At 58.5% G+C, this 57,671-nt stretch carries 45 protein-coding genes (2 of these 45 only partly in view); 11 read left to right on the top strand and 34 right to left on the bottom strand.

Annotated features, from left to right (window positions below; translation table 11 throughout):
- The 7 genes from OZX71_RS00985 to ptsP all read right to left on the bottom strand — a co-directional run.
- Positions 1 to 548 carry the 5' end (the start) of a C69 family dipeptidase gene (locus tag OZX71_RS00985; RefSeq protein WP_277160167.1) on the bottom strand. The gene continues 1,069 nt to the left of window position 1, outside the view, so 548 of the gene's 1,617 nt are visible here — the first part of the coding sequence; its start codon is at positions 546 to 548; the stop codon falls past the left edge of the window.
- A gap of 471 nt (positions 549 to 1,019) precedes the next feature.
- Positions 1,020 to 1,577: a YbhB/YbcL family Raf kinase inhibitor-like protein gene (locus OZX71_RS00980; protein ID WP_277160166.1), complete on the bottom strand. Its 558-nt coding sequence runs from the start codon at positions 1,575 to 1,577 to the stop codon at positions 1,020 to 1,022.
- A gap of 131 nt (positions 1,578 to 1,708) precedes the next feature.
- On the bottom strand, positions 1,709 to 2,389 hold the full coding sequence (locus OZX71_RS00975) for a histidine phosphatase family protein (protein WP_277160616.1): 681 nt from the start codon (positions 2,387 to 2,389) through the stop codon (positions 1,709 to 1,711).
- Between the two features lie 175 nt (positions 2,390 to 2,564).
- Positions 2,565 to 4,103, bottom strand: a complete 1,539-nt coding sequence (locus tag OZX71_RS00970) for a PTS ascorbate transporter subunit IIC (protein WP_277145804.1) — start codon at positions 4,101 to 4,103, stop codon at positions 2,565 to 2,567.
- Between the two features lie 90 nt (positions 4,104 to 4,193).
- Entirely contained in the window at positions 4,194 to 4,466 is a 273-nt protein-coding gene (locus tag OZX71_RS00965) for a PTS sugar transporter subunit IIB (protein WP_277145805.1), read from the bottom strand.
- An 89-nt stretch (positions 4,467 to 4,555) separates the two neighbouring features.
- The gene (locus tag OZX71_RS00960) at positions 4,556 to 5,020 is read right to left on the bottom strand and encodes a PTS sugar transporter subunit IIA (protein ID WP_277145806.1); all 465 of its coding nucleotides are present in this window, start codon (positions 5,018 to 5,020) and stop codon (positions 4,556 to 4,558) included.
- 74 nt (positions 5,021 to 5,094) lie between these two features.
- A complete protein-coding gene (gene ptsP, locus OZX71_RS00955) occupies positions 5,095 to 6,750 on the bottom strand; it encodes a phosphoenolpyruvate--protein phosphotransferase (RefSeq protein WP_277160165.1) in 1,656 nt (551 codons plus the stop codon).
- Between the two features lie 216 nt (positions 6,751 to 6,966).
- Between ptsP and OZX71_RS00950 the strand changes: the two genes are divergently transcribed.
- Positions 6,967 to 7,233 (top strand): HPr family phosphocarrier protein, encoded by a 267-nt coding sequence (locus OZX71_RS00950; RefSeq protein ID WP_277145808.1) that lies wholly within the window; start codon positions 6,967 to 6,969, stop codon positions 7,231 to 7,233.
- A 202-nt stretch (positions 7,234 to 7,435) separates the two neighbouring features.
- Positions 7,436 to 8,515, top strand: coding sequence for a LacI family DNA-binding transcriptional regulator (locus OZX71_RS00945; protein ID WP_277160164.1), 1,080 nt, complete (start codon positions 7,436 to 7,438; stop codon positions 8,513 to 8,515).
- A gap of 120 nt (positions 8,516 to 8,635) precedes the next feature.
- On the opposite strand, the gene OZX71_RS00940 is transcribed toward OZX71_RS00945, so the two are convergent.
- The 6 genes from OZX71_RS00940 to topA form a co-directional block, all read right to left on the bottom strand.
- Positions 8,636 to 9,787 (bottom strand): DNA polymerase III subunit delta', encoded by a 1,152-nt coding sequence (locus OZX71_RS00940; RefSeq protein ID WP_277160615.1) that lies wholly within the window; start codon positions 9,785 to 9,787, stop codon positions 8,636 to 8,638.
- Between the two features lie 37 nt (positions 9,788 to 9,824).
- Positions 9,825 to 9,980, bottom strand: a complete 156-nt coding sequence (locus OZX71_RS00935; RefSeq protein WP_277145811.1) for a hypothetical protein — start codon at positions 9,978 to 9,980, stop codon at positions 9,825 to 9,827.
- Between the two features lie 43 nt (positions 9,981 to 10,023).
- Positions 10,024 to 10,650 (bottom strand): dTMP kinase, encoded by a 627-nt coding sequence (gene tmk / locus OZX71_RS00930; protein WP_277160163.1) that lies wholly within the window; start codon positions 10,648 to 10,650, stop codon positions 10,024 to 10,026.
- Positions 10,651 to 10,788: 138 nt separating this feature from the next.
- On the bottom strand, positions 10,789 to 11,058 hold the full coding sequence (locus OZX71_RS00925; RefSeq protein WP_277160162.1) for a DUF4160 domain-containing protein: 270 nt from the start codon (positions 11,056 to 11,058) through the stop codon (positions 10,789 to 10,791).
- Positions 11,051 to 11,497, bottom strand: a complete 447-nt coding sequence (locus OZX71_RS00920; RefSeq protein WP_277160161.1) for a hypothetical protein — start codon at positions 11,495 to 11,497, stop codon at positions 11,051 to 11,053. Before OZX71_RS00920 ends, OZX71_RS00925 begins: the two co-directional genes overlap by 8 nt.
- 378 nt (positions 11,498 to 11,875) lie before the next feature.
- On the bottom strand, positions 11,876 to 14,887 hold the full coding sequence (gene topA / locus OZX71_RS00915) for a type I DNA topoisomerase (RefSeq protein ID WP_277160160.1): 3,012 nt from the start codon (positions 14,885 to 14,887) through the stop codon (positions 11,876 to 11,878).
- A gap of 862 nt (positions 14,888 to 15,749) precedes the next feature.
- Here topA and OZX71_RS00910 point away from each other — a divergent pair.
- The 3 genes from OZX71_RS00910 (at position 15,750) to OZX71_RS00900 (ending at position 19,526) form a co-directional block, all read left to right on the top strand.
- On the top strand, positions 15,750 to 17,117 hold the full coding sequence (locus OZX71_RS00910; RefSeq protein ID WP_277160614.1) for an MATE family efflux transporter: 1,368 nt from the start codon (positions 15,750 to 15,752) through the stop codon (positions 17,115 to 17,117).
- A gap of 200 nt (positions 17,118 to 17,317) precedes the next feature.
- Positions 17,318 to 17,791: a MarR family winged helix-turn-helix transcriptional regulator gene (locus tag OZX71_RS00905; protein WP_277160159.1), complete on the top strand. Its 474-nt coding sequence runs from the start codon at positions 17,318 to 17,320 to the stop codon at positions 17,789 to 17,791.
- Between the two features lie 307 nt (positions 17,792 to 18,098).
- On the top strand, positions 18,099 to 19,526 hold the full coding sequence (locus OZX71_RS00900) for an MFS transporter (protein ID WP_277160158.1): 1,428 nt from the start codon (positions 18,099 to 18,101) through the stop codon (positions 19,524 to 19,526).
- Positions 19,527 to 19,768: 242 nt separating this feature from the next.
- On the opposite strand, the gene OZX71_RS00895 is transcribed toward OZX71_RS00900, so the two are convergent.
- Together OZX71_RS00895 and OZX71_RS00890 are read right to left on the bottom strand one after the other, a co-directional pair.
- Complete coding sequence (locus tag OZX71_RS00895) at positions 19,769 to 20,326, bottom strand: type 1 glutamine amidotransferase domain-containing protein (RefSeq protein ID WP_277145818.1); 558 nt, start codon at positions 20,324 to 20,326, stop codon at positions 19,769 to 19,771.
- Positions 20,327 to 20,423: 97 nt separating this feature from the next.
- Positions 20,424 to 22,862 carry a DUF6541 family protein gene (locus tag OZX71_RS00890; RefSeq protein WP_348519529.1) on the bottom strand — a complete coding sequence of 813 codons (2,439 nt, stop codon included), beginning with the start codon at positions 22,860 to 22,862 and terminating at the stop codon, positions 20,424 to 20,426.
- A gap of 329 nt (positions 22,863 to 23,191) precedes the next feature.
- On the opposite strand from OZX71_RS00890, the gene OZX71_RS00885 reads away from it, so the two are divergent.
- Both OZX71_RS00885 and OZX71_RS00880 read left to right on the top strand, forming a co-directional pair.
- Positions 23,192 to 24,475, top strand: a complete 1,284-nt coding sequence (locus OZX71_RS00885; protein WP_277145820.1) for an ABC transporter permease — start codon at positions 23,192 to 23,194, stop codon at positions 24,473 to 24,475.
- Entirely contained in the window at positions 24,472 to 25,674 is a 1,203-nt protein-coding gene (locus OZX71_RS00880) for an ATP-binding cassette domain-containing protein (RefSeq protein ID WP_277160156.1), read from the top strand. The genes OZX71_RS00885 and OZX71_RS00880 overlap by 4 nt, the downstream gene beginning before the upstream one ends.
- A gap of 197 nt (positions 25,675 to 25,871) precedes the next feature.
- Here the strand turns inward: OZX71_RS00880 and OZX71_RS00875 are convergent, their stop codons facing one another.
- From OZX71_RS00875 to OZX71_RS00795, 17 genes are all read right to left on the bottom strand, one after another.
- Complete coding sequence (locus OZX71_RS00875) at positions 25,872 to 26,786, bottom strand: HD domain-containing protein (protein ID WP_277160155.1); 915 nt, start codon at positions 26,784 to 26,786, stop codon at positions 25,872 to 25,874.
- Between the two features lie 81 nt (positions 26,787 to 26,867).
- Positions 26,868 to 27,899 carry a LacI family DNA-binding transcriptional regulator gene (locus tag OZX71_RS00870; RefSeq protein ID WP_277160154.1) on the bottom strand — a complete coding sequence of 344 codons (1,032 nt, stop codon included), beginning with the start codon at positions 27,897 to 27,899 and terminating at the stop codon, positions 26,868 to 26,870.
- Between the two features lie 233 nt (positions 27,900 to 28,132).
- Positions 28,133 to 29,023: a carbohydrate ABC transporter permease gene (locus OZX71_RS00865; RefSeq protein WP_277145824.1), complete on the bottom strand. Its 891-nt coding sequence runs from the start codon at positions 29,021 to 29,023 to the stop codon at positions 28,133 to 28,135.
- A 3-nt stretch (positions 29,024 to 29,026) separates the two neighbouring features.
- A complete protein-coding gene (locus OZX71_RS00860) occupies positions 29,027 to 29,953 on the bottom strand; it encodes a sugar ABC transporter permease (RefSeq protein WP_277145825.1) in 927 nt (308 codons plus the stop codon).
- A gap of 59 nt (positions 29,954 to 30,012) precedes the next feature.
- Positions 30,013 to 31,392 (bottom strand): extracellular solute-binding protein, encoded by a 1,380-nt coding sequence (locus OZX71_RS00855; RefSeq protein ID WP_277160153.1) that lies wholly within the window; start codon positions 31,390 to 31,392, stop codon positions 30,013 to 30,015.
- A gap of 44 nt (positions 31,393 to 31,436) precedes the next feature.
- On the bottom strand, positions 31,437 to 32,966 hold the full coding sequence (locus OZX71_RS00850) for an alpha-L-arabinofuranosidase C-terminal domain-containing protein (protein WP_277145827.1): 1,530 nt from the start codon (positions 32,964 to 32,966) through the stop codon (positions 31,437 to 31,439).
- A 446-nt stretch (positions 32,967 to 33,412) separates the two neighbouring features.
- Positions 33,413 to 34,960 (bottom strand): alpha-L-arabinofuranosidase C-terminal domain-containing protein, encoded by a 1,548-nt coding sequence (locus OZX71_RS00845; protein ID WP_277160152.1) that lies wholly within the window; start codon positions 34,958 to 34,960, stop codon positions 33,413 to 33,415.
- A gap of 152 nt (positions 34,961 to 35,112) precedes the next feature.
- Entirely contained in the window at positions 35,113 to 37,875 is a 2,763-nt protein-coding gene (locus tag OZX71_RS00840) for a KUP/HAK/KT family potassium transporter (RefSeq protein ID WP_348519526.1), read from the bottom strand.
- 240 nt (positions 37,876 to 38,115) lie between these two features.
- Positions 38,116 to 39,072: a TatD family hydrolase gene (locus tag OZX71_RS00835; protein WP_277145829.1), complete on the bottom strand. Its 957-nt coding sequence runs from the start codon at positions 39,070 to 39,072 to the stop codon at positions 38,116 to 38,118.
- Positions 39,073 to 39,161: 89 nt separating this feature from the next.
- A complete protein-coding gene (locus tag OZX71_RS00830; RefSeq protein WP_348519528.1) occupies positions 39,162 to 40,535 on the bottom strand; it encodes a glycoside hydrolase family 27 protein in 1,374 nt (457 codons plus the stop codon).
- A 236-nt stretch (positions 40,536 to 40,771) separates the two neighbouring features.
- A complete protein-coding gene (locus OZX71_RS00825) occupies positions 40,772 to 41,953 on the bottom strand; it encodes a glycoside hydrolase family 43 protein (RefSeq protein ID WP_277160612.1) in 1,182 nt (393 codons plus the stop codon).
- A gap of 221 nt (positions 41,954 to 42,174) precedes the next feature.
- Positions 42,175 to 43,110, bottom strand: coding sequence for a carbohydrate ABC transporter permease (locus tag OZX71_RS00820; RefSeq protein WP_277145833.1), 936 nt, complete (start codon positions 43,108 to 43,110; stop codon positions 42,175 to 42,177).
- Positions 43,107 to 44,048 carry a sugar ABC transporter permease gene (locus tag OZX71_RS00815; RefSeq protein WP_277145834.1) on the bottom strand — a complete coding sequence of 314 codons (942 nt, stop codon included), beginning with the start codon at positions 44,046 to 44,048 and terminating at the stop codon, positions 43,107 to 43,109. The genes OZX71_RS00820 and OZX71_RS00815 overlap by 4 nt, the downstream gene beginning before the upstream one ends.
- Positions 44,049 to 44,171: 123 nt before the next feature.
- Positions 44,172 to 45,482: an extracellular solute-binding protein gene (locus OZX71_RS00810; RefSeq protein WP_277145835.1), complete on the bottom strand. Its 1,311-nt coding sequence runs from the start codon at positions 45,480 to 45,482 to the stop codon at positions 44,172 to 44,174.
- 329 nt (positions 45,483 to 45,811) lie between these two features.
- Positions 45,812 to 46,831 carry a family 43 glycosylhydrolase gene (locus OZX71_RS00805; protein ID WP_277160150.1) on the bottom strand — a complete coding sequence of 340 codons (1,020 nt, stop codon included), beginning with the start codon at positions 46,829 to 46,831 and terminating at the stop codon, positions 45,812 to 45,814.
- A 303-nt stretch (positions 46,832 to 47,134) separates the two neighbouring features.
- Positions 47,135 to 48,214, bottom strand: a complete 1,080-nt coding sequence (locus OZX71_RS00800) for a LacI family DNA-binding transcriptional regulator (RefSeq protein ID WP_277160611.1) — start codon at positions 48,212 to 48,214, stop codon at positions 47,135 to 47,137.
- Between the two features lie 51 nt (positions 48,215 to 48,265).
- Positions 48,266 to 50,437, bottom strand: coding sequence for a family 43 glycosylhydrolase (locus OZX71_RS00795; RefSeq protein WP_277160149.1), 2,172 nt, complete (start codon positions 50,435 to 50,437; stop codon positions 48,266 to 48,268).
- 112 nt (positions 50,438 to 50,549) lie between these two features.
- Between OZX71_RS00795 and OZX71_RS00790 the strand changes: the two genes are divergently transcribed.
- The 3 genes from OZX71_RS00790 (at position 50,550) to OZX71_RS00780 (ending at position 54,872) form a co-directional block, all read left to right on the top strand.
- Positions 50,550 to 52,133, top strand: a complete 1,584-nt coding sequence (locus OZX71_RS00790; protein ID WP_277160148.1) for a glycoside hydrolase family 43 protein — start codon at positions 50,550 to 50,552, stop codon at positions 52,131 to 52,133.
- A gap of 113 nt (positions 52,134 to 52,246) precedes the next feature.
- Positions 52,247 to 53,953 carry a glycoside hydrolase family 43 protein gene (locus OZX71_RS00785; RefSeq protein WP_277160147.1) on the top strand — a complete coding sequence of 569 codons (1,707 nt, stop codon included), beginning with the start codon at positions 52,247 to 52,249 and terminating at the stop codon, positions 53,951 to 53,953.
- Positions 53,954 to 54,434: 481 nt separating this feature from the next.
- Positions 54,435 to 54,872 carry a hypothetical protein gene (locus OZX71_RS00780; protein ID WP_277160146.1) on the top strand — a complete coding sequence of 146 codons (438 nt, stop codon included), beginning with the start codon at positions 54,435 to 54,437 and terminating at the stop codon, positions 54,870 to 54,872.
- A gap of 48 nt (positions 54,873 to 54,920) precedes the next feature.
- Here OZX71_RS00780 and rsmI read toward each other — a convergent pair whose 3' ends face one another.
- The gene (gene rsmI, locus OZX71_RS00775) at positions 54,921 to 55,817 is read right to left on the bottom strand and encodes a 16S rRNA (cytidine(1402)-2'-O)-methyltransferase (RefSeq protein WP_277160610.1); all 897 of its coding nucleotides are present in this window, start codon (positions 55,815 to 55,817) and stop codon (positions 54,921 to 54,923) included.
- 223 nt (positions 55,818 to 56,040) lie between these two features.
- Between rsmI and OZX71_RS00770 the strand changes: the two genes are divergently transcribed.
- The gene (locus OZX71_RS00770) at positions 56,041 to 56,865 is read left to right on the top strand and encodes an alpha/beta hydrolase (protein ID WP_277160145.1); all 825 of its coding nucleotides are present in this window, start codon (positions 56,041 to 56,043) and stop codon (positions 56,863 to 56,865) included.
- 321 nt (positions 56,866 to 57,186) lie between these two features.
- Here the strand turns inward: OZX71_RS00770 and xylA are convergent, their stop codons facing one another.
- A protein-coding gene (gene xylA / locus OZX71_RS00765) for a xylose isomerase (protein WP_277160144.1) crosses the window boundary here: on the bottom strand, positions 57,187 to 57,671 show its end. It continues 859 nt past the right edge of the window; 485 of the gene's 1,344 nt are visible here — the last part of the coding sequence; its start codon lies off the right edge, out of view; its stop codon occupies positions 57,187 to 57,189.

The raw sequence follows: 57,671 nt of genomic DNA, 5'->3' as shown, positions 1-57,671 counted from the left end.
GTCTCCAACCACCAGATCTCATTGGAATCGCTGAAGGCGACGCCGTTCATCTCGTAGGTGCCGTACTGCTCCAGCAACGCGCCCAGGCGTTCGACACCTTCGCGGGCCGTCTTGATGTAGGGCAGCACGATGGTCAGGAAGTCTTCCTCGCCGATGCCTCCAGCGACCTCGGGCACGTAGCCCTCCTCGCCCTCTTTGCCTTGGGCTTTCGTGAATTCCACGAACGGATCGGCACCGAGCACGCGCTCGTTGGTGGTCAGCGTCTCGGTGGCGCTCATGGCCACATTCGCCTCGTTGACGCCGGCCTCGCCCCAGATGCCTTCCTTGGTGTCGGCATTGGGCATGGAGGTATATTGCATCGGGTTGTCGGGCAACTCGACCTCAACGTGGCTCAATACGCTGCGGTAATGCCGCGGCTGGTCCTCGGGCTTGACAACGACGAAACGCTTGGGGTTGAACTCCCCGTTCGCCGAATCCTCGTTGCGCGCGATGATGGTCGAGCCGTCATAGCTCGCGTCCTTGCCGACCAGAATGGTGGTGCATGCCATAATTGTTTCCTCTCCTGAAATGAAATGACCAAGTGCTGATTACTAATCATAACGACTGGATGCCAATACTGTTTTCATGATAGATGCCTGCTCGCACATGAAGATCATCTTGGGTCAGAACCAACCCCACTGCTCTGTTCGGGTCGGCTGTACGCATCTGTACGCATCTGCACGCACAGACCCTTGGTCTCCATCCGCCTATTCCTCATTTTGAACGTCTGTTGGTGCCACCAAGATACCCAAAATACGCAGAATGGAGGCCATATTCGTAAAAAACGGGCATCTTGGTGCACCAAGATGCCCGAAAAATGGCAATTTCGGGGTTAATCTTCGAAAAACAGGGGACTTGGTGGCACCAACATCACAATAATGGCTGGTTTGGGGAGGATGGCACCTCGGAATCGAGAACCTTGATATTCGCAGGCGTGAAACCGGAGGACGGCCAGCAGATTCCAACCCACGTGGGCGCTTTTATTTCGCCGGATTGCCGATAAGCGTGATCTCGGCGTCGTCAATCGGGCCGCTGTAATCGAGAATCTTATGATACAAATCGTTGAGCCAGAAGCCCTGACGCATATCCGGCAGCGGATTGGCCGTAGCCCAGACGTGCAGGACGTAGCCGTGCGGCTTGTCGGGTGGGGTCGGGCCGTTGTAGCGCATCGTCACCGCGGGATTGCTCGAACCGACGAACTTGCTGGCGGCGCTCGTGCGCCCTTGCGCGGCCTCGGGAATCATCGTCGGCAGCGTGCGCGAGAAATCGGGCGGGATCTCAAGGGCGTGGGAATCGTTGAAATCGAACATCAGCGCGTCGACCGGCACGTTGGCCGCCGACCAGTGGATCCATTCGAAGCCGCAGACGGGGATCGAATCCGGATCGGTCACCTGCCAGTGCAGGTACTGCATGCCTTGGCTGAGCTCGTCGATATAGAACGGCAACGAGATGATCGGTGTGCCGTCGACCTTGTATTCAGGCGCCGCCGCCCCGGTGAAATCATCGGGAATGGTCGTAAAATCTGCTGAAATCTTCATGCTTCAAGTATCCCTCGGGCTTGTGACGAACGTTCACTCGAAATATCAAAAACCCGACCCTCGGCAGGGAGGGCCGGGAAAAACAACAACGTCCAAAGTCTCACGACCGTAAAAGCCGTTGGACGCAAGCGTCATAGATTCCAGTTGCGCAGCACGCGACGCCCCTTATAGACGCCGAAGAGCGAAAAGGCGGCCGTGCCAAGACGCAGCTGGTTCGCGACGATCGGCTCGACGCCCAGCCACTGGGTCGCCAACATACGCAGGATATGTCCGTGAGCGACCAACAGGACATTGTGGCCTTCACGAATCATCGGGTCGACGCGTTCGACGACCTTGCACGCACGGGCGGCGATGTCTTCGATGCTCTCGCCTCCGTGGTTGTGTACGCAGATCTCGGTGCCATCCGGCAGACGGTCGGTCCAATCGCCGGCGAAGCTGGATGGCAGCTTGGAGACGCCATCCTCCATCAGATCCCAATGGTGACCAAGCAACTCGTCGATCTGCTTCGGGGAACGCCCTTCGGCAAGACCGTAGTTCCATTCCATGATGTCAGGGCATTCCCGGTAATCCGGGAAACCAGCGAGTTCAGCCGTCCTGCGTGCCCTCGCCAGCGGACTGCAGAACACATAGTCGCTCTCGAAGCCTTCGGGCAGCCGGGCGCGCAACCGTTCTCCGGCGTCTCTCGCCTGCTGTTCGCCTTGCGCCGTCAACGGAATATCCGTCCGACCGGTGTATTGGCCCGTTTGCGACCACACCGTCTGCCCATGCCGCAGCAAAACCAACGTTCCGGCTGCGATATTGCCATCAGTCATTGCCATTTCGTTTCTCTCCTCTTGCGCCCGCAACGATCATGGTGAGGATCATGACGGGAATAATAAGATGGGCTCGACTACGTATTGCACACGTTGGCCGAACCCATCATCACACTGACATACCGCTACCCTGATATTCGCAAACCAGCGGCAATCATCTGGCTTGAGTGATTACTCAGGCCTTGGCAGCAGCAGCGGCCTTGGCAGCCTTCTTGGCGGCCTTCTCGGCTGCACGTTCCGCTTCACGCTCGGCATCTTCCTGCTTCTTGACGCTCTCGATGAAGGCGGCGTGCGCAGCGCCGGGGACCCAGCCCTTGTTGACGACCTTCACCTGCCACAGGCAAGCGAGGCCGAAGATCACAGCGGCGACGATCAACAGACTGATCGTGCCGGCCACCGGGCCGAAGCTCGAGAGCTTGCCGGCGATCAGGCCGTACCAGCAGAAGTCGGAATCGCTGAACGTGGCGTTCTTCAGACCATAGCTGCCCATAACGGTCATGAGCATGGCAGGAAGAATCGTGATGATGATGCCGGTGACGAAGCCACCGAGAATGGCGCCCTTACGACCGCCAGTGGCATTGCCGAACACGCCGGCGCCACCACCGCCGAAGAAGTGAGGGACAGGGAGGATGAGCGCCAGGCCCCACATGGGTCCAAGCCAGACGGCGATAACCGCCAGAGCAACCAAGCCACCCACGAAGGAAGAAAGGAAGCCGATGAGCGAGGCGTTGGAGCCATAGGGGAAGACGATCGGGATGTCCAGCGCGGGCTTGGCGCCGGGCACGACCTTCTTGGCGATGCCCTGGAAAGCCGGGACGAGTTCACCGAGAATCAGGCGGACGCCGTAAAGGATGATGGCGATGCCGATGCCGAACTGCAGAGCCTGACCGAAAGCGGCCATGAAGTAGGCACCGTAGTCCTTGGGCGCGGACGGGAAGACGCTGAACGCGACCTTGGCCGGCAGCGCGAATGCGCCGATCACCGCGAAAACGAGGTAGAGAACGATCATGAGCACGGTGGTGGACACCATGGAATCACGAAGGAAGCTGGTGTTCTTGGAGAAGTTGATGTCCTCAGTGGACTTGGACTTCTTGCCGACAACCGTGCCCAGCGCGCCGGAGACTACATAGCTCAGCGTGCCGAAATGGCCGATGGCAATCTGATCGCTGCCGGTGATGCGGTTCATGAACGGCTGCGCGAAGGAAGGGGTGGCCACCATGATGACGGCCATGAGGATGGCGCCCAGGCCGACGACCAGCCAGGAGTTCTTCGCACCGAAGCCGAAGGAAAGCACCAGAGCCAGCAGAGTGGACATGAAGACCATGTGATGGCCGGTCAGGAAGACGTACTTCAGCGGGGTGAAGCGCGCCAGCAGCAGCATCAGCACGAAGCTGATAACGACGATATAGGCCGAGGACGCACCGAAGTCCTTCGCCGCCTGCGCCACGATGACCTCATTGGTGGCGATGGCGCCGTGAGCGCCGGTCGCCTTCAAAATCAGCTGGCCGAATGGGTTCAGCGAACCGGAAACCACGCTGGCACCGGCCTGAAGAATCAGGTAGCCCATCGCGGCCTTCAATGCGCCGGAGATAATCTGGCCCACGTTCTTCTTCAGGGCGATCAGGCCGACAGCCGCGACCAGACCGATGATATAAGCCGGCACGTTGAGTATCTGCTGGCTTATAAAGTTAAAAATGGTAGCAAGAACATTCATTGTCCTTATACTCTCTTTCTTGTTTTGTTGTTCTCTTCTTCATCGCGTCGATTCCGGGGCGCAAAGCCCCGAAACCAGTCGAGAAGACAATCAGTCGTCGTACTTCTCGAGAATCGCCTTGATCTCGTCGGTGTCCATGAAGTTGTTGACGGTCTCGATCGGCGTGGTAACACCGTCGAGCTGAGGAGCCAGCTGGGGCGAAGTCATGACCAGGTCGCTTGCATCGGCGGTGCCCTTGGCTGCGCCGATGTCAGCGGTGGTGACGTTGACATCCATGTCGAGATCGGATGCGACGGATTCGACATTGACCTTCAGCAACACCGAAGTGCCGATTCCATGCCCACAGACGCACAAAATATCCATAATCTTTTTCCTTTCCTACGCCATCGCGCAACCTCGCAAAGACGGAAACGGGATGGACGACCAATTTATTGACCTATTGCAAAAATGATTCAGCGATTGAGGATTTCCCTGATCTCGTCGGCAGTCGCAGCGGTGGCGAGTTCCTTGACTTTTTCGGGCTTGGAAAGCGCGCCCGCAACTGCGGACATGACTTTGATATGCTCATTCTCGTCATGGCCTGCAAGCCCGATGACGAGACCGACCGGATCATTGGCCTTGCTGCCGAATTCGACCGGCGTGGAAAGCCTCACCCAGCTCAGACCGGTGTGAAGCACCGCGTCGGACGGACGGGAATGAGCCAGCGCCATGCCGGGGGCAATGACGATATAGGGGCCCATCTTCTCCACGGTGGCGATCATCTCGTCGGTGTAGGCATCGGTAGTGAAGCCCGAAGCCACCAACCCTTTGCCCGCCAGACGGATGGCATCCTTCCAATCCTTAGCCGGCACATCCAATAGGAACGAGGAATCAGGCAGGAAACCGTCGATATCGCTTGTTGCATCGTTATTGGCCACGATCTTTCCTTTCTTTGTTGCGAAGCGACCACTAAAATTACCGTTGCTCCGCGATGTTTTCGTATGGTTGGCCGTCACTGAGCCATAATCGAGTGATAGAAATCGCCTCGAAGCGCCTTGTCGGCTTTCTCCTGAGCCTGCGACCAAGTCGTATCGGCGAGCTGGGCACGAACATCGTCCAATGCGACCGGGGTCATCGACAGCGAGTTGACACCGATGGCGGCAAGCACCACCGCAAGCTCCGGATCGGCGGCGGCCTCACCGCACACGCCTACCGGCATGCCGTTGGCGTTTCCCGCGTCGGCTATCATCTTGATGGCACGCAGCACCGCCGGATGCCATGCCGTCTGATAGTTGGAAACGGAACCAAGCGTACGGTCGGCAGCGAGCGTATATTGCGTCAGATCGTTGGTGCCGATGGAGACGAAATCAGCCACTTTGGAGACTTCTTCGGCCATGAAGGCGATGGAGGGGACCTCAGCCATGATACCGACCTTTTTCAGGCCTTTGGACTTGCCGAGCCTGACAAAATACTCGGCTTCCTGCTCGTCGGTGACCATGGGGACCATGACCCACAGATCGGCATCGGTCTGGGCGTCGGCGGCAGCCAAAGCATCGAGCTGATCGTTGAGGACCTTCTGATGGACACGCAACGTACGCAGGCCACGCAGGCCCAACGCCGGGTTCGGTTCATCTTCGGCAGTGAGGAACGGCAACGGCTTGTCGGCACCCGCGTCAAGCAAGCGGATGACGACCTTTTTGCCGGGAAAGCGGCTGAGCAGCTGCGCATACGCCTTGGTCTGCTCCTCGACGCCCGGAGCCTCCTCATTGCCGAGGAAAAGAAATTCCGTACGGAACAGACCCACGCCTTCCGCACCGTACTCAAACGCGGGATCGGCATCCTCGGGCTTGCCCACATTGGCCAACAGCGGGACGGGGTGGCCGTCCTTGAAGGAACCGGCCTTGCCACGAAGCTGTTTGGCCTGGGCCACTCGAGCCTTGACGGCTTCGGCCTGGGCGATCTGCTCGTCGGTCGGGTCGCAGATGACCTCACCGTGCCGGGCGTCCACCACCACGGTGGTGCCGTTTGCCAAATCATCGGCTCCCGTCGCAGAGACGACGGCGACAATGCCACGGGCACGCGCCAGAATCGCGGTGTGGCTCGTCGGCCCTCCCTGGCTGGTGACAATGGCCAGGACCTTGGTCAAATCAAGTGCAGCGGTATCTGCAGGGGAAAGATCCTGCGCCACCAAGACGAACGGCTTGTCGCTTTCCGGAACTCCCGGGGCCGCAACACCCATCAGATTGGCGATGACGCGCTGACCCACATCATGCAGATCAGCGGCACGCTCGGCCATATACCCGCCGAGAGCCGTGAGCGTCGTCTCGAATCCCGCAAAACCCTCGAAAGTGGCACGCTCGGCGCTCAATCCTTCGCGAATATGCTGATTAATCGATTCGGCGAGGGCTGGGTCTGCGGTCATTTGGGCCAAAGCCTCGAGAATCGGAGCCGCTTTCTTGGCTCCGTCATCACCTTGCGCAGCGTTCTTGGCACGAGCTTTGAGATTATCGTTCACCGCTTTCAACGAAACCGCGACTCTGGAAAGCTCGGCCTCTTCGCTTACTGAACTCTCGCGAGGCTGGTCGGAAGGTTGTGGCAACGGAGCCGAAAAACGCAAAACCGATCCGACTGCAGCGCCTCTGCCGATACCGGAACCTTCAATCTTCATCTTCGCTCCTTTGAGTACAAAACAGCCAACAATCATCATTGCCAGCTACGATGCATTTTCAGTAAACTGTTTCTGAATTTTGATAATACACTATAAAAACAGCTTTGTAAAGACGGTAAACGTTTTCTGAAAATCAGCTTTAGGGTGGCTTCAAGCTGCTATACTCATGCTCATGCGTACAAGCCTCAACGCATGCAGACAACCAAAGGAGTTTTCATGGCAACAGCACAACGCACCACGACCATCACCGATCCAGTAGGAATCCACGCCCGCCCGGCTTCGTCGTTTACCCAAGCGGTCGGCGAATCGGGTTGCACGGTGACCATCGCGAAGAAACCCGGCGAACCCGTCAACGCGGCCAGCATCCTTTCAATAATGGCCCTCGGCATCAAGCAGGGAGACACCGTGGAAATTACCGTCAACGGCGACGAAGCAGAGCAACAGGCCGATAAGCTCATCGAAATACTCACACAGGCCGAATAGCGAAAACAGCAATGCAGGCGGGCGAAAGATTGAACATTTCTCTATTCTTTCGCTCGTCTGCATGTATTGTGTAGAACAGTCATGGACACAATTAACAGATAAGGAGAAAAAAATTATAATTGAAATCGATGATGACGACGGCTTTGGTATTGCCCAAGCATAGAATCGTCACCGTACTATCGGATTGTTGTGGGGAGAAAGCATGAGACCGCGAGGCAGAGGCTCGGAACACATCAATCCGAACAATTCAATAACCGAAGTCGCAGCATTGGCGAATGTTTCGACAGCCACTGTTTCCAGGGTGCTTTCAGGACGCCGGAAAAAAGACGACGACATCGCCCGCAGAGTACGCGACGCTGCACAAAAACTGCATTATTCCGCGAATCCTGCCGCGAGCAGCCTGCGCAGCGATATCACCAATATCATCGCAGCCGTTATCGCCCAACCCATCGATTCGTTCTCAGCGAACCTGGTCACCGAACTGGAGTCCAAGGCGCGCGAATCCGGCAAGTATCTTCTGATAAGCACCGGCAAGAAGGAAGACGAACTTGAAGAGCGACTTCAGATGTTGCTCGAGCGTGGAGTCGACGGGATTGTCATCGTCCCCGGGCCCCGAATGGACCTTTCACCCGCCTTGGCCCAGCTTGCCGAAGAAAAGACGCCGATCATTCAGATCTCCGGGAAAAGCACCTCTACCCGCATCAACTGGATCGGGGTCGACGTAGCGACGGCAATGCAGGAAGCGATCACCCATCTCACCGATCACAACGGCACTTCGATCATGTTTCTGAACCCTCAAATCGACACCGACAACGCAACCGACGCCTTGGTGACATTCCAGTATTCCGATCAGATCACCGGCTATCTGCACGAACCGCGATGGATCACCTTCGGCGAATGCACGTTGCAACGCGGATACGACGACATTCTCAAGACTTTTCAAGACGACAACCGCGATCGGCCAAACGCCATACTTTGCGGATCGGATGAAGTGGCGGCCGGAGCCATCATGGCGTTGCGGCAACTGGGAATCTCGGTTCCCGATGAGGTCAATGTCATCGGCTATGGCGACACCTTGCTCGCGACGTCATGCCGGCCTTCGATTACGTCGTTGCGGCCGCCATACGAGGAGATGGCGCAGGAGGCCCTGCGGCTTATCGAGTTGAAACGCAGCGGCAAACGCCATCTTCCTTCGCATACGGCCTTTGCCCCGCAAGTGATCCGCCGGGAATCGACATCTTCGCCTCGCATCGGCACCAGCGACATGGCCGACCCGCGCTGATCATAAACAGTCAGGCGCGGGAAGTGCGGCTCACGCGTTCCTTACCCACAATCCTCAGCCAAACAGTCCTCGGCGTTTCAGCGACATGACGGAATACAAGTAATACAATATACGTAGATCTCACACCAGCAACGCGCAGAACAGGGCTTCGAAAAGCAGGGTCTGGTTGCCGTTGCCATTGAGCCGGCGACGGGCCACGGATATCGATTCGAGACGATCGACCACGCTCTGGCGGGTCAGGCGCTCGGCGAGGTTGACCAGGGACGAACGTTTCTCCTTGTTAATAAGACCGGCTGAATCCACCGCATTGTTCTGAATCACCGCGACGTCACGGTAGATGCTGGCGACGGTATTGAGGTCACGGTCGAGCACATCGCGGCTGCGTCTGGTGGCCCGGCGCTTGATATCGGCCTTTTTGCCGATCTGGTTGAAGGCGCCGCGAAGCTGCGGCGGAATTCGGTCCTTTTCACCCAGGCCGTTGATGCGCCGGAATTCGGCTTCCTGCGCTCCCGCCTTCTCTTCGACGTCGTTTTGCGCCTGGGCCTTGGCATTGTCGATGAGTTGGCCGGCGAGCAGCACGGCATCCGAGGCCTTGCCCATATTGAGCACACCTGAGACCAGTTCGGCGCGGTCGCCCCTCACGCGCTCGTTGGTGGCATAGAGCTTGGCCACGCCGATATGCCCTTCGGCCAGACGCGCGCATTGCTCGGCCAGTTTGGGTTCGATGTTCTCCTGCGTTTCCAGGAACTTTGCCACAGATTGCGTCGAAGGCACAGCAAGGTTGACGATACGCGTGCGCGAACGGATGGTCGGCAGCACGTCTTCGGCGCTTGGCGCGCAGAGGAGCCAGATGGTGTGGGGGCTCGGTTCCTCGACCTCTTTCAACAGCACGTTGGTGGTGCGTTCGAGCATGCGGTCGACGTCTTCGATGATGATGACGCGCCACGGCGCGATGCTGGGGGTCTGCTCGGAGGTCTCGATCAGGTCGCGGACCTCGTCGATGCCGATGGTCACCTTGTTCGTCGCCAATACGGTGACATCGGGATGCGTGCCGGCCAGCACCTGCTCGCTGGAACGCTCCGGCTCATCACCCAAGCCATGGCTCGGGCTCTCCAAAGCCGCGGCGAAAGCGCGCGCCACGTTGGAACGGCCGGATCCGGGAGGCCCGCAAATCAGCCACGACTGGGCGATGGCCTTGGGGTCGCCGGACGCAATGGCACGCAGCTGCCCCACGACCTGCTCCTGGCCGACGATCGAGTCCCATACGCTCATTGTTCCTCCGTTTTTCATCTGTTGCGCCATCACCACACTATTGCCTGCCGCCGATAGCTGATGACGAGAGCATGACGCCAATCTCCCATATGCCCTGTCCGAAGTCGACGTAATCGTCTGCACGATAGCCGCTACACGACAAATCGTCGCGCACCGAATCAGCTTGGTCAATCACCTGCAGATCGCAAACCATAAATCATGCATTACACGACAATAACTAAGCCTGCTTACCTGTCTTACAACCCACACGACCAATCCGCCAGCAGCTCATCGGCATCGCCGCGAATCTGCCGCCACACTTCATCGATCGGCTTCGAAGCATCAATGACCTTGAACCGCGACCGCTCAGCCGCCGCCAGGTCCAAGAACGCCTGTCGCGTACGCTGCTGAAACCCGTCGCCGGCCGATTCCATGCGATCTTCGCTGTGCTCAAGCCGATGATGCGAAACCGCAGGGTCCATATCCAGCAGGTACGTGCGCTCCGGCAGCAGGTTGTTCGTCGCCCAGAGACTCAGGTCGCGCACTTCCTCTTGCGTCAGCTCCCGCCCGCCGGCCTGATAGGCCAATGAGGAATCGATATAGCGGTCGGAAATCACCACCGCCCCACGTGCGAGCGCCGGTCGAATGACTTCGGCGACATGTTGGGCGCGATCGGCGGCGAACAGCAATGCTTCGGTACGCGGCGCGATATCGCCACCATGCAGCAGCAGCTGTCGCAAGGCGACCCCAAGCTTCGTACCGCCCGGCTCACGGGTGACCACGACCTCGCGTCCGAGTTCTTCGACGTAACGCTTCAGACGCTCGACCTGCGTGGTCTTCCCCACGCCGTCGACACCCTCAAACGAAATAAACACCCCGCTCATAATCCTCGATCCTACTTAAAACAATCTGTCAGAACGCTCAGTCGTTACGTCAGAGCCCCATATTCTTTATTCCGAACAAATCCAGATCTCCAGTTCAACCTGCTTTCAATATCCATCTTATGCGCGCATCGGATTCTATCAGCGGTCGAAATGATGATCTCCGAATGTTCTGTCCCAAGCACTGACGATAAAAGCATGCCGACGAGCCAAATCATTGCGAATCTTCTTCAGAATTTTCGGCGGAATCTTTCCCCTATTTTGCGCCAGCACCACATCGCCGTCCGCGCCAAGCACAAACTTCGCCATATCCCTGTCGCGTCCTTGCGAAACATGCACGTGAGCCCCGTGGTCTCCATCGTGGACGTTGAATGAAATCTCGTAACCTTTAATAATAAATTTTTCAGTCATCGCCGAACTCCCTATCGTCTTCGCGGGAGCCTTGTACCAAGTCATAATTCAACTTGTAATAATTCAAGAGAAATGGCATGAAATCATCGGGGAAATTCGAAGAAAGAACATTTCCCTTGTTGTCGAAGACCGCCTTGCGGCCATAATCGACTTCGGTAATCGTAACGGTATCTTCGGTATAGCCAAGCCGAACGCCGTCCATCTCAAAAAGGTCGTCACATTGCATGTTGCACCTCCTTTCCTCCTGCAATACCGCCAATTGTAGCGGAAAAGCGGGAGGACGAGAAGTGCCGCGAGCACCAGCACGATCAGACAGGTTGGGCGCATTGGCACCGTTGGAAATCCTTTTATTCGTCTTTGCAAATCTGCTCTTACTGGCTGAGTTCCGCCCATCAACAGGCCTTCGTTTGCCGCCGCTCAACGAGGATGAATACGCCACGTTCCGCTCCTTTCCTTCGACTCGAATCGCCTTTGATTCCATAGAAGCACAAAACGCGAGATTACCGTGACAAAATAGAGCACTGTGGTCGAATGATAGGGGTTATCCACATTTGAGGCGTGTCGCGGCCGACGCCAGCTAGTTATCCACATTCAGGGGTGCCGGCAGTCATCGCCTATCCACATCTATCGGCTATCAGCCAAATATTCGGCCAATCATCCACATTCGTCCGATTGCCGGTATGGGTTCAGCGCTTGCCGACATTGCTGATTCCACCAGCTGCCCCACGCCAGCCAATCCGCTCTATAACAACGTATCCCGTCCTGAGCCAACAGGAACGGGATACGCGACAGATCAGCAAATCAGCAGACCCTAAGCTTACTTCTTGACAGCCGACTTGCGGGTCGTGGTCTTCCTGGTGCTCTTACGCACCGTCGTCTTTTTGGCAGACGACGACTTGCGCGTACTCGTCTTGCGAGTCGTTGTCTTACGGCGGCCGCGACGCTTCGTCGGACCGGCGGCTCGTTTTTCGGCAAGCAGCTGGAAGGCGGTGGCCGGGTCGATGGACTCCGGGGTGTACTGCTTCGGCAGCGTGCGGTTGGTCTCGCCGTCGGTGATGTAGGCGCCGTAGAAACCGTCCTTGATGGTCACGTTCTTGCCGTTCTCCGGGTCGGCGCCGAGCTCGCGCAGCGGCGGTTTGGCCGCTCCCCTGCCGCGGCCGCGACCGTACTTTGGCTGGGCGAACAGTTCCTTGGCCTTGTCGAGATCGACGGTGAACAGTTCGTCCTCACTGCCGAGCGAACGCGTCTCGGACTTGCCGTCCGCACTCTTCTTGGTGAGGTAGGGGCCGTAACGTCCGTTGCTCGCGGTGACGACGGCCTCGCTGGTTTCACCGGTTTTGGCAACCGTCTCGTCGTATTTGCCGACTTCACGTGGCAGGCTCAGGAGCTTCAGGGCATCGTCGAGCGTGACCGTGTCCGGGCTCATGCTCTTGAACAGCGAGGCCATCTTGGGCTTGGGTACCGCGGATTTGGCGGTTTTTCTGACGCGGGTCTTGGCAGCGGGCTTGGACGACTTGGAGCCCTTGCCATCGGCCGCTTCGACGGAATCGGCGGCATTACCGGCTTTTGCGGCCTTCGCCGCAGCCGCCTTGGCTTCGCGTTCGGCCTTCATTTCCGCTTCGGCCTCAGGCGAGATCAGCGCGACATACGGCCCGAACCGGCCGCTGCGCACTTCGACGGTGCCGCCGGTCGCCGGATCCTTCCCCAATACGCGCGGTCCGCCGGCGTTGTTCTTGATCAGCTCGTGCCCGGCCTCGACGGTCAGCTCATCGGGCGCCATTGTCTCGGGAATCGAGGCGCGCTTGGGGTTGCCCTCGGCGTCGAGGTTCTTCGTATCCTCAAGATACGGGCCATACCGTCCGACACGCACCTGCAGACCGTCGCCGATCTCGATGGTGTTGATGGCGCGGGCGTCGATGTCGCCGAGCTGCGCGACTTGCTGCTGCAGGCCGGCGTGCGCGTCATCGGTGGATTTCGCGGTGTCCTCGCCGTCGCCGAAGTAGAAGCGGGTGAGCCACTCCTTGCTGGTCTCCTTGCCCTGCGCGATCTTGTCGAGCCCGTTCTCCATATCGGCGGTGAACTGGTAGTCCACGTACTTCGGGAAGTTCGTCTCGAGCAACTTGGTCACCGCGAAGGCGAGCCAGGAGGGAATCAACGCGCGGCCGCGCTCGTAGACGTAGCCGCGGTCGATGATGGTGGAAATGATGCTGGCATACGTCGACGGCCGGCCGATCTCCTTGGCTTCAAGCGTCTTGACCAGCGACGCCTCGGTGTAGCGGGCGGGAGGCTGGGTTTCGTGGCCGTCGGCGGTGACCGATGTGGCGTTGAGCACCTCGCCGGTTTTCATCGGCGGCAGTGCCTCATTGTCTTCGGACTTGCCCGATTTGGCGGTTGCCTTGGAATCCTTGGCCTTGACTGCGGCGGACGAAGAGGAAGCGGACCCCGAAGAACGACGCGGCCAGCCGGAGGCCTTGAGGAATCCAGGGAATTCGATGACGGTACCAGAAGCCTGGAAGATGGCCTCGCCGCGATCGCCGGCAGGTGCCGAAAGCCGCACGGTGGCGGTGAATCCCTTGGCGTCGGCCATCTGCGAGGCCAGCGTACGCTGCCAAATCAACGTATAAAGCTTCAGCTGGTCCGGCGGCACCTTCGTGGCCAGTTCGGACGGATCACGGAACGTCGAGCCAGCCGGACGGATGCATTCGTGCGCTTCCTGCGCGCCGGCCGTCTTGGTGGCGTACTGCTTGGGTTTGTCCGAAAGGTATTCGGCGCCGAAGTTCTTGGTGACGGACTGGCGCGCGGCGGCGATGGCCTCCTGCGAAAGCGTGACGGAATCGGTACGCATATACGTGATGAAGCCGTTTTCGTAGAGGCCCTGCGCCGCCCGCATGGTCTGGCGCGAGCTCATCGAGAGCCGGTTGCCGGCGGCCTGCTGCATGGTCGAGGTGGTGAACGGCGGCACCGGACGGCGGTGGTACGGCTTGGATTCCATCGAGACCACGGTGAATGGCGCGTGCTCGAGCGCGGCGGCGATGGCCTTGGTCTGGGCCTCGTCAAGCTGGCAGACATTGTCTTTCTTTGCGCCGGCAGTCAACGCACCGGTGGAGGTGAAATCGCGCGAAGTGGCCAAGCGAGAACCGCCCAGCGAGACCATACGCGATTCGAAATCGACGTTCTCGCCCTGCGCATCCGGGGCAGAAAGCTCGGCGATGACATCCCAGTACGGCGAGCGCACGAACGCCATGCGTTCCCGTTCGCGCTCCACGATAAGCCTGGTGGCCACGGATTGCACGCGCCCCGCAGAAAGCCCTGGGCCGACCTTGCGCCAGAGCACCGGCGAAAGCTCATAGCCGTAAAGTCTGTCGAGCACACGGCGCGTCTCCTGGGCGTCGACCATGTTGGCGTCCACGTCGCGGGTCTTGCCCACGGCGGCACGAATGGCGGTAGGCGTGATCTCGTGGAAGACCATGCGGTGCACCGGCACCTTCGGCTTGAGCGTCTGCACCAGGTGCCACGCGATGGCCTCGCCCTCGCGATCCTCATCAGTCGCGAGGTAGAGTTCGCTGGCGTCCTTCAGCGCGCTTTTGAGCTGCGCGACGGTTTTCTTCTTCTCCGGCCCGACGATGTAATACGGTTCGAAGCCGTCGTCGACGTCCACGCCGAAGCGGCCGAACTTCTCCTTCTTGCTGGCCGGCACCTGGCTGGGTTGCGCCAAGTCGCGGATATGGCCGACAGAAGCCATGACCGTATAGTCCTTGCCGAGATATCCGCCGATTTTCTTCGCCTTGGTCGGGGATTCCACGATGACAAGTTTCTTACCAGTCGCCATAACCGCTCCTTCACGTTTCGAGGTTACGTTTGACATACTACCCACAGCATACAGCGAACAATCACTGTAGCGTGTGGCACAACATAATAATAAGGACTACCACACTGCACCGAACAACCGCGCTATCACGCTATACCGAAGTGTACCCACATAGAAAAAGGAGTACAGCAAAGCACCTGGTTAACGTCCCTAAAAACCACAAAGCAATCCGAACTTTGAATCTGCTTTCAGATCTCCCACCCTCAATTCAGCGCATATTGTTGAGGCATGAATCGCCGTAAAACGATATTTCATATTGGCTAAATCTCTTATCGACCACCGGTTAAATACTCCATTTAACCGTCCAATATGCCAAGTATTCTTTCAGTCTGGGGGAAATACGGCATTTGCATATCAATTGCCACATTCTTACTTACTCGAGAATGGAAGGGAAGAAAATGCGTAAGGGCGCATAAAGCCCGACCGGTATCGTCGTAGCCACGGCGGTACCGATGACGCAGGTGCTTCAACCCCAGTTGAAAAGGAGCGGCCAATAGCAGATTACTCAATAATCCGAGTGAAGGGCTACGCGACGTCTGCCGTTGTGCGGCCCTTTTTTAATCTCCGAAAACAGCGCAAGCGTTTATCGGCACAAGCTCGGAAGCCGAACCTCAGCGCCGTCTTGCCGGCCTATGACCAAAAACACAATATAATGCTGGTGCTCCAGCATCCGCGCCGTTACAATGGCAACCGAAACGCTCAAAATCAAGAATCCAGAGAATAAAGCACCGTGACCAAAACGCCAGCGACAAGCAAGAACGATCCGACCTGCCAGAAGGCAGGAGACACGACAGCCGATATCCAAAATACAGGCAAGGCAGCGCTGCGCGAACCATCGGCAACCGACGCCCCGACCTACGACCGAGACGAACGCAGACGCGTCAACCGACAGATACTGGCGTTGGCCATTCCCACTTTCGGCCAGCTCATCGCCGACCCGCTTTTCGTCCTGATCGACACGGCCATCGTGGGCCACATCGGCGACACCGCGCTGGCCGGGCTTTCCATTGGCTCGACGGTGCTTTTGACCGTAGCCGGGCTGTGCAACTTCCTCGCCTACGGCACCACCTCGCGCGTCGGCCAGCTCATGGGCGCTGGGCGCAAACGCGAGGGGCTTGAGACCGGCGTCGACGGACTGTGGCTGGCGCTGATCATCGGCGTCGTCATTTCGGCGGCGTTCTTCCTCGGAGCGCGTCCCCTGTGCGCGTTGATGGGAGCGCGCGGCGACGTACTCGACAACGCGACGATTTATCTGCAAGCCGTCATTTTCGGGCTGCCCGGCATGTTGCTGGTCTATGCGGCCAACGGCATCTTCCGTGGCCTGAAAAAGGTGCGTATCACGCTGGTCGCCGCCGTTGCGGGCGCAATAGTCAACACCCTGCTCGATTTTCTTTTCGTCTTTGGGTTGGGCCTGGGGATCATGGGCTCCGGGCTGGCGACGCTCATCGCGCAATGGTTCATGGGTATCTATCTGGTCATCCCCTCTCTGAAATGGGCGCACGACGCCGGAGCAACACTGGCGCCACGCCTCGCCGGCATCACCTCCACCGCAGCCGACGGCCTGCCGCTCTTTATCCGCACGCTGGCCCTGCGCATCTGCCTGGTGGCCACCGTCGTGCTCGCCACCCACATGGGCACCGAGGTCCTCGCCGGCTACCAGGCCGTCAACTCGAGCTGGAACTTCGTGCTGAACATGCTCGACGCCATCGGCATCTCCGGCCAGGCGCTTATCGCCACCGAGATTGGCGCAAAGCGCTACGGCCGCGCCCGCGAAATGACGCGGATTTCGGCACGGGCCGGGTTCTACGGCGGCATCGGCATCGGAATCGCCCTCATCGTCTTCGGCCTGTTCGCCGCCCCGATGTTCAGCCCCAACCCCGCCATCCAGCACCTCATCGTCATCGGCACTCTCGTCGTGGCCGTCTTCCTGCCGCTCGCAGGCTGGATGTGGGCGCTCGATGGCATCCTCATCGGTGCGGGCGACTACCAATATCTCGCCGTCACCTGCTCGATCGTCACCGTCGTCTACCTGCCGCTGGTGCTGGTCCTGAACTTCATCGACGGCGCCTACAACCCCAACGCCGCCGTGCGCATGGTGCTGCTTTGGGCCGTCTTCAACGTCGTCTTCATCGGCGGCCGTTCGCTGTTCAACGGCCTGCGCGCCCGCGGCGACAAGTGGATGAAGAAGTAAACCTCACACACCCGAACCGGGGTATTTAATACAGGAACCGCCATTTTCCGCCATTGTTTTTTAAATACCCCACTTTAGGTGTGCCACCATCGCAATATCTGCTTACCAATGTCCCTACCTTCGATAGTATTTGTTAGTTAGCTAACGAATTAATTTTCGGGTCGTTTCCAAGATCCGACCGTTGAGAAGGCAAGTACACAATGACCGATACACCGGACGGACGCCCGGAGAATTATGGACGTCTGCTGCAGCAAGCGTCAAACAGTATGGGGCAGGCACTCGGAAGATTCGCCGCAAGATACGGGCTTACGGAAGTGCAAATGGCCGTCATCAACTTCATGAGCTCGCAACCGGGCGGGCAGGTGGCCCAGCACGCCATCGAGGAGGAGTTCCATATCCAGCGCTCCACCGTCACCGTAACCCTGCAACGCATGGAGGCACGAGGCCTGCTCACCCGCGAGCAGGCGCCGGACGACGCTCGGCGCAAGACCGTCCGTCTCACTGCCCGCGCCACGCGTGACGTCGAGGCCATCCACAATTACATCGACGGCGAACAACGCGAGTTCGAGCGCCGCTTCTCACCCGCACAAATCGCGGATTTCAAGGCCGCACTGTCCTTCTTTGCCCACCAACAAAACGATGAACAAGAAATCGAATCGGCCCCTCCTCGCTAATCGAATGGGCTTGCCGATATTCAACAGAATGATCACTACCGAATACAACCGAAATCATGCAACTTCATATGTATCCGTCATAAGTTCAATTTTCGGGCATCTTGGTGCACCAAGCAGCCTCATTTTGGAAGAATGACCCACATTTCTCCAAAAAACAGGCATCTTGGTGCACCAAGCAGCCCGAAAAACGCAAATTAACGGCCCAATCATCAAAAAACAGCCATCTTGGTGCACCAAGATCAATGAAATTGGCACTTTAGACGGCATAGACACCAAATATCCGATACATTCAAGAAAGCCACTATCCATGACATCACATACACCAACAACAACAGCGCCTACGGACACCGCTCGGTCGCAGACACAACCTGCAAAAATCCCCGGCAAAGTCTTCGGCGCCATCATCGCCGCCGGTCTGCTTTCGCTGAGCGGCGTGACCGTCGAAACCGCCATGAACGTCACGTTCCCGACGCTTATGAAGGAATTCGGCATCAACACAGAAACCGTGCAATGGGTGACGACGGCCAACCTCCTGACCATCGCCATCGTCGTGCCCCTAAGTGCCATGCTCAAGGCGCGTTTCCGTACCAAGTCGCTCTTCCTCGTGGCGAACCTGTCGTTCCTTGCCGGCCTGATCCTCGAAATCGTCACACCGAACTTCGCACTTCTGGTCACCGGCCGCGTCATCCAAGGCATCGGCGCCGGCATCGCACTGCCACTGATGTTCAACATCATCCTGGAAACGGTGCCACCGCAGCGCATCGGCCTGATGATGGGCTTCGGCACGCTGCTGACCGCTGTCGCCCCGGCCATCGGCCCGACCTTCGGTGGCGTCATTGTCTCCAACAACAGCTGGCGCGTCATCTTCGCATGCCTCATGCCCGTCGTCATCATCTCACTGATTCTCGGCATCACCTGCATCCAGCAAATCAGCGAAATCCGCAAAGTCTCCTTCGATATTCCGAGCATCGTCCTCATCGCGCTGACCTTCGGTGGCCTGATCTATGGCTTCAGCTCCATGACCACCAAGCCGATTCTGAGCATCCAGGTCGGCGGCGCCATCGTCGTCGGGCTCGTCGCGCTCGTGCTCTTCTGCACCCGTCAGTTGAAGATTACGGCCCCGATCATCGATATCCGCACCCTGCGCAATCTGCGCTTCTCCGGCTTCGTCATCGCGTTCTTCCTCCAGCAGGTCGTCTCGCTCGGCCTCTCGTTCATCCTGCCGAACTACCTGCAGCTGGCCGACCATTCCTCTGCGCTCGTCGCCGGCCTCACCCTGCTTCCAGGCGCGGTGCTCGGCGCAGCCTTCGCCCCACTTGGCGGGCACATCCTCGACATCGTGGGCGCGAAACCGACACTCATCTTCGGCGGCGTAGCGGCCATTGCGGCAATGACATGCTTCTTCACCTTCGGCCATAATCTCACCAGCGTGGCCGCGGCCGCCATCTATCTGCTTTACATGTTGGGCATCGGCATCAGCTCGGCCAACATCATGACCACCGGCCTTTCGCACTTGAGCGGCAAAGAGCAGAGCATGGGCAACGCCATCTTCAACACCGCCCAGCAGTTCGCGGGCGCGGTCGGCACCTCCATCGCCGCCGCCATCCTCGCCGCCGGTCAGGCCGCCACCTCCGATATCGCTGCGGGAACGGCGAACGGTGCAGTCATGGCCTTCGGCGTACTGCTCGTCGCCCTCGTCATCGAGTTCGTCGACATCCTCCGCGCGCTGTTCTAGGCCACGCCGTTCTAGGCTGTGTCTGCGAACAGAGTCGCTTGTGATCGCTCCCGCACATAGCAACAACGGCTATGATGACGCTACATATTCGTCATCACAGCCGTTTTGTATCCGAAGTCAATTCAATATCACGAACCGTCTCGGGATCACGAACCGATTCAAATCAAGTCAACTCAAGCCATCAGCGATTCCTGAAATGTCGGCATTCCGATGATTCTGAGATCCGTCGCGACAGGCCGCGCTCAGTTTCCGAGCGCATCCTTGATCGCGCCGACAAACGCATCAAGGTCCGCAGGTTTGCGCGACGTGATGAGCTTCCAGCCCTCGGCGTCGTCGACGTGAACTTCCTCGTCGACGTACGTGCCACCCGCGTTCTCGAGGTCCGCGGCGATATAGCGGCAGGCGGTCAGCGTCTTGCCTTTGAGCATGTCGGCGTTGACCAGAAGCCACGCACCATGGCAGACCGAGGCGATCGGCTTGCCCGCGGCCGCAAAGTCCTGCGCGAGCTTCTGCGCCGCCGGGTCGACACGCAGACGGTCGACGTTGCAGGTGCCACCGGGCACGACGAGCATGTCGAAATCGTCGGCGGAAACCTGAGCATACGTGGTATCAGGCTCGACGATTTCGCCGACATACCGGTCGTGCCGCACGGTCTCGATCGGCGCGAGCTCCGAGGCAGCCAACGTCACCTGTGCCCCAGCGGCCCGCAGATCGCGCAGCGGCCGGGTCATCTCGGTCTCCTCGATTCCCCAGTTGCGTACGATAATCAGTACTTTCGCGTCGCTCACCGATGTAGCCATAATGCCGTCTCCTTACATTTCGAACATCAACATTCTCATTGTATATAAAGGAACTCTGAACCCGAACCGAATCGGGTGACGGGATTCACTATCTTGCCTACTTTCGCGTTTGCTGCCCGCACTTGATGCTGTAAAGCGCCCAATTTTTGGCATAAGGGCCGTAGGAACTGAAATCACGCACCTTGACGAGCGTGCCCGCCTTCACATAACCGTCGATCAGGTCCTGACGATGGAACGTATCGTACTGCTGGCGGAACGTGAACATCTGCAGACTAGGCGCCTGCGGGCCCATCGCCAGGAAGTATTTCGGCACCTTGCCGTCGACGGGGCAGGTCGTGGCGGTCAGCTTCGCAGGGTCTCCCGATTCGAACGCCGATTCGGTGGCCGCGAAGATCGCACCGTTCTTTTCGTGCATCGCGTTGTAGATCGGATAGAGCATATTGGCATCGAACATCGCCGAGCCGTACATCGAACCGTTGAGCGGATCGGAGATGATCAACGAGGCGTTACCGGTCAGTTTGACGGTTTGCTTCAGCACGTCATATTTGGCGCGCGTAAGCTGTTCGTTTTCGGGTTTGCCCGCCAACGTGGTATTGGAAGCCAATGACTGCCCCAAGACCTGGCGCGGCACATTGCCGAACTGGCAGGAAATCGCGAGCGCCGCCAACACCATGATCGACGCCGCCTTCCCGCCGTTGCGTGAAAGCCAGCCTGCGGAGACCCGACCGGCAGCACGTTGCAAGACCTTCGCGCCCGAACCGGAATCATGCGGGGTATCGGCAGTGCCATCGGTCCCGCTGTCGTCACCTCCGCACGAGCAGGACACCGCACATGCCGCAAAGACCAACAGCGGGATGACGGCGAACGGAATCATCGTCAGCGGCCGGGTCTCGGCGCGATACCATGCGGCGGCCACGATATTCGGGAACCAGCCGGTCAGCGAGGTCGAGCAGACATACACGAGCCCGACCAGCACAAACGCGAGAACCAGCGACACGGCGTCTTTGGCCATCATGTGCGCAGGGGCAGTGGATCGCGGAGGGAACCTGTGGCCACGGGAATCAACCGTGTCGGAATCACATCCGGCATCCGTTAAGACATCAGATCCAGCCAATCCAGCGGCGGACATGTCATCTTTGCCGTTCCCAGATTGGGCAACAACCGATTTTTCGGCATCGCAGAGAGGATTATCGGCTGAAATACCGGCGGAGACGTTGGCATCTGCCGAACCGTCACCGACCTCTTCACCGTCTGCGCGGCCGTCGAATTTGATAATCACAAGTCTCGATTTGACATAACGCAATACAACAGCGAGCGCCGCCACCAGTGCGGCCACGACCACCACGGCCATGAACCATCCGGCGGCACCGCCTATATTGTCGGTGAACAAGACGTGCAAGGCATCCGGCACGGTGCGGTTGGGCTTGTAGGTATGGAACCAGCTGGACGGGTCGAAATAGCGGGACGAATGATAGTGCCCGATCATATAGAAGAAGAATGCGACCGCACAGACCACAACGGCAGCAAACAGGCCGGCAATGGCTTTCCACGGCAGGCGCATGAGCATGAACGGTGCCATCAACAGCAGCCAGGTGAAGGCGATGCGCGGGTGCGCGAAGATGCAGAGCAGACCGAGCAATACGGTCGTAACCAACCACCGTGAGATACGGTAGCGCTCGGCGATGGCGTCGAAAAGACGCAGCGTCGCATACAGCCAGAACGGCAGGAGCGTGGTGGCCAAACCGAACGCGATCAGCGGGCCGGAAACCAGCATCTGGAACGGATGGCTGGCCGAAGCGACCGCGAGCAAGGGCACGATCAGCATCATCGCGCACGAGAAAGGCCTGCAAGAAGTCGAACCGGAATCGACGATCTCATCCCAACCGTCGTCTTCGCTGCCACCGGCGGAAAGGGTTTCGGCTGCCGTTGCCACACCGCTAGGCGAAGACGAATGACGCAACCCACGTTTCGCTGATTTCCCTTTACCCTTCACGGGGCTCAAAGCGATGTGAACGGAAGATTCGAGGCCGCGCCATCCTTCGACGAATCCGCCATCGACCTTTCGCGTGAAATAGCTGGCCCACAGCGACACCCCGGCCGGCCAGACAAGCCCGGAAGTCACCAGCCAGACGGTGTTGAAGGCAGTGTAGATATTGATTTTGATATGCAGAAGATTGCCGAGTGAAACGAGCGAGGCCGCAAGAATGTGGAACAACGGCGGGTAGTAAGCGTCGTTCGGCCATAGCCGGGTCGCGGCACCGAGACCTTCACGTAGCAGCTTGCGAATGAAATAGTAATGGGCCGGCGCATCGATCTCCTGCAACGGCAGGTTCCACATGTCCCCGGTTTTGGGAAACCATGCCAAGACGATGCCGAATGCAGCCAGCACGCCGGCAACCGAACATATCGGCAATGCGGCATGGCCCAAGCGTTGTTTCCATTTCGTATTCATTACCGGCCATCCTACCTGCCGGGCCGAGGTTTTATCCGCAGATGCCCCAACATGTACCAAAATCACAACAACAGAAAAACAGATGGACCAAATACTTCCTTCCCGGTATTGCGAAGCGAATCAAGTCTTCGTGTCACTTCAAAACGGAAATTCCCAGAAAACTTTCATCATTTCTCTAGGTTTTGTTCGCTTCATTCAAGTTTCGTCACATATACTGGTGTCTGTTGCCCATGCTGCGGCCTAGCATCGAAAGGGTGCAAGCCCAAATGGCGGGAAACATGCGGTGTCTGAATGTCACGCTCGGCAGGATAGCTTTCAACGCGGCAAACTACAGGCCTCAAACACAGGAGAAATAGATGTTCGTGCTAACCAATGCTTGGTCTTCGGTGATACGTCATACATGGCGCAGCATCATGATGCTCCTTGTCGCCGGAATCATGATATTCGGCGTCGTATTCGCCTCTGCCGTATCCAGCGCGTCCGGCAAAGCGCATGGCGATGCGTATCAGGCACAGGCGCCTGTCGCCGTTATCCGTCCAAACGCCGCGATGGAGAGCACGCTCAAGGGTGACGACGTTGCAAGCGTGAAGAAGTACATGTCCTTCGACGACTACGGTACGTACGCGATGTCGCTGCAGCAGATCGGCGTGCAACAGCCGCAATTCTCCATCGGGATGTCGCTGCCGATGCGCCAGACCGGCTCGATCAAGGCCATACCGGGTCAAAACGACGCAAGCACCAAGAAAACCGGCGGTGAAACCACGCTTTACGGATACTTCGACAAAGACGGCGTCACCATCAACCCTTGGGGCGCTTTCAAGGTAACCCAAGGAAAATCCTTGGACTACCAAGCCAAAGACGGCAAGAACGTGCTGGTATCCGTTGCCTTCGCCCGCAAGAACAACCTGCATGTAGGCAGCACGTTCAAGCTCGGCAATCCCGAGACAACAGACACCTACCAACTCAAAGTGCGTGGCATCTACACGTACACCGACCCCGCGCCGGCCGGGCACGGCAGCGACGCGAAACTGGCCAAGGACAACCGCGACAACGCCATCTACGCCGAACCGATGGTCCTGACCGCGAACAAACTCTTCAGCGAAAACCCCAAAGGCTGGCTGAACCCACGTTATGACGTCGGATTCAAACTCGAAAACGTCGACCAATACAAGGCCTTCGCACGAGCGGCCAAATCGATGAAGCTGCCGAAGGGCTATGAAATCAGCTCGCCGACGCTCGACCGCTACAACAACAAGCTCAAACCGTTGGATTCGCTGAACAACGTGATGGGCAAAGTTCGTATCGGCCTCTACGCAGGCGGCGGCGTCGTTTTGCTGCTGCTCGTAGGGCTCGCGCTGCGTCGACGCACCGAAGAGATCAGGATGGACATGATCATCGGCGTCACCCGCGCCCGTGTGGGCTGGCAGTTCTCTTTGGAGACCTTGATGCCTATGGTTCCGGGACTGTTGATCGGCGGGATCGCCGGGGCGCTGTCCGCCAAACCGTTGGGGCGTGCGTTGGCCGGAGGAATCGCCACACCTGCCGTATCCGCGTGCTGGATGGCCATGTGGTACTCCATCGCCATCGTTGCCGCACTGGCTGTCATCGCCTTCTTCCGGGCTGTTTTCGCTGGCACTTCCCATATCTTCGACGTACGAGACACCCTGTCTAATAACAACACGGAGGCTCAAGCATGAGCAAGAACACCGATTCGAAAGACACAGCCATGAACAACGAGCCGAATGATAAAGAACAGGACAATCAGGGCGAAAACGCAAAGGACACTTCGGCGGTCGACTATGATGTCGTTTTCGACGATGACGATGATGCCCTTGACCTCGGCAGCCTGGCAGCTTCCGGCCAAGGTCCTGACGACGTTGCCGACAGTGACGACGGTGACGACGCGAATAACGACATACACGACGAGGATTCTTCCACGGCGGACGCGAAAGCCGAAGAGAGCATCGACGACAAGGCCATTGCCGACGGCGCAGCGACCTCGAACGCGCACCGTGTCAACGAAACCCTCGGATTGGCCGTGCAGGCTGAGGACGAGTTGAACGTACACGTTGCAAAGTCCCCCGCCATCGAACCGGCCACCGCGCTTTCTTCGCGACTCGACAAAGAGACCATCGCCGAAGCCGACATCCTGCTGAAGCCGAATCCGACCTTCGCACTCGATCATGTCACCTTCACCAATCGCAAATCCGGTCGAAACGTTTTGGACAACATCGATTGGGGCTTCTTTGCCGGCTCGCTCTACGCCATCACCAAAGCCGACGACGAGCAACGTCGGGCGCTTCTGGCGGTTTCCGCCGGCTTCTACCGGCCGGATAGCGGCCAAGTCATGGTGAAAAGCCAAAGCCTTCTGGAGCTTGAGACCAACGAAATCCGCGGACACCGCATTGGCCTGATCACTCAGCGTTACAGCCTGCGTGGCGACCTTGACGCGCTGACCAATCTGACCTTCACCATGCGCGCTTCCGGACGCACGTTCCTTAAGCCGATTCCCGTCGTGGCGCGTGATGTACTGAAGTATGTCGATTTCGGTGAAGCGGCCACCGGGGTGAAAGCGACCGACCTCAAACCAGTCGATCAGCGTCGACTGGCCATCGCGCGGGCTATCTGCTGTGAGGCCACCGTCATTCTCGCCGACGACCCGGTCGGCGGTCTGAAAGGCGATGACCGCGAAGCCATCCTCGGCCTGCTTTCGCGTATCGCGCACGCTCAGGACCCGAAGCGCTGCGTCATCGTTCTGGTTCCCGGCTTTGGCGCGGAAAGTGCCGAAACCGCCAGCAACAGCACAGCTGAAGACACCGATTCCGACGCTGAGGCAGACGAATACACCAGCGAAACGGATTATGAAGCCAAGGCCGACAAGGTCTACTCGTTCTGAGTCAGCCATATCCCGAATGAAGATACAGAGATAATCACAAAAATAGGCCCAAAATCGTGATTATCTCTGCCGATCTACAGAGATAATCACAGAAATCAGCTCATTTTTGTGATTTTCTTTGCACCTTGCATCTTTATGCAGAGATAATCACAAAATGGGCGAAAGCGCACTTTCCGTAGCTCAAAAGCAGCGATCAGCTATGCGTCCAGCTTCATATCGAACTTTTTGGCGAGCGCGGGGATGTCGGGAACTCCATACTTCTTGACGAGGTCAAGCCACGCCTGCTCGTTGTCGACGCCAAAGCGCCGGGCCTTGCGCGCGTAGGCCTCGGCGGTAAGGAAGCGCGGCGGGATGGACTTGCTGTTGTATTTGTCGGCCACCATCACCACCTCTTGCTCCAGGTTCATCGGCACGTAGTCGGCCGGAGGCAACGGCAGCCCTTGCGCGACGACCTGCTCACGCGTCAGCCCTACTCCCGTATGGTTGCGAGCGAATTGCGCGATGGATTCGTCCACGCCTTGGCTAGTTAGCCAGTCGTATCCACGCAACCCGTGCAGGATATAGTTCGGCCCGTCGAATTGCAGCTTTCCGCCGTCCGACCCGTCATGTTTGAGCACGAGGTAGGTGCCGATGTCATGGAGCATGGCCCCCACCACGGCGAGGTTCTCGTCAAGCAGACGTGGCGGCACGGTGCCGCCACTCACCCCGTCTGTTGGCGGCACGGTTGCTTTGATGGCGCCTAAAAGACTGCCGTTATTGCGTTTCTGGGCCATCAGCGCAGGGGTGACATGTATTTCGTCGCCACTCTTGGCATCCGTTTTGGCGTTGGCGCCACCATTGTTGCCTCCGACAGAAGCGTCAGCTTGAATACCACTGTCATTGCCGTCGTAAGCATCAGAAGCATCATCCAGAGATTTCCCGGTGAGTTCCGGCGCGTCCTTGGGCAACGTGCAGCGCCGCACGAACAGCGCGTTCTGCCGCCGCACCAGCTGGCGGGTGATCGTCGCGATGATGACGCAATGGGTATGGATAAGGTCGTAGGCTGCTTTGGAAGGTGCGATCTTGTGATGCAGCTCGTCCGCCTGCGCAAGTGTAGGAATATATCCGGTCATGGCTTCTATTGTAGAGGCCGTTAAAAACGCTTAAGCCCTCGGCCTTTTTCACAGGCAAAACCACAAAACACCAAACAGTCGCTAGGCTTTGGTCGAATCTCGTTCAATCAGAGAGAAATCGGAAACGAACGTGCGCGGAGCACCACTATAACCCTCAATGCGTTCGATAAGCATTTCAACCGCCTTACGGGCATATTCATCCGTATGGGGATCTATCGTGGTCAACCGAGGCGTCGAAAAAGCCCCTTCCGGAACATTATCGAATCCGACTACCGCGATATCCTCGGGGATTCTGCATCCATGCCTCTGCAGCTCATTCATCATGCCGAACGCCAACGCATCATCCAGACAGACCACGGCATCGGGACGTTCTCCTTCCAGCAATTTGTCCCCAGCTTGTACGCCCGAAACACTGTTGAGCGGATAAACCGATATGACTTTCGACCAGTCGACATCAAGGCCCCGCCGTTCAAACGCACGAGCATAACCTTGGATTCTGAGCTCTTGAGTACCTTCCTTCGCATCAAGCAGCCGTTTCCAGTCCCGATCGGCAGGAGCTCCGACCAACGCCACGGAACGATAACCCCGATCAAGCAGGTCACCCGTCGTCTTTTCCAATGCATCGACATTGGGCATCGTCACCAAATCCGCTTTGCCGTATGCGCTGTAATCGCCGGCCAGCACCGTCGGATAAGGCTGGGAAAGAATCGCGGCTTCATCCGCCAATGCGGTATCGGTGAAGAAAATCCATCCATCCGCACCAAGCCGATAAGTCTCCTCGATGATGGAAGGAATACCCGGTCCCCCGGATGCGTAGGTGCTGACAATGACCCCATAGCCACGTTCACGGGCAACGTCGATAATCTGATTGGCAAGGTAGGAAGAGAAGGGTTGCAAAAAGTCGAATACAGCCAACCCGATGAGTTTTGAACTTCCTGTTTTCAGCGACCTTGCCGAAACGTTGACGGTATAGCCCAGATTATGCATCGCTTTCAAAACACGCTCTCGCGTCGAAGGACGCATGCTTCCTGTTCCATTGAGCGCATTGGAGACGGTTTTGATGGAGACTCCTGCCTCCTTTGCCACATCTTTAATCGTCACTCTGGAACGCATAAACAATCCTTTTCACTGCCACATTATTCAGACAAACATCGTCTAAATATACAAATACATATTAGCTAGATAACATCGTAGTCAAGCATACAGCCACCCCTGAGGCAAGATTTCATAAAGAAAGCCGTGTCCGCGCAGCTGAAGCTGCACAAACACGGCATAGTGTCAGATATGACGTTCAACAGAAACCTGCCAAATACGCCACTCAGATTCTTTACTGTCTTACCCTCTTACTACTGCTTCACAGCTCCGGCGGTAATGCCGCCTACCCAATAGCGCTGCAGGAAGAGGAACGCCAGAACCAGCGGAATCACTGAGATGAAGGCGCCGCAGGTGATGAGATTCCACACCTGCTCCACACCCGCACCGGCGTTGGACTTGGCCTGCCATTGGGTCAGACCCACTGTAATCGGGAAGAGCTTGGTATTGGCGAGCACGACCTGAGGCAGGAAGTAGTTGTTCCAGCAATTGACCACGGAAAGCAGGAAAACCGTGGTGATGGCCGGGGTCATGATCGGCAGCGAAACCTGGAAGAAGGTCCTCATCTCGCCGGCACCGTCGACTCGCGCCGCTTCCATCATCTCGTCAGGCAGAGAAGACGTGCAGTACACGCGCATCAGGTACGTGCCGAACGGAGAGAGCAAGGAAGGCAGGATAACCGCCCAGATCGTATCGTTCATTCCGATCTTCGTCATGATGATGAACGTGGGAATGACCAATGCCGTGGTCGGAATCATCAACGCGCCGAGAACGATGTTGAAGTACACCTTGCGGCCACGGAAACGGAATTTGGCGAACCCATAACCCGCCATAACCGACAATGCCGTCGCACCGACACCGCCGACCAAAGCGTAGAGCAGCGAATTGAACAGCCAACGCCAGTAGATGCCATCCTGGTAAGTGGTGAGTTCCTTGATGTTGTCCCACAAAGCGAAATGCTTGTCGAACCACATCGGGCCGCCAGTGCCCATGAACAACCCGGCGTTGTTCTTGGTGGCGGCGACGATAAGCCACCAGACCGGCAGAATGAAGTAGAGAATGCAGATCACCATGAAGACCTTGGCGGTGATCTGATGCCCCCTGTTGATCTTCTGACCTTTATCGATATTCTGATTCTGTTTCATCGCTCAGTCCTCCAATCCAGACTGCTTGCGCGTCAATACCATGAACACCACGCTGAAGATGACCACCAGAAGGCCGAGTGCGAACGAGACCGTCGCGGCATAGTTCATTTGGTTGTAGTTGAATTCCAAAGCCTGCGCATACATGTTCGGCGTATATTCAGGTGGTATCGCGGAGTTCGCGTTGTTTCTCAAGACCATCGGCTCGGTGTAGAACTGCAACGTGCCGATCAACGCGAAGATGGTGACCATGACCATCGAGCTGGTGATCATCGGGACCTTGATCTTCAAAGCGATCTTGACTTCCGAAGCCCCATCGATTCGGGCGGACTCGTAAAGATCCGTCGGAATCGACTGCAACGCAGAATAGAGAATGACCATATAATAGCCGGTCCATTGCCAGGTGACCATGTTGACCAGCGAACCGAAGATGCTGCCCGGAGCAAGGAAGTCAGGCGCTTTCATACCGAACAGTTGGAAGAACGAAGTGAAGGGTCCCATATCCTTTGAATACAGGAAGCCCCACATAAGCGCGCCGATAACCACAGGAATGGCATACGGCAAGAAGTAAAGCAGGCGGGAAACCGATGCAAATTTGGACTTCACGCTGTCGAGCACGAGCGCCAGCAGAAGCGCGAACAAAAGCTGAATGGGCACCATCACGATGGTGTAGAGCACAACCAATTTCAGACCATTCAGGAAAATAGGATCGGTGAACACCCTTTTATAGTTGGCAAGCCCGGTGAATACCGTACCACGGACCTGCGTATAGCTGTATAGCGAAACAAAGAACGCATAGACAAGCGGAACGACAAGGAACAGGATAAACACGATGCCGAACGGGGCAGTGAATATCCAGCCCCAGCGGTTCGCCTTTGTCGTCGACAACGACTTGGTACCATGCGGCACAACATTATTTTTCTTTTTCGACATGAGCTTCTCCTCATTGAGGGGGAGGCGGGCCGGAACCCGCCTCTCCCTAAAATCACTTGTTACTCGACCGTGAAGCCCTGCTGCTTGGCATAGGTGCTCAGTGTCTTCTCCCAAGCATCAAGCTTGGTGCTCACATTGGCGCCATCGCGCAGAATCGAGGCCAAAGTCTTGGTCTGCTCATCATTGGCATAGGTCTGGAAGGGCAGGAACTGATAGCCCTTGTAGTTCTGGGCAACCGGGGCGATGATCTTGTTGATCTGCTGGTTGTTGAAGAACTTCTCACCACGGTTCAGGAACGCCTGAGACTGCAGCTTCTTCTGCCAGGTCGGATACAGACCGGAATCGTTGACGGCGATGTCCTGGGCCTGATCGTCACCGAAGAACTCCATGGCGACCTTGGCGGCCTGCTTGGTGTCCTTGGCCTGATCGGTCACCGTAAGGGCCGAACCGCCGCAGTTGATGGCCGGGTCGTTCGCAGTCCAACCCGGGGCCTTTGCGACCTGCCAGATCGAACCGTCCTGGACACCGGAAAGACCATTGAGGTAGCCGACCATCCACGAAGCATGGATGATGGTGGCATAAGAGCCGTCGACGTTCTTCTTGTTCCAAGCCGCGGTATCCGTATCATCGGTGGCGACGATACCTTCCTTGGCCATCTTCTGCCAGAAGGTGACGACCTTCTTGACCGAAGCGGAATTGACATCGATGCCGACCTTTTCGGGGTCGTTCGCGGAATACTTGAAGACCTTGCCGCCGGCCTGATCGTAATAGGCGTAGTTGAACAGGGTGCCGTTAGGCTGCCAGTTGCCGATGTGGCCCTGATAGCCCTTGGCCTTGAGCTCAAGGCCTGCCTTCTCGTACTCGTCCCAAGTCGTCGGAATCTTCACGCCGTACTTGTCGAAGATGTCCTTGCGGTAATACATCACGACCGGGCCGACATCCACCGGCACACCATAGACGCTCTTGTTGCCGCCCAACTGGACGTCCTTCCAAGCACCTGGAGTGTAGTTGTTCTTGATTTTGCCGACCCCGTACTTGTTCAGGTCTACGAGATGCTTCTCAACGCCTGAAGCGTACTGCGGCATCATGGCATATTCGAGCTGCACGATGTCCGCGGCTCCGGACTTGGCCTTGATGGCGGTGCTGAAGCGCGAATACGCCTTGGCGGACTGATCGGAGCTTGTCCAGCAGACCTGCACGTCGTTATGGGTTTCGTTGAAATGGTCGATCAGCTTCTCGACCTGGGGATACCAAGACCAAAGAGTCACCTTTTCGGCCTTGGGATTCTTTACCTTATTGATGCACTTGGCGGAATCATTGGCATGCGCGTCGCTGCCGGCCGCCTTCGAGCCGCTGTCAGAACCCGAACCGCATGCTCCAACAGACAGGGCCATGGCGCCCGCAAGGACGAGGCCCAATGCCTTGTTGATACTTCTCATTTTTTCCTCCTTATCGTTGCGCCAACACTGGCACAATTGGATAATCAACAAACATGAATCAACGTCCAAGATACAGGCGCAAGATTCACAGATATCGTGTCGCCATCAATGGCGACGTTGTCGGTGACCTGTGGGGTCACTCGATCGGGCTGCTCGAGCGTGTTGCAGGCCGAGCCGTCATCGTCGTGCAGTGTCCACGATTCGGCCTTGGAGAACCGACGACGGGCCGGCAGCGCAATCTCGAGTTTCGTATTGTCATGCAATGAACGGTTCACTAGGAAGATGGCCAATGACCCATCTTCACAGCGCACGGCCGTATGCCCGATTGCGCTCACCTCGCCATACGCTTGCGTGTCGATGGACGGACCGTCCAGTACGGTCTGGAGGGCCGTGCCGTTCTTGGCGAAGCGCGCGGAAAGCGAGAAAGGATAGAAAATGGTCTGGCGCCAAGCCGGGCCGCCGGGCTCGGTCATGATGGGCGCGATGACGTTGACCAACTGGGCCAGAGAAGCCGAATGAACGGTGTCCGCATTGCGCATCAACGAAATCAGCAGGTCCCCGACCACTGCCGCGTCCGTTACGGAGTAGATCTGCTCCAAAAGCCTCGGAGCGGTAGGCCAATTGCCGATTCCCGATGGGTTATTGGCCGGATCGTTGGCCTTATACCAGACGTTCCACTCATCAAAGGACAGATAGACCTGATGCGAAGTCTTATGGCGGGCCTTCACCGATCGGACGATGGAGGCAATCTCATGAATAAACGCCTCCATATCGGCGCCGGAGGCCATGAAGCTTTGCATATCGCCATTCCAAGGGCGTGAATACGCATGGCAGGACACGAAATCGACCAAATCGTATGTGGCATCGAGAACGGTCTCTTCCCATGAACCGTATGTCTGCATATCGTGCGTGGACGAACCGCAGACCACGAGATCAAGATCGGGATCGATCTGCCGCATACCCGCAGCGACCTCCGCCGCAAGACGACCGTATTCTTCGGCCGTTTTATGCCCCAGCTGCCACGGGCCGTCCATCTCATTGCCCAGGCACCACATACGGATGTCGAACGGCTTGTCGGCACCGTTGGCGCGGCGTGCCTCCGAAAGCTCCGTCCCTCCCGGAACGTTGGCGTATTCCAGCAAATCCATCGCGTTGCCGAGGTCGCGCGTTCCCAGATTCACCGCTTCCATCAGCTCGTTCCCATCAACCTTGCTTAGCCACTTGGCCATCTCATGAAGACCGAACTGGTTGGTTTCCGTGGAATGCCAAGCGGTGTCAAGGCGACGGGGACGACGATCCTTCGGACCGACACCATCTTCCCAACGATAGCCAGAAACGAAATTCCCGCCCGGGTAGCGGATGGTGGTTGCCCCCAACTCACGCACCAGATCAATCACATCCTGGCGGAAACCGTCGGCATCGGCGCTCGGATGACCCGGCTCGTATATACCCGTATAGACGCAGCGTCCAAGATGCTCGACAAACGAGCCAAACAGCCTATCGTCGATAGGGGCAATCTCAAATTCATCATCAACGATAAGTCGCGCTTTGTTGGTTGCGGCACCTTCAGGCATGATCTCCTCTTTCAATTCGCCAAATAGTACAACGTTGTCTTTACAGGCAATATTAGCCAACTCTCTAAAATCCTTGAGGTTAATACAACCTTGTACTTGTTGTATTTATTAACATACACCGCTGCTACTTCTCTTGCAAACTCCTTTGAAATACAAGGTTGTACTTAACGGCTTGTTCCTTTGCAACACGCCGTAAAAATAATTATCTATTTCATCAGCGAAGCGATTATCCCAGGTACAACGACGACGCGCAATTGCGTTGCCGCCCAATATAGAGCAGCGGCTCTTGTGCTCAAGACGCATGCTGACGCTATTACTTTGCAACCATCTTGAGCGCCATCAACCAGTTCGTCACTTTGTACATGCAGCACAAAGAGCAACATAAAACCGCCTTCCGCTTAAAAAACAACAGCGAACAGGCGGTTGAGGATTTCTCTATCGTCACATCATTTCACGCGAATAGCCGTCCATGAAACCGCCGGCAAAGTAAGCTTCACCGTCCCGGATTGCGCATCGAAGGAAACGGTATCGTTGGCATGCGGGGTGACGCGGGTCTGATGTTCCAGCGTGTTCTTAGCGTTGATGTCATCGTCGTGCAGGGTTTGCGCCTTGACACTCAAACGGTCCGACTTCGCTCGCATGTCTTCAGGGATACGCACTTCGAACTCGGCCGGAGTATTCAGCGACCTGTTGACCGCAAAGACGGACACCGAACCATCGGCGCCGCGGACGGCCACAGCGTTGACGCCATCGACCTCGCCATACTTCGGCGTGGAGATCTGCGAGGAGTCCAGCTTCGGCTCGAGCACCGTGCCGCCCTTGGCAAGACCAGCCGTAATCGAGAACGGATAGAACGTGGTCTGTCGCCAAGCCGGACCACCGGGCTCCGTCATAATCGGCGCGATGACGTTGACCAGCTGAGCCAAACTCGCGGCATGAACTCGGTCCACATTCTTCAAAAGCGTAATCATCAAATCGCCAAAGACCACGGCATCCGCCACAGAGTAGATATCCTCAAGCAAGCGCGGAGCGACCGGCCAGTTGCCGATGCCTTCAGGGTTCTTGCTCGGCTCGGCGTCCTGATACCAAATGTTCCATTCATCGAAGGAGATGAACACGTCATGCTTGCTCTTGAGCCTCGCCTTGGTGGCATCGATGGCAGCGACGACGTCATGAATGAAGCCGTCCATATCAACGCCGGAAGCCAGGAAACTGGCCATGTCGCCATCGTGAGGCTGGTAATAGGCGTGGCAGGAGACGAAGTTGACCAAGTCGTAGCACTTGGAAAGCACCGTCTCTTCCCACATGCCGAACGTAGGCATATTATGCGCCGAAGAACCACAGACCACCAGCTCGAGGTCAGGGTCCATCTGCCGCATGCCGCGGGCCACCGAAGCGGCCAACGTGCCGTAGTCTTCGGCCGACTTGTGACCGAGCTGCCACGGACCGTCCATCTCATTGCCCAAGCACCACATACGGATGTCGAACGGTTTGTCGGCACCGTTGGCGCGACGCGCCTCCGAAAGCTCCGTCCCTCCGGGAATATTGGCATATTCGAGCAGGTCCATCGCGTCCTCGAGACCGCGCGTGCCAAGGTTCACGGCCTCCATCAGCTCGTTGCCGCCGGCTTTTTCAAGCCACTTGGCCATCTCATGAAGACCGAACTGGTTGGTTTCCGTGGAATGCCACGCCATATCAAGACGACGAGGACGCCGATCCTTGGAACCTACGCCATCCTCCCAGCGATAACCGGACACGAAATTGCCGCCCGGATAACGGATCGTGGTCGCCCCAAGTTCGCGCACGAGGTCAATCACATCTTGCCGGAATCCATCGGCGTCGGCCGTGGGATGTCCCGGCTCGTAAATGCCGGTATATACGCAACGGCCAAGGTGCTCGACAAATGATCCAAACAGGCGGTTGTCGACCTGCCCTACTTCGAAATCATCATCAACAATCAACCGAGCCGAATTGGCAGATGACGTCTGTGCCATTTTTCTCCTTAACAATTTTTTACATCGTTGTACATATCATGGTAGCGTAACCTTACGAAATACGCTGAATGGCGGATACCACACAGACGCATCAACATACTCAACGAATGATGCGCCTGCATATTCATATCCGATTGGATATCGACTTACGGCTACTTTCCGGACTTGCCGGACTTGGTGTCGGGACGCGGCATGACTGTGGTCTGTTCACCGGTATCGACTTTCCCGCGCTCGTCGGCAACGGCTTTCCGCCCGGTTCCTTCCGCCGAAGCCGCGGCCTTGCTTTCCTTCGCGCCCGCATCGCCTTGTGCGTCCTGCAGTTTCTGCAGCTTGACGGATTTGGCAAGCTTGCCGAGACCTTTACGGCCTTTGGCGAGTTCGACAACGCCGATAGCGTCTGCAGACTTTCTGGAAACACTTATCGTACCGGCACCACCGCGAGCCTTGGAACGGCTACGATCCGCCCCCTCCTTGGCATCTTTTCGGCTCGCCGCAGAATCACGCGATTCAACGCGGCGCTTGCCGGAACGCAGAGGCTCGCGCTTGAGCCGCGGGGGACGTCGGGTGGAGAGGAAGAGCGGCTGGACTTCGACCACCGGGTTATAGGGGGCCAAACCGAACCATTTGACCGGAGAGCCGGCCACATGACGGATGGCATACTTCATCTTGAGGCTCAGAGCCTCGCGGGCCGTCAGCTTGGACTCCGGCATCAAAGCCTTGTGCACCAGGACGTAACGCACCGTGCCGATGTCGGGATCGGCGTCGACCTTCGGATAGACCGACTTCTGCTCCGGCAGCTCGCCGGAAGCGGACAAGTCGTGCATGACCTGATGGATATAGGCCGGAATGGACTGCGAGACCTTGAAGCCGAGCTTGATCCGCACACGGAAAATGTAGTCGGTACCAAAATCCTCCACCGAATACTCGCGCGTGAACGGCTCGTCGGTGGTCACCACCGACACGGCCCACCAGGCGCGCGCACGCTTGGGGTGGTCGGCGAAAATCGAGAAGAAGATGTCGGTGTCAAGCCGGTGCATCTCCCAATCGCTGGTCAGGTAGACGAGGTTGTCGGCGAAATACGGGATACGGAAATCGTCATGCAACTTGTCGAGCGCAGGCTTGAAATCGCGGGGCTTCATATGCCGGCGCTGCGAACGCTCGATCCTGGTTCCGTCGTTCCAAGTGACCATGATCAGAAGGATGCAGGCCGTCAGGAGCATGGTGAACCAGCCACCGTGCAGGAACTTCGCCATGGAAGCGACGAAGAACAGTGTCTGGATGGCGATGAACACGACGAAGAAGATTCCGGCGAGCACGCGATGGTGCTTGTACCAGATATAAACGGTCAGGAGAATCGTCGTCGTAATCATCGTGACGGTGAGCGCGAGGCCGTAGGCGGCGGAAATGTGCTCGGAATCCTTGAACAGGGCGAGCACGGAAAGCGTCGCCACACACAGCACGACGTTGACCACCGGGATATAGAGCTGGCCGCGCGTACGGGCCGGGTAACGCACCTGCAGATGCGGCATCCAGTTCAAGCCAGTGGCTTCGCTGACCATGGAGAACGCGCCGGTGATCAGGGCCTGTGAGGCGATGACGCCGGCCGCGACCGAGAGAATGACGCCGACGTAACGCACGTTCGGGCTCATCATCTGGAAGAACGGGTTGACGCCCGCGCCGGCGGCGATCAGCGCCTTGTCGCCTTGATGGCGCAGCATCCACGCGCCTTGGCCGAAGTAGTTGAAGACCAGAGCCACGAAAATGAACGGCCAGGTGAAGTAGATGTTGCCGCGGCCGACGTGGCCCATGTCGGAGTACAGCGCTTCGGCACCGGTGGTCGAGAGAAAGACCGTGCCCATGATGGCCAGCCCTGCCACGTTGTGTTTGCTGAAGAGGAATTGAATGCCGTAAATCGGGTTGATGGCTTCGAAGATGGACCAGTCGCCACTCAGGTTGGCGATGCCGGTCAGCGCGAGGAAGGCGAACCAGACCATGACCACCGAGCCGAAGACCTTGCCGATACGCTCGGTGCCGCGAGACTGGACGCAGAAGAGGATGACGATGATCGCCACGGTGATCATCAGTGAAAGGTTGCCGTTTTCGCGGAACACCGGCTCGAAGAGCGGAATGGTTTTCAGGCCTTCCACTGCCGAGGAGATCGAGACGGCCGGGGTCAGCACGGAATCCGCCAGGAACGCCGCCCCGCCCAGCATCGCGGGGATGACCAGCCACTTGCCGTGGTGACGAATCAGCGAGAACAGCGCGAAAATGCCGCCCTCACCCTTGTTGTCGATGCGCATGGCGACGAGCACGTATTTGACGGTGGTGATCAGCGTGATCGACCAGAAAACCAGCGAAAGCAGGCCAAGTACCGCAGGCCTGTCGATGTTGCCGAGACCGCCCTGCCCGGCGAGGAAGGTCTGCGAAGTGTAGAGCGGGGACGTGCCGATGTCGCCGTAGACCACGCCGAGCGCGACGATGGCCATGCCCAGTGTGACCTTGTCGGGGCTGGACTGCATCTTGCGCCACCAGCGACCGAGCGGTCCGCGCGACGAGGCTTCGGTCAGCTTTTTGGCCTCTTCCTGCTCTTCCTGCTCGTGCTTGGCGATGGCCTGACGTTCCTCGCGGGTCAACGTGTCACGCGCGACCTTGGGTGCGTTGGTAAAGGTGTCGGCGCGAAGCAACGCTTTCTTCTCCGCGCTCACGGCACGCTTTTCGGCTCTGAGTGCCTTCTGCTCGGCAGTGACCGCTTGTTTCTGCGCCTTTGAGGCGACTTTACTCACCTCATCGGTCTCATGCTCCAGCTTGCGGACGGCCTTCTTTTCCGCCGAATTTTTTTCGGTTTTGCCGTCATTGCGACGCCGAATTCTTCGATTTTGAGGCTGCTTTGACCCACGATCCTGCGATTGCGCCATGACCTGCCCTCCAAAGCGGAAAAACGAAACCTTCCCGCATACCATTTCTTCTCAAAGCCCGGCTTGCGGGCGCCCTCGTTTATAAAACCAAAGCGCCAGTTTAGCCTCGTAATCTCAATAAACCAAAATCGACCCTGGAAAAGGCGATGTCGAAACCTTCAAAATTACATTCAGCGCATACGAATATCGGGGATTATATATTTTTCATCAAATTACCGTAAAAATCGTCGGGATCGAGCTTTACACGCCGTACACAGCCCTCGTCGTCCGACGCGTCGCCTCTGCGACTTCACCTACCGGCAAATCAAGGGCGTCCGCAAGCGCTTTCAAGGTATAAGGAATCATATATGGAGCGTTCGTGCGGCCGCGATATGGCATCGGGGTGAGGTAGGGAGCATCGGTTTCGACCATGATGTGATCGAGGCCCACCACGGCGGCAGATCTGCGGATCTCCTCGTTGCCTTTGAAGCTGGATGCGCCGGAGAAGCTCAGATACCAGCCCTGCTCGCGGGCGATCTGCGCAAGTTCGGTGTCGCCGGACCAGCTGTGGAAGACGGTGCGCTCCGGGCTGCCGTCTCTGAGCAGCGTTTCGATGACCTCCTTATGGGCATCGCGGTCGTGAATCTGCATCGGCAGGTTGAGCTCCTTGGCCAACGCGATATGGGCACGGAAGGCTTCGCGCTGGATTTCCATCGCCGCAGCCCCCGTGCGGAAGAGGTCCATGCCGGTCTCGCCGATGGCCACCACCTGCTGCGGGTATTTCACGGCCAAACGATGAACTTCCGCGAGCGCATCCTCGAAACTCACATCGTGCCACGGCTGGTACTTGATCGGCAGCCCGTCCGGCCCGGGCACGCCCCGATGTCCGTGCAACACCGCCTCGTTCGGGTGAATCGCCAGGCCGGCGTGAACAACGCCGGGATGGTCGAGCGCCATTTGCACCGCGACCTTCAAATTCGGCAGTTCGCAGCCGACGTCAATGACGCCCTCGACCCCGACGGCCTGCGCCTGCCCCAGAATCTCGTCGACGTTGTAAACCGGCACCGGCGGCTGGTCACGCTCGATCGCTTGCCGGTTCATCTCGCGCGCGAACGGCACCACGCTCGCCACATGCGTATGGTCGTCGACCACATGCACCCCGTCCGGCAACGCCTCCGGAGCCGGCGCCCAACTACGATCCCGATGTTTCTTGCTCATGTCGCCCAGCCTAGTCCGACATCATCCTGATACGCTTTTATACAGCAAAATCCTCCACTGGCTATTATCGAATAGACGAATGGGATGCCTTACTTGTCCAGCGCGAACCAGAGGACGCCGTGCGGGGCGATCGTGCCCTTGAGTACGCGATCGGCGCCCGTACCAGCGACGCGGGCGGTCGGGATTTCCGCGTCGCCATCGGCGACACCGGCGAAGAGATCGGCCACCTTCCATGGCTTCTCGGCATCGGCAAGCCCCACCAGAGCCTTCAGCTCGATATTGCCCTGCAGTTCATACTCGTCGTCGCCGGTCCAGAACATCGCGGCGTAATGGCCGCCCCGGTGCGCCGAAGCGGTGCCGTCGGCCCAGTCCTGCGCATCCGCGGCCCACACGATGAGGTCGCCGCGGTAGGAGCTTTCGTCACCCCACGTCCCGTAAATACGTTCGCGTACCAGCTCGCGATTGTTGGCCGAGCCGGCCGTGACCTCGCGCATCGCCGGATTGGCCAACAACGCTATGGTCTCCGGAGTGCTCGTGGGCAGGTCGCCGCCCACCATCAACGGCGAGCGCCCCATCGCCCAGAGCGCCATCAGGGTCCGTCGCTCGTTACGGGTCAGCCGGCTGTCGCGGTCATCCCCACGTTCGGCGCGAAGCCCGATATGGCCGAGCGGCAGCATGTCGGCGTCGGCGAAATGGCCGGCCCGCTGCAGCGGCGCCCAGCGGGCGAGCCGTGAGAACTGCTGGTACACATCGTCCCAGCGGTCCCACAGATCGTCGGAAATCCGCCACATCTGCGCGTTGCTGCGCAGGAAATCAACATACGTGGGCGCGACCCAGCCGCCAGGCGAAAGCGAGAGGGAAATGCCATGACCCGGGTGACTGGCCTCGGCCTTGGCGATGGCACGGTGGTAAGCGGCGATTTCGTCGGCGTGGAACGGCGTCTGCATGTCGTCGACCTTGAGGAAGTCGATGCCCCAGTCGGCGAACTGGTCAATCTGCGCGTCGTAGAAAGCCTGTGCACCGGGATGGTTCTGGTTCAGTCCGTAATTATCCGGATTCCATACACACACATGATCCTTGTCGACCACATCGCGAGCGGTATATTGCGTACCCTTGACCGGCAGATTGCGCTCGACCGCAAGTCTGGGGATGCCGCGCATCACATGGATACCGAGCTTCAGCCCCAGCTCGTGCACCTTGGCGGCGAGTGGGCCGAATCCCTTGCCATCGGCGGCACTGGGGAAACGCACCGGATCGGGCATCTGCCGGCCGTACCCGTCGAGAATCAGCGGCGCGTCGGCGTTGTAGCCGTGGGCGCGGGCGGTCGGGTCATACCAATCGATGTCAATGACCACCGTGTCCCATCCCACGCTCTTCAGATGCTCGGCCATGAATCGGGCGTTGGCCATCAGCTCGTCCTCGGTGACAGTGGTGCCGTAGGAATCCCAGCTGTTCCACCCCATCGGAGGCCGCAACGCCTTTGCCTGTCCCTTTGCCGAATCACGCATTTCATTCGTTGTCATCGTCAGTCCCTTCATCATCGGTTTTTCATCGTTGATCTTGCTGGTCTGCCGCGGCGACAGGAACCTTTTGTCTCCCGTTGCCGACAGAGCCAAATCAATCGCTTGCTATTGGTTTGCTGCTTGATTTGTTCTGGCGGAGGCAAAACGTCAGTCATCGCAACCCGCCAGAACCTTTTCTACCTCCACAATGCTGCACGCAAGCGCTCGTAGGAGCTGCGGTCCAGCGAAAGCACCCCGCCGTGCTTGGTATGCGCAGAGAGGCTGAAATCGGCGGCATCCAGCGGTTTCCAACCTTGCTCGAGGTCATCGGAGACCATAGGCCGGTAGCCGGTCGAGGGAATGACGTCGACCAGCAGATACCAGCGGTCGCTGCCCATGGTGTGGTCGGCGAAGACGGCCGGCCCTTCCTCGCCGTTGCCGGCGTCGTAGTTGTCGCCGATATTGGTCTGGACGGTCCGCCAGGCGGTGCCCGGCCTCCACCAGCGCCTCGCATCCGTGGCATCCATCCAGATACCGCGGCCGAACGTGTTGTCCTTGGTGATGCGGTAGGTGCGCAGCCCGCCGTTTGGCTGCGCACGTTGAATCATCGTCGTGTCGATGGAGTCGCCGCCGGTGTCGATGAACCTGCCTCCGAATTCGAAGGTATCCTGCGTGAAGTCCGTCGTGGCACCCCACAAAACAGTGTCATGCACATCCTCGGCACGATGCTCTGGGTCGTCGGGGTCGAAAATCTTGGACGACCAATACATCACGAACGCGCCACGCCCACCTGCATGAGTCTCCGGATAATAATCCGGCACCCACAGACACTCACAGGCCCAGGCCATCCCCAGCTCCAAGCAGTCACTTGTGGCAACGTCAGCACTCTTACGGCCATTGCCGCTTCCGTCATCGCGCCTGTCGTCGGCGTCAACGCTGCCATTGCCGCCGAAGCACCCCCGACCATATTCCCCCTCGGCCGCATAGCGCAGCGGCCGTGAGACATCCAGCGGTCTTGGCCCCCGCCAATGCACCAAATCGTCGGACTCCCAGATGATGAGACTGGTGCTGCCGTGGTGCGACCAGTCGTACCAGTTCGCGCCATCCTCCGGCCTGCCGCCGAAGACACGCAGATCGGTGGCGATGATGTAATACTTACTGGTTTCCGGGTTGCGAATGACATGTGGGTCGCGCACACCGGTGGTGCCGATGCCGGAAGTCAGTATCGGCTCGCCGCCGTTGAGCGGAATCCAGTGGGTGGGGTCGTCGCCTCGGGAAAGGTCAAAGTAGATCCTCTCGGCGTATCCATCCGGGTCCTCCCTGAAATGGACCAACAGGTAGCCATACGGGTCGCCAAGCACGGCCGTGTCTTCGGTCATTTTACGTTTGAGCCTTTCTGCATTCGATGAGCCGTCGTCGTCAATCATCACATCCACATTTCTTTAAAACCGTATTACTTTCAACATACGTGACATACAGGTTCGGGCCGTCCCACAAAAGCGTGAAACGACCCGAACGTCAAGCTGCGTCAAGCAGCGATTGTCTTACGCGACGCTGTGAAAGGAGGGGAACAGGATTCACAACGTCGCCCAAGGACTGTTTACTTCATGCCTGTCATGGCGATGCCCTCGACGAACCTCTTCTGGATGAAGAAGAACACGATGACCAACGGCAGCGCGGAAATCAACGCACCTGCCATCACCACGCCATACGGGGTCACGGACGAGCCATGGCCGGTCAGCATGGCGAGACCGACGGTGATCGTGCGGGTCTCGGGACGCGACGTCATGATCAACGGCCAGAGCAGATCGTTCCAGTTGCCCATCAGGTTGAACATCGTGATCGTGAGCAGGGCCGGAACCGAGTTCGGCAGGATGATCTGGAAGAAGATGCGCAGCTCGCCGGCGCCATCGATACGCGCCGCGTTGTCCAGATCCTTCGGGATCGAGATGAAGAACTGCCGCAGCAGGAAGATGCCGCCCACATCGGCCATACGAGGAATGATGATGCCCCAGTAGCTATTGACCAGACCCATGCTGGCCAGCAGCTTGTAGACCGGGATCAGCAGGGCCATGGCAGGAATCATCATCGTGGCGATGAGGATGTCGAGCAGGACCGTGCGTCCCTTGAAATCGATACGCGAGAGGCCATAGGCGGCGAGCGAATCGAAGAAGACCGAGAAGATGGTTACCGCGCAGGCGAAGACTGCGGCGTTGATCATTTCGCGGCCGATCGGGAGCCTCTGGAACAGCGACGTGTAATTGGCCAACGTGAACGCGCTCGGAATGAGTTTTGGCGGCCAGGTCTCGGTGATGTCCTTCGGCGTGAAGGATACGAGAACGACCACGAGCAGCGGGAAGATCATCAGGAACGTGATCAGCGCCAGCGCGACATAGCTCCAGAAGAGCCCAAAACGGCGACGGAACCTTGCCCTCTTGCGCAGACGTGCGTTTTCGGCGTTGGCCTTTTCATTGCGCACCATCGCTTCCGCGGATAGCGACAGACCAGAAACAGGAGTATCAGTGGCGTTACTCATGCGATTTCCTCCTTCTCATGACGTGCGTTGTTGACCAGCACGCACAGGCCGACGATAAGCGTCATAATGAGCAGCACGTACGACAGCGCGGACGCGTAGCCAAGTTTGCCGTTGCCGAACGCTTCGGTGTAGATACGATAGACGATGGTCTCGGTGGCGCGGTCAGGGCCGCCGGAAGTCATGATGAAGACCTGATCGAAGACCTGGAAGGAACCGATGAGGCCGAAGATCATGATGTAGACGAACGTCGGGCGCAGCGCAGGAACGGTGATATAGCGGAACTTCTGCCAGGCGTTGACGCCATCGAGCGCGGCGGCCTCATAGAGTTCCTGCGAAATGCCCTGCAGGCCAGCCAGGAAGATGACCATGAAGTAGCCGAAATTCTTCCAAACGGTGATCAGCACGATGGTGATCATGGCCGTGGAACTGGTGCCGAGCAAATCCATGTGCTGGATGCCGGTAATCTTGCCGACCCAATACGGCACCAGGCCGAGCGACGGCGAAAGGATGAAGTCCCATGCGATGGCCGCGACGGTCATCGAAATGACGTAGGGCAGGAACATGAACGTGCGGAAGAATCCGACGAACTTCAGATCCTTACGGTTGAGCAGCAATGCAAAGAGCAGGGCCACAATCACCACAAGCGGGGCGTAAAGCACTGCATAGAACAAGGTGTTGATGACGTCCGTACGGAAGTCGGCGTTGCCGAACAACTTGACGTAGTTGCGCAACCCGACGAACATGCCCTTGGAATTGATACGGTCGGTGGTCAACGACGTCAGGAACGTCTGCACCGCCGGATAAAAGACGAATACTGCAAGAATGATTAACGCTGGGGCAACAAATGCGATGCCCTTGAGGAAGTTACGGCGCGAGAGCGCTTTTTTGTTCTCTTTCGCCGTCACGTCCCCGCCATTGCGGGCGACTGCTCTGTCCATGATTTCCCTTCCGAATACTGCAAAATTTCGGTTTCCGGCTGGACGCCCGCACTTGTGGCGGGCGTCCAGCCGGAACCGGTGCCGGCCTTCAGGCAGGCCGGCTATTCAGTTATATTGCTGGGGTCAGTCCTCGGCGTATTCGTCGAGGTAGCCCTTGATCTTGCCCTGAGCCGTGTTGAGCAGCTGGGAGATGTCGGTGTCCTTGCGGGCCGTGTTGTTGGTCAGCGCGTCGACCGAAGCGGAGATATCGCCGAAGCCGCCCTTGAGGCCGGCAATGCCGATGTAGGAGTGGTTCGTGTTCTTCGCGATCTTGGCGATGAGCGGACGCTTGGAGAGGTCGGAATCCTTGACCAGCGTGTTGTTCGGCGGATAAGCCGAGCCGAGCGACCACATGATCTGGTTTTCCTTGCTGTTGTAGTACTTCATGAAGTCATAGATGCCCTGCTTCTTCGGGGAATCCTTGACCTGCGAAGTCACCCACCAATACAGACCGGTGGAACCGGTGTTGGAACCCTTGGTGCCGTCAGGATAGACATAGGTGCCGTTGCCGTCAGGAACCGGGAACAGATCGTGCTCGATGTGCTTGTCGGTCGCGGCCTGGTCTTCCCAAGGTCCGACGATGACCATCGCGGACTGGCCGGACTCGAAGGATTCACGGGCCTTGGTGTCGTCCATGCCCTTGAGGCTGTAGCCAGCCTTGTAGAAATCACGCATCTTCTCGAGGAAGGCCTTGTTCTCCGGGGTGTTGATGGAGACCTTGCCCTTGGTGGTGTAGATGCCGGAGCCGTTGCCCTTCAGGAACGGGGCCCAGCCGGAATCGGAGAGGGCCATGCCGTACTGCTTGCCCGGAATGGTCAGCTTCTTGGCGGTCTCGAGCAGCTGGTCCCAAGTCTTCGGGTAGTCGTTCTCGGTCAAGCCAGCGGCCTGCCACATCTTGGTGTTGTACCAGACGGCGGTCGGCGCATAGCCCATCGGGACGCCGCACTTCTCGGTCTTGCCGTTGACGTTGAAGGTGATCTGCTTGACGACGTTCGGGATGTAGTTCTTGGTGTCATACTTCGCGTCATTGTAGAAGTCCGTGACGCACTGGAACGTTCCGTCGATCGACCAGCCCTGGCCGTTGTCGGCGCCGGTGGTGACGATATCGGGGCCGTCGCCGGAGGTGATCTTGGTGACCATCGTCTCGCCGATGGTGCTCCAAGGCTGCAGCTGGGCATCGATCTCATACTTGTTCTGCGACTTGTTGAAGTTCTTGACGATCTTCTCGAGCGTCTTTCCATCGGCCTCGGAGAAACCGTGCCACATGGTGATCTTCACTTTTCCGTCGGCCGTTTTCTCGGTCTTGGCATTGCTGGAAGAACCGCAACCAGCCAATCCGAGACCGGCAACCATCGCCATGGCGACGGCCGCTACGAGCGTCTTTTTGATTTTCATGGATTTCTCCTTTTCCTTCTCTTGGGATTACCCAAGATATTCGCAACGTTGCCGGGATAAGGACGTACCGTGTCCCTATCCTCTCCCGCAGTACGTGCAATGGATTCAACACCTTTGTCGGTTACCACGAGCATCAACGCCTTTGCAACGATGTAATGTCAGTATAGCGCAATTTTCAACGTTGTACAAACGACACATGCTCCGTTACAAAAATTACAAACAGATACGGAACCTGTTACGGCCTCGATCTGATTTGTTGACATCTCACCTTTTCAATTATGACTTTGACTTTGCTGGGCACGTCCATACCCATACGCGCCGGCGAAGCCTTATGCCCGCTTGGCTCGGGAACCTGCCAGAGGCCCTCCGTCATCGGGAAGAATATCGGTGGTGGTCGGTGTCCACAATGTGTCCGGCTGCGGGGTGCCGAAGTCGGGGCCATTCGCGGTCCACCGCACCACGCCCACACGCGCATGACGATTCGGATCGAACAGCGGGTCGCCCTCGATATGCGTGTAGTTGCGTGCGTGATAAATCATCAGGTCCTCGGTACCGTCCTCGGATCTGGTGAAGCAATTATGGCCGGGACCGTACTGGCCGTTGGCCTCGCAGGTCTTGAACACCGGCTCGCCGGCCTTGCTCCAGCTCGACGGGTCGAGCAGGTCGCTGCCACGGTCGGCGGTCAACAGACCCACGGCGTACGGCACGCCGGTGCCCGACGCCGAATAGGTGATATAGACCTTGTCGTCGTGCAACAGGAACGCCGGCCCCTCATTGACAAGAAAATCGACGCACTCCCAGTCGTATTCGGGGCGGCTCAACATCACCGGATCGGTATCGAGCGTCCACGGATTCTTCATGCGGGCGATATACAGATTGGAATTGCCGGGAATCTGCGGGTCCTTTTGCGCCCAGACCAGATACTGGACCCCATCGATGACCTCGGTGGTGGCATCCAACGAGAAGGAATCGACAGGCGTTACGATTTGGCCCTTTTCCGTCCACTCGTCGGCGGTGGGGTCGTCGGCCTTGCTCTCCAGCACATACATGCGATGCGTCGGCAGATCGGCGGCGTCAAAATCGACCTCGGCGGCCGCGAAGTAGATGTACCAGGCGCCGTTGATGCGATGCAGTTCGGGCGCCCAGATGTATCTGCTCATCGGGCCGGATTCGTGCTTGTGCCAGATAACGGTCTCCGGTGCCTTCTGCAACCCGGCGATGGTCTTGGCCTTGCGGATGCCGATGGTGGCGTAACGGGGATGCGAACCTGTGAAGTAATAGGTTTCATCGCTCTTCAGGACCCATGGATCCGCACGCTGCAGAACGATAGGATTGTCATAAACGACCATGTTCACTCTCGAATCCGTCTCAACTATAATTTACAACGTTGAATATAGCAGATTTACAACGTTGAAACAAATCGGAGTGGCGCGGCCTATCTATCTGCGCTATTGCGTCCTTCAAAACGAGACCTCAGCGATCGGCGTTACATCTCAGCAATGGCGCCAAATCAGAAAATACCATAATGCCAAATCAGGAGACGAAAACATCAAAACAGGCAAACAGCTCTGCCGCTCTCACCGTCTCTGACCCAAAACGCCGCAACAGGGAATCGGCGCCAGGACGCCTCCCTGTTGTCTTGCGCGACAATTTCAGCGGTCGACCCGGCGCGTGGAATCGCGGACCACCAGCGTCGACGAGACCTTACGGAAAACGGTGCCGCCATTCGCCGCGCCCAATGGGCTGACGCCGTCGATGCGGTTCTTCAAAACCCGCACCGAAAGACGCGCGACGGCCTCAAGCCCCGGGGCGATGGAAGTCAGGGACGGCGAGAGATATTGCGAATCGTCCGAATTGTCGAACCCGATCACCGACACGTCATCCGGAATCCTCAAGCCGCGCATCTGGATGGCATGCATGGCACCGGAAGCGAGCATATCGTTCAACGCGACGACGCCGTCCAACTTGACGCCGCTATCGAGCAGACGGTTCATGGCGTCCACCCCGTCGACACGATGCCACATCCTGGACGGGGCGACCAGCCGCTCGTCGAATTCGATGCCGTTCTCTTCCAAGGCTTCTTTATAACCTTGGAAACGCAGGCCCGCCGAGCCGACCTTCTCGCCGGGATGCACGCCCAGCACGGCGACCCTGCGGCACCCGGTCTGGATGAGATACGCCGTGGCGCGCTTGGCGCCTTCGACGTTCTCGGTGGCGATATGATCCACCGAATCGGTGAAGATACGCTCGCCGATAAGCACCAGCGGATAGTCGACATCGAGCTGGTTCACATCGTCCTGCCCAAGCTCCAAGGGGCTGAAGATCACGCCGTCAAGCATGGAAAGCCGCTTGCCGTGCAGCGCCTCGATCTCTCCTTCGCGCGAATAGAGCGTGGGCTCCACGATGACCTGCAGCCCCAGCTTTTTGGCCTCGCCGATGACCAGCGAGGAGAGCTGGGCGAAATACGGCAGCTGGAGATCGGGAATGATCAGCGAGATGACGCCGGTCTGGCCTCGCCGCAGGTTGCGCGCTGAGGCATTGACCACATAACCGAGCTCGTCGATGGCCTTGTTGACCTTCTCGCGCGTGGCGTCCGAGACGAATTGATAGTCGTTGACAACGTTGGAAACGGTTTTGATCGAGACCCCTGCAGCTTTTGCGACCTCGCGCATGGTCACAACCTTCTGTTCAGGACCTTTATGGCTTCTGGCATCACTTCCGGATGATTTCATATTCTTCATTACTCCTGCTTGTCAATGAACATGTCGATGACTATATACGAATTACATCATTTCTATCTTCATCGATACACATCTCGAGGAGCAATCAAGTTCTTCGCTCGCCTGCATGTCGAGAATCGGCATCCTTTCAGCATTCCAGTGTACACGGCGCACCTGCGCGTCGCGACCACCGTATTGCCCGTCAGCATACTCGGCGGCGTGGAAGACATACAACGGATTGCCGTCCTCGTCACTCGACCACATGCCGTGACCAGTTCCCAGTTGCCATTCATCGTTGTATATGCTGGACTTCTGCAACGGGTAATCCAGCTTGGTCCACGTTCGCGGATCCAGCAGATCGGCGTCCTTGCCGGCCGGAGCGGTGGCCAGACCGGTGGTGTAGTCGATGCCGACCAGGGAGCCGGAATAAATAAGGAACAGTGTCCCATCGTGCTCGATGACGTTGGGGCCTTCGGCGATGGCATTGTCCCAGGCGAATTCCGGGAACACGATCTGTCGCGGCGAACTGGTCAGATGCGCCGGTCGCTCAGGATCGAACGTGGCGATCCAGACGCTGCCGATCTGCTGCCAGGCGTAGTACCAATGCCCGGAATCGGTGAACACCGTCATGTCGAGGCTGATGCGCTGCACCGGATTCAACGCCTCGCCCTTCGGGCCGTAAATCGGCTCGGGAGCATCCCAGTTGGCAGGTTCGCGCGGGTCGAGATCGCGGCCGTCGGCATCTTGACGTAGCTGCATGATGTGGCAGCAGCCCGTCCACATATCGGGCTTGCCCGCACGGTCGTTGGGCGTGCCGTCGGGATTGTGCTCCGGGCCGTCGAAACACGGCATGAAGAGAATCGAGAGCCGGCCGCCGATGATGTGCAGTTCCGGTGCCCAGAAGCAGCCTGTCATCACCCGCCCCTCGCTGTTGCGGTCACCACACTTCAAAAGGTCGATCTCACGGCTCCGCCCACCGGCCGCGTCCGAAAGCTCGGCGATGGTGTGCCCCACACGCAGGGGCATGTGGGTGCGGCCATTATTCGGGTCGATGCAATTGCCGCCGGTGTCGTCGGTGGCGATGAAGAGGAACAGCCGTTCTCCGTTGAAATCGAAGGCGAATACCGACGGATCGGCGCGTTCACGGGCGAACGGCACCGGATAGGTCTCCTGACGCACGATACCGTCGATGCTCACCACATCGCCGGCCTTGAAGTTTCCGGCGAGCACGTTGCGCCTGAAATCCTCAAGCTGCGCCTCGTCCCAATCGACGTTGCGACAAACGCAAGAACCGTCGGAATAAAGCAGATCGACGGTCTCGTGCCCGAAACGTTGAAGCGCGGCGTCGACGGCAGAAGCGGAAGCGGAGAGCGCAAACGTCAGCGCAGGACTAGCGACGCCGGTGTTGTAGACGCGTCCGAAGCGGTTGAGCAGGGCGATGGCGTCGTTTTCATCGATGTCAATGACATTGCCGGGCACGCAGTCCGGGATATCGGCCGACCCGACCTGTTCATTGCGCCAGTCAGCCATTTCGGAACCGCTGTCGTCGCGTTCCGCGCCAGCGCACGCGTTGCCGTCAGCTGCGGTTTCGTCCATCGCGACCACGCCGTCAAACGCTTCCAGCAGATTGTCGACATGCGCCGTACGCAACGCACCGGCATCATTGTGCCAGGAAATCATGTATCCCCCGGTTTCGGCGAGTGCCGTCACCTGCGGGCGGTGCACGCCCTCGTCGGTATCCAACGTCACCATGCCCAGCTGCTCATAGCTCAACAAGTCCGGACTCCGGGCCAGCAGGAACGCACAACGTTCGGACCCGTCGGCTTTGCCGCCGCGGGCCGTACGGGTGGCCGCGATGCCGTAGCCCATGTCCGGCCAGCGGAACAGATACGGGTCTTTGAGGCTTTTGAGGGTGATATCGACGTCCGGCATCAGCGCGTCAAGTCCCACAGCACCACTGGGCGCGTAACCGGAAGGCCCGTCCTCCTCGCGCAAATGGCGTGAGGCGGTTGCCGCGCCTCTCGCGTGTCGCGGCACACCCACGCGCGGCACGCCTGCGGCAAAGAATATGCCATAGTTGCCGTTGAGCGCCTCCCACCTGCCCGTCGCCGGCGAGCGCAGCGCCAGATGCATGCTCAACGCGATGTCGGCATTGTTGGCATGTTCACGGTCGGTGGGTTCCCTTGTATAGCACAGCAAGGAATACTCCTGCATACATTCCTGATGTTTTTCCATCTTCGACGCCCTGTCTCCGCATTCGGCTTTACAACGATGTACAATATTTATAAAATATTACATCGTTATAGAAACGCAACGCCGCAATTTCCGGAAAGAAGCGAGGCAAATCATGGCAATGACGACACTGCGACGCACGTTGGCTGCAACGTTGGCGGCGTTGACCCTCATCGGCACGCTCGCGGGATGCGCGGGCAACTCCGCCGGCGACGCCTCCAACGGCACCGCCCAAACCGGGGAAACCCGCAATTCGGCGGGCAAGCACATCAGCCGAGTCTCGGTGCACGACCCGTCCGTCGTCAAGGCGAACGGCAAGTATTACGTCTTTGGCTCCCACCGCGCGTGGGCCAAAAGCGACGACCTCGTCAACTGGCATTATTTCAAGAACAACCTCAGCACAGACTACGAAACGATTTTCGCCGATATCTGGAAGGCGTGGCCCAAGCAGTCCTCGAATCCCGACGTCAAGGGCAACATGTGGGCGCCGGACGTGGTGTGGAACCCGACGATGAAGAAATGGTGCATGTACCTCTCCCTGAACGGGGCCAACTACCAGTCCGTCATCGTCCTGCTCACCGCCAGCGACATCGAGGGCGACTGGACCTACGTCGGCCCGGTGGTCTACTCCGGCTTCAACGACGCCGACAAGGACAAGACCGACGTGCCGAAGGTGCTCGGCGAGAACGCCGACCTCGGTCGCTACCTCTCCGCCGACGACACCGAGATCAACGCCATCGACCCCAGTGTCAAGGCCGACGACAACGGCGAGATGTGGATGACCTTCGGCTCGTGGTTCGGCGGCATGTGGATGCTGAAGCTCGACGGCAAAACCGGCCTGCGCGACTACACGAAGACCTACGAAACCGTCACCGACAAGTCCGACGGCTACTACGGCGTCAAGCTCGGCGGCGGCTACGGCAACTCCGGTGAGGGCTCCTATCTGCTCAACACCAACGGCTGGTGGTACCTCTTCACCTCCTACGGCCACCTCGAGCAGACCGGCGGCTACCAGATCCGCATGTTCCGCTCGAAGTCCATCACCGGCCCCTACATCGATGAAAACGGCAACCCCGCCGTCTCGACCAGCGCCGACGCCAACAACTGGGAAGGCGACACCGGCGTGCGACTGATGGCCTCGAACCAGTGGAGCGGCACCGACAACGGCGACATCGAGGTCTCGCAAGGCCACAATTCCGCGCTCGTCGACAGCGACGGCACCGTCTATCTCATCTATCACACCCGCTTCTCCGACCGCGGCGAGGTCCACGAGATCCGTACCCGGCAACTGCTGCCGACCGCCGACGGCTGGCTCACCGCAGCGCCTTACGAATACACCGGCACCAAGGCGAAGGCCAAGGGCTATAAGACCAGCGAGCTGGCCGGCACCTACGAATTCGCGATGCAGAACCCGAACACCTATTTCAAAGGGCCGAAGAAGCTCGGCGACAAGACCAGCACCGACTACAAAGGCGTCAACAAAGGCACCGACATCACGCTCACCGCCAGCGGCAAGGTGACCGGGGAGCGCAAAGGCACCTGGGAAACCAAGGCGGGCAGCAACGAGCTGGAGATCACACTCGACGGCATCACCTACGTCGGCGCGTTCGACAGGCTGCCGCGAGACAAGGACGGCAAGCCCGTCATGACGTTCTCGGCGCTCGGCGACAACATCTGCGTCTGGGGCTCGAAGAAGTAGCTATTGAGCCCGATGCTTCAGGTCGGCGGGTATGAACAGGAACGCAGAATCGTCAGCGTTCGCTGGCATACCTGCCGACCTGAAGCATAGAGAGATTTTTCAAGGAGGTATGTATGGCCATTTCAACGATTACCACACGGCGGCTGCCGGTCCGCATCCCGCGCACGCCCGAAGGTTTTTACGAATTTTCGCTGCCCGCCGGACACGTGCCGATCCACGACCCCGCCATCGCCGAAGAAAACGGGGTCTACTATATTTTCGGCACGCACCGACGCTTCGCCCGCAGCACCGATCTGGTCAACTGGGAACCGCTGAACAACAATCTCACCGACGATTTCGAGACACTGCTCGGGCCTATCTGGAAGCAGTGGCCACAGGTGGGCTTGAACGGATCGCCGCTTTCCGGCAATACCTGGGCTCCGGACGTCATCTTCAACCCGACGATGGGCAAGTGGTGCATGTATCTCTCCGTCAACGGCGAGAACTACCAGTCGGTCATCGTGCTTCTGACCGCCGATCATCTCGAAGACGACTGGCAATACGTGGGCCCGATGATTTACTCCGGGTTCAAACCCGAAAACGTCAGAAAAACCGACGTACCACGCGTACTCGGCAAGGAAGCCGCAGGACCGCTGGTGCGCTATCAGTCGCTCAAGGACTCGCATATCAACGCCATCGACGCGGCGCCGGTGACCGACGAACGCGGCGATATGTGGATGAGCTTCGGCTCGTGGTTCGGCGGGCTGTGGATGATCCGGCTCGACCCGGAAACCGGACTACGCGACTACGAGACCACCTACCCGCTCGCCAAAGACGCGAGCGACCCCTATTACGGCATCAAAATCGGGGGCGGATACGGCAATTCCGGCGAGGGCTCGTATTTCCTGCATGCCAACGGCTGGTGGTATCTCATGCTCTCCTACGGGGGCTTGGGACGCACCGGCGGCTACCAAATCCGCGTCTTCCGTTCGCGCGAGCTGACCGGTCCCTACGTCGACCAGGCCGGCAACCCCGCGGTCTCACACGGTGAAATCGCCGACAATTGGACCGGCAAAACCGGCGTGCGGCTGCTCGCCTCGGTGGCCTGGAACGGAGGATCCGCCACGTCTCCATCGGCAAACCCCGCGAAGGCGGCACCGGAAGGCAAAGCCATACTCCCCGATTGGGGTGGCGTGGAAATCTCGCAGGGCCACAACTCCGCGTTGGCGCGCGAGGACGGGCGAATGTTCATGGTCTACCACACCCGTTTCATCGGCCGCGACGACAACGACTACGAGACCCGGGTACGCGAGCTCTACACCACCGCTGACGGCTGGCTGGTCGCCGCACCTTACGAATATCAAGGATCGCTCGGCATCGCACCGCACACACCCGCCGAAATCGCGGATATCTCCGGTGATTATGAGCTTGTCTGCCTGCGTCAAGACACGTATTTCGACGGTACGCGCGACGCCGATGGCCGCTGGCACGGCGTCAATACCCCCGTACATATCCGGCTTCGGCCAGATGGACGTGTCAGCGCGACTAATCTGCAAACGTTGATATCGGCAGGTTTGATTGACGACGATGTATCCGTAGCTTCGGCGGACGGTACCGTAACCTGCGGCCTGTGGCGGCTTTCGGGCGACGGACACGCGCTCGATGCTCGCGACGAAACCGAAACCGGCGAGATCTGCGGCAACGGCTCGATGCGCATCACACTCGGCACGCTCACCTACACCGGCGTTTTCGTCACGCTGCCCCGGGAATCCGACGGCAAGCCGGCCATGACCTTCTCCGCGGTCGGCAACAACCTCTGCATCTGGGGCGCACGGTGCTGAGCGACAGCTCATACGCGAAGGCCGGTAGCCGTTGAATGATGAAATCAGCACCACCGTTCAACGGCTACCGGCCTTTCCTTCCTTCGTCACCCGGCTCTGGTAGTCGAGCCGTAGCCGGCAAGCGACTTGTCACTGTTCATCACCGTTGCAACCACATTCCACGTGTATTTCACCGATAGATTTCCAACGTTATACATTTTCGACATCGCCCAAGATACAGCCTCTCTTCTCTTGTCTTTCATCTGCTTTACGCCCATGGATGCCACGAGTTCAGCTTGTCAACGTGGTACGCCCTCATACCACTCAAATTGACAAATCGTACCGGAATTATCTAAAATAATACTTTGTATTTACAGCTGAAGTAATCAATAGATGGCGTGCAGGACGATGCTATCCACGCGCAGCGTAGGCGTGATTTGACGAAGGAGCACATACGAAAACAAGACGGAAGGCAGCCATCGCCGGCATTCTTATCGCTGTCATGCTCATGGTTGCGCCGAGCTCGGCCAATGCCATGGAGGCGGGCTCGCTGCCAGCGGTATCAGATCAAAGCCTCTCGGCAACAACGCCGTCATACAACAATCCGTCCGCAACGCAAGTCGGGCAGAATAAACCCGATCCCAATATCGGCAAGCCGCAAACCCACAGCAAAGACTGCGAACCCGATTCACAATCCGGCTATGGCAACACCAACGGCGGCAATGGCGGCAATGGCGGCAATGGCGGCGGCAATGTCATCGCGACGGCCGACCGCCCCCGATGCGCCGTACACGGCGGCCTGCTCACCCCTGCGTCCCAAGCACACCATTCCGTAATACCTTATGTTCTTCTGCTGCTTGCGGCCGGCATAACCATAGACTTGATCCGTCGCCATTTCAAGGCGGATTCACAGACCAGCCCGCATCACTCGGACAGGTAAGCCGACCGAGGCAAAGCTTCCTCTTCTGTACCCTTTTGGACTTGGGACCTATTTGAGTTTTAGCGTAGCGGCATAGACGGCCTTTCGATTGGAAAGAGATCCGTCGGAAAGCGGATGCTCTTTGACCACTTCGGCGATCGCGTCCTTGATGCGTTCGTCGGTTTTGGCGGCACGCTCGAGGGCCAACGCGGCCAGGTCATCGACGCTCAGCACGGCCGCCGCGGCCTCCCCCGCCTTCAGCGCCTCGTCCTCGCTCGCCCCGGCAATGACCAGGACGATCTCACCGCGCGGCGGATCGTCGATGACCGACTGGTGGATCTCGGCGATGGTGCCGCGGCGAATCTGCTCATAGTCCTTGGTCAGCTCGCGGCACAGCGCCATCGGGCGGTCCGGCCCGAACATCTCCAGCAGGTCGTCCATCGTCTCGGCGATGCGGTGCAGGGTCTCGTAGAAGACGATCGTGCGGCGCTCGGCCGCCAGCGAGCGGAAACGGTTCATGCGCTCGCCTCGCTTGCGCGGCACGAAGCCCTCGTAGCAGAAGCGGTCGGTCGGCAGGCCGGAAAGCGCGAGCGCGTCGAGCACGGCGGAGGGGCCGGGCGCGCAGGTCACCGGCAGGTCGCGCTCGATGGCGCGGCGCACGATGGCCACGCCCGGGTCGTTGACGGTGGGCATGCCCGCATCCGAAACCACCAGCACGGTCGCCCCGCGCTCCACCTCGTCTAAGAGGCCGTCGGCCTTGGCCCGCTCGTTGTGGTCGTGGTTGGCGACGACGCGGCCGCCGACGCGCACGCCGAGGCGGTTGGCCAAGTCGTAGAGACGGCGTGTGTCCTCCGCCGCGACGATGTCGGCCCGCTCGATCAGCGCCTTGAGACGGCCCGAGGCATCGCCCACGTTGCCGATCGGCGTGGCCGCCAGCACGACGGTGCCGCGCGGTATCTCAATCATCACGCCATCTTGCGTCGCGTCGCGTTCGCCGGTTGCCTGTTCCGCAGATTCCATATCGCTCGATTCCATACCTCAAGTATCCATCACCATGGTGACGCGATACGACTTCCGCCATCAAACGCCGTCCCGCAAGCTTCTTAGAATTCTGAGTGGGGTTCGGCACCGCGCATACGTTATTGAGATACCAGCGTACGCGGCGCCGGGCACGGAAGAAGGGACATTTATGCAGTACGTTACCAAAACCATCAAAGGCATTGACGGGAGCGTCGCCACACTCACCGGCTATATCATCGACAATTCCAAGGAAATCGATCCCGATCGTCGCCGCCCGGCCGTGCTCATTTTCCCCGGCGGAGGATTCAACAAGGTGACCGACCGCGAAGCCGAACCCATCGCGATGATGGCACTTGACGCCGGCGTACAGGCATTCGTGCTGCGCTACTCCATCGCGCCTTCGCAGTACCCGGTGCAGATGCTTGAGGGCGCCGAGGCCATGAAGATGATCCGCGCCAACGCCGAAGAGTGGCATGTCGACCCCAAGGCCGTCACCGTCATCGGCTTCTCCTGCGGCGGCCAGCTCGCCGCGTCGATGGCCACAACCACCGGCGACGACGTAATGCGCGAAAACGGCTATGATCCCGACGAGGTGCGCGCCAACGGCCTGGCGCTGGGTTACCCGGTCCTGACGGCCGGCAAGTACCGCCACGAAGGCACCATAACCAAGCTCTTGGGCGACAAGAAGAGCGACCAGGCGATGCTCGACGAGATCTCCTGCGAGAAGCACGTCGACGCAAAGACCGCGCCGACCTTCATCTGGCAGACCGTCACCGACGCCGTGGTGCCGGTGCAGAACTCGCTGCTCTTCATCAACGCCTGCGTCGAAGCGGGAGTATCCGTCGAAGCGCATATCTTCCCACAGGGCCCGCACAGCCTGGCTCTCGCCACCGCCGAGACGGCCGCAGCCGGCAATGACGCGCAAATCGAACCGAGCGCCCAAGTCTGGCCAAGCCTCTGGGCCGCCTGGGTCGAGCGCAATTTCATAAATTAAAAAGTAGGCTTTTGCTTAAAAAGAACCGGTCGCTGGATTTCGTTTGGCAACCGGTTCTTTTCAATACGCGCCAGTTTTATACAATCCGTTCCTTACCAAACCGCCAGAGCCGCCTTGATTGTCAACAAAATTCCAGGCAGCCAATACCGTATGCCCAAAGAGTCTATTCATCACAGAAATTCCCAGCCGTTCCTGTGGCTACGGCCGCCCGCAGCTTTCCGAAGTCAATCGTCGATACGGATCGGTCACCCTTGAAAGCGACCGGCCAAATCCGTTGAGAGAGGAATATGAAATGATGAAACGAGCCTGCTGCTGCCAGTCTTACTCGCTCAGGGCCTCGATCATGTAGTTGTTGATCGTGGCCTTGACGCTCTCGAGGTGATCGGAGTGCGTGGAGGCGATAAGCTCGCTCTGCGGCCTGTCAATCGCATAGTCCTCGAGCGTGGCCAGTGTGGCCTTGCCGTCCTCGACGCTCTTGCCGATGCCGGAGTCGAAGGAGCTGTAGCGCTTCGAGACGAGATCCTCGATGTACTTGTCCTCGTGCATCTTCGCGGCGACCAGAAGGCCGGCGGCGAAGGAATCCATGCCCGCGATGTGGGTACGGAACAGATCCTCGGCCTCGAAGGAGCTGCGGCGCGGCTTGGCGTCGAAGTTCAGGCCGCCGTGAGGGCCGATCTGGCCTTCGGCGAGGACCTCCCACATCACTGCGGTGGTCTCGTAGAGGTCGGTCGGGAACTCGTCCATATCCCAGCCGATGAGCTTGTCGCCCTGGTTGGCGTCCAGCGAACCGAGCACCCCCGCGTCGC

Source organism: Bifidobacterium sp. ESL0764 (assembly GCF_029395515.1).
Taxonomy (GTDB): domain Bacteria; phylum Actinomycetota; class Actinomycetes; order Actinomycetales; family Bifidobacteriaceae; genus Bifidobacterium.
Note: the sequence above shows the minus strand (reverse complement) of the source record. Positions and strands in the feature narration are given on the sequence as shown.

Excerpts from the sequence above, each read along its gene's own strand:
- OZX71_RS00770 (WP_277160145.1), top strand. The coding sequence starts at position 56,041 with ATGCAGTACGTTACCAAAACCATCAAAGGCATTGACGGGAGCGTCGCC.
- OZX71_RS00925 (WP_277160162.1), bottom strand. The coding sequence starts at position 11,058 with ATGACTGAAAAATTTATTATTAAAGGTTACGAGATTTCATTCAACGTC.
- tmk (WP_277160163.1), bottom strand. The coding sequence starts at position 10,650 with ATGAGCGGGGTGTTTATTTCGTTTGAGGGTGTCGACGGCGTGGGGAAG.
- OZX71_RS00780 (WP_277160146.1), top strand. The coding sequence starts at position 54,435 with ATGCTCATGGTTGCGCCGAGCTCGGCCAATGCCATGGAGGCGGGCTCG.
- OZX71_RS00970 (WP_277145804.1), bottom strand. The coding sequence starts at position 4,103 with ATGAATGTTCTTGCTACCATTTTTAACTTTATAAGCCAGCAGATACTC.
- OZX71_RS00845 (WP_277160152.1), bottom strand. The coding sequence starts at position 34,960 with ATGGCACAGACGTCATCTGCCAATTCGGCTCGGTTGATTGTTGATGAT.
- OZX71_RS00800 (WP_277160611.1), bottom strand. The coding sequence starts at position 48,214 with ATGAAATCATCCGGAAGTGATGCCAGAAGCCATAAAGGTCCTGAACAG.
- OZX71_RS00850 (WP_277145827.1), bottom strand. The coding sequence starts at position 32,966 with ATGCCTGAAGGTGCCGCAACCAACAAAGCGCGACTTATCGTTGATGAT.
- OZX71_RS00875 (WP_277160155.1), bottom strand. The coding sequence starts at position 26,786 with ATGACCGGATATATTCCTACACTTGCGCAGGCGGACGAGCTGCATCAC.
- ptsP (WP_277160165.1), bottom strand. The coding sequence starts at position 6,750 with ATGAAGATTGAAGGTTCCGGTATCGGCAGAGGCGCTGCAGTCGGATCG.
- OZX71_RS00810 (WP_277145835.1), bottom strand. The coding sequence starts at position 45,482 with ATGAAAATCAAAAAGACGCTCGTAGCGGCCGTCGCCATGGCGATGGTT.
- OZX71_RS00980 (WP_277160166.1), bottom strand. The coding sequence starts at position 1,577 with ATGAAGATTTCAGCAGATTTTACGACCATTCCCGATGATTTCACCGGG.
- OZX71_RS00815 (WP_277145834.1), bottom strand. The coding sequence starts at position 44,048 with ATGGACAGAGCAGTCGCCCGCAATGGCGGGGACGTGACGGCGAAAGAG.
- OZX71_RS00895 (WP_277145818.1), bottom strand. The coding sequence starts at position 20,326 with ATGGCTACATCGGTGAGCGACGCGAAAGTACTGATTATCGTACGCAAC.
- OZX71_RS00865 (WP_277145824.1), bottom strand. The coding sequence starts at position 29,023 with ATGAAACAGAATCAGAATATCGATAAAGGTCAGAAGATCAACAGGGGG.
- OZX71_RS00905 (WP_277160159.1), top strand. The coding sequence starts at position 17,318 with ATGACCGATACACCGGACGGACGCCCGGAGAATTATGGACGTCTGCTG.
- OZX71_RS00790 (WP_277160148.1), top strand. The coding sequence starts at position 50,550 with ATGGCAATGACGACACTGCGACGCACGTTGGCTGCAACGTTGGCGGCG.
- OZX71_RS00945 (WP_277160164.1), top strand. The coding sequence starts at position 7,436 with ATGAGACCGCGAGGCAGAGGCTCGGAACACATCAATCCGAACAATTCA.
- OZX71_RS00940 (WP_277160615.1), bottom strand. The coding sequence starts at position 9,787 with ATGAGCGTATGGGACTCGATCGTCGGCCAGGAGCAGGTCGTGGGGCAG.
- OZX71_RS00805 (WP_277160150.1), bottom strand. The coding sequence starts at position 46,831 with ATGGTCGTTTATGACAATCCTATCGTTCTGCAGCGTGCGGATCCATGG.
- OZX71_RS00820 (WP_277145833.1), bottom strand. The coding sequence starts at position 43,110 with ATGAGTAACGCCACTGATACTCCTGTTTCTGGTCTGTCGCTATCCGCG.
- OZX71_RS00900 (WP_277160158.1), top strand. The coding sequence starts at position 18,099 with ATGACATCACATACACCAACAACAACAGCGCCTACGGACACCGCTCGG.
- OZX71_RS00870 (WP_277160154.1), bottom strand. The coding sequence starts at position 27,899 with ATGCGTTCCAGAGTGACGATTAAAGATGTGGCAAAGGAGGCAGGAGTC.
- OZX71_RS00885 (WP_277145820.1), top strand. The coding sequence starts at position 23,192 with ATGATGCTCCTTGTCGCCGGAATCATGATATTCGGCGTCGTATTCGCC.
- OZX71_RS00975 (WP_277160616.1), bottom strand. The coding sequence starts at position 2,389 with ATGACTGATGGCAATATCGCAGCCGGAACGTTGGTTTTGCTGCGGCAT.
- OZX71_RS00840 (WP_348519526.1), bottom strand. The coding sequence starts at position 37,875 with ATGGCGCAATCGCAGGATCGTGGGTCAAAGCAGCCTCAAAATCGAAGA.
- OZX71_RS00785 (WP_277160147.1), top strand. The coding sequence starts at position 52,247 with ATGGCCATTTCAACGATTACCACACGGCGGCTGCCGGTCCGCATCCCG.
- OZX71_RS00825 (WP_277160612.1), bottom strand. The coding sequence starts at position 41,953 with ATGACCGAAGACACGGCCGTGCTTGGCGACCCGTATGGCTACCTGTTG.
- OZX71_RS00835 (WP_277145829.1), bottom strand. The coding sequence starts at position 39,072 with ATGAGCAAGAAACATCGGGATCGTAGTTGGGCGCCGGCTCCGGAGGCG.
- topA (WP_277160160.1), bottom strand. The coding sequence starts at position 14,887 with ATGGCGACTGGTAAGAAACTTGTCATCGTGGAATCCCCGACCAAGGCG.
- OZX71_RS00965 (WP_277145805.1), bottom strand. The coding sequence starts at position 4,466 with ATGGATATTTTGTGCGTCTGTGGGCATGGAATCGGCACTTCGGTGTTG.
- OZX71_RS00935 (WP_277145811.1), bottom strand. The coding sequence starts at position 9,980 with ATGGTTTGCGATCTGCAGGTGATTGACCAAGCTGATTCGGTGCGCGAC.
- OZX71_RS00855 (WP_277160153.1), bottom strand. The coding sequence starts at position 31,392 with ATGAGAAGTATCAACAAGGCATTGGGCCTCGTCCTTGCGGGCGCCATG.
- OZX71_RS00830 (WP_348519528.1), bottom strand. The coding sequence starts at position 40,535 with ATGGGGTGGAACAGCTGGGATTCCTACGGCACCACTGTCACCGAGGAC.
- OZX71_RS00795 (WP_277160149.1), bottom strand. The coding sequence starts at position 50,437 with ATGGAAAAACATCAGGAATGTATGCAGGAGTATTCCTTGCTGTGCTAT.
- OZX71_RS00950 (WP_277145808.1), top strand. The coding sequence starts at position 6,967 with ATGGCAACAGCACAACGCACCACGACCATCACCGATCCAGTAGGAATC.
- OZX71_RS00860 (WP_277145825.1), bottom strand. The coding sequence starts at position 29,953 with ATGTCGAAAAAGAAAAATAATGTTGTGCCGCATGGTACCAAGTCGTTG.
- rsmI (WP_277160610.1), bottom strand. The coding sequence starts at position 55,817 with ATGATTGAGATACCGCGCGGCACCGTCGTGCTGGCGGCCACGCCGATC.
- OZX71_RS00880 (WP_277160156.1), top strand. The coding sequence starts at position 24,472 with ATGAGCAAGAACACCGATTCGAAAGACACAGCCATGAACAACGAGCCG.